Origin of the sequence: Microbacterium sp. NPDC058062 (genome assembly GCF_042885375.1) — a bacterium.
Lineage (GTDB): Bacteria > Actinomycetota > Actinomycetes > Actinomycetales > Microbacteriaceae > Microbacterium > Microbacterium trichothecenolyticum_C.
Genome location: NZ_JBHVSC010000002.1, coordinates 277,794 through 332,036, shown reverse-complemented (window position 1 = coordinate 332,036; position 54,243 = coordinate 277,794). Strand labels below are relative to the sequence as shown.

Genomic DNA, 54,243 nt, shown 5'->3' with positions numbered 1-54,243 from the left:
CCTTCCGCGTCGTGGTCATGTCGAAAGCCTAGGGGCCGCGGCGGAGCCCAGGGGCGGCCTGTGGTCCGGAGCCTCTCGGTAGGTTGGAAGGACCACCCCATACGGAACGGACGCCATGACCCTCAACGTCAGCCCGCTCACGCTCGGCACGTCGCCTCTCGGCCGCGACACCGAGCCCGGTTCCCCCGAAGAGGACGCCGCCGTCCGATTCGCGGAGCAGCTGTTCGACAGCAGCCACGCCTTCATCGACACCTCGAACAACTACGCCGGCGGGCGGTCCGAGGCGGTGCTCGGCCTCGCGATCGCGCGGAAGGGGACGGATGCCGCCACCCGCGTCATCTCCAAGGTCGATTGCGATCCCGAGACCGGCGTCTTCGACCGCGACCGCGTTCTGCGCTCGTTCGAGGAGACGACGACGCGCCTCGGCGTCGACCGTCTGCCGCTGCTGCACCTGCATGATCCCTACACCGTCACCTTCGACGAGGCGATCGGCCGCGGCGGCGCGGTCGAGGGGCTCATCGAGCTGCGCGAGTCGGGTCGCGTCGACGCGATCGGCGTGGCCGCGGGGCCGGTCGGGATGATGTCCCGCTACGTCGAGACCGGCGTCTTCGACGCCGTGCTCATCCACAACCGCTTCACTGTCGTCGACCACTCCGCCGCGCCGGTCTTCGCCGATGCGCGCGAGCGTGGCATGACGGTGTTCAACGCGGCGCCGTTCGGTGCCGGCATCCTCGCCACCGGCACGCGCGAAGGTGCGATGTACGGCTATCGTCCGGCGACGCCCGAACTGCAGGAGTGGGTGTCGCGCCTCGAGCGTGTGGCCGCCTCGTTCGGCGTCAGCCTCCCGGCGGTGGCGCTGCACTTCTCGCTGCGGTCGCCGCTCGTCGACTCGACCATCGTCGGCATCTCGTCGGCCCAGCGTCTCGCGCAGCTCGACGAGCTCGCCGCGACGCCGATCCCCGACGAGGTGTGGACAGAACTCGAAGCACTCGGCCCCGCGCCGTCGCCCGTCGACGACAGCGCCTACGCCTGATCGCTCGCGCCCTGCGTCGAGCAAGCGCGGACCCCGGCTCCTGCCGGGGTCCGCGCTCCGGTCTCACGCCTGCTGGGCGTTGACCGCGACCATCCAGTCGATGCCGAACCGGTCGGTGAGCATGCCGAACTTGCCGCCCCACGGCGGGGTGTCGTACGGCATCGTGATGGTGCCGCCGTCGGCGAGCTTGTCCCAGAAGCCCTGCAGCGAGGACTCGTCGTCACCGCTGACCGAGACGGAGATGCCGGCCGGCTTCTCGTAGTTCATTCCGGTGGGCGTGTCGGAGCCCATGAGGATGAAGCCGTCGGGGCTGGTGAGCTGCGCGTGCATCACGAGGTCGTTCTCGGCGGGGTCCTGCACCATCCCCTCGTACTCGCCGAACGTCGAGATGTCGAGGTCGCCCCCGAACACGCTCTGGTAGAAGGTCATCGCCTCACGGGCTTCGTTCTTGAAGGAGAGATACGGGTTGAGGCTGGGCATGTCGAACTCCTGAGATGGGTGGTGGATGCCGCGCCCGGCCGCGTGGCGCGTCCCAGTGTCGCCCTGACCTCCGACATCCACAAGGGAGTCCGCGCGTCAGGCCTCCGTGGGCCCTTCCGCCGCCCACGCGATCGCGTCGTCGAGCGCCGACACCGCGAAGATGCGCAGCTCGCAGGGGAACAGGAACGAGATCCCGTGGATCACCTCGCCGATCAGGCTGTGGTCGGTGACGAGCGCGATGCGCCCCCACACGTGGGCCGGCTTGCCCTCGAGCTTGGCGTCCTGCCAGAGGGCGCCGAGCGAGTAGCGCTCGAACTCGTCGCCGAGGACGTAGACCAGGTTGACCTTGCGACCGGCGTCGACCGCCGCGTCGATGGCCGGGTCGACAGACCCGACGTAGTCCGATGCGTCGACGGCGCCGACGGCACGGAACCCGATGACGCCATCCGGCAGGCCGTGGAGAGACTCGATCATGCGTCCATCCTGTCGGTGGACGCGGCGACCGCGACGCGGACGCGCGGAGAGTCAGCGGTCGCGGTGGTCCTCGGGGTGCAGGCGCGCGCCGCGCCGGGGCTCTCGCACACCGCTCGCGCCGATGAGGCGGATGACGCGCTGACGCTGACCCGGCCACGCGGCCAGGAGCCGCAGCATCCCCTCATCGTCCGTGCGGTGGCCGGTCAGCGCATAGCCCACCTCGTGCGCCACGTGATAGTCGCCGACGCTCACGGCGTCGGCGTCGCCGAGAGCCCGGATGCGGGTCTCGGCGGAGGTCCACGGACCGATGCCGGGCTGGCTCACGAGCACACGGTCGACGGCCTCGCCGTCCTCGGCGGCGAGCACGGTCCGCACGATCGCATCGCCGCGGCGGGCGGCGCGCACGACCGTCTTCGACTGCGGCGGTTCGAGCCCCGAGCGGTGCCACACCCACGAGGGGACGTGCTGCCATCCGTCGATCGTCGGCGGCGCGAACATGGGCGCCGGCGTCGGACCGGGGGCGCGCTCGCCGCACCACGTCACGACGCGCCGCCACGCGCCGAACGCCTGCATGCCGGTGACCTTCTGCTCGAAGATCGCGCTCGCCAGGGCGTCGAACACGAGATCGGTGCGCGAGAGGCGCAGGCCGGGGTTGCGGTGATGCGCGTCGGCGATGAGCGGATGCCGCGACGCATCGAAGTCGGCAGGGTCGTCGTCCGCACCGCACAGCGCAGGAAGCTGCGCGAGCGCCCACTCGCTGCCCGGGCCCCAGGCCGCCCCGCGGATCACACCCGGGTGCGTCTCGCGGATCGCGAGCGTCGCGATGCCGGCCGGCGTGCGGCTCACCCGCCAGATGACCGCGCCCGAGACCGCCATCGTCGGGTCGCCGGCGCCGCGTCGCTGATACAGCACGGTGCGGCGGAGATCGAGCGGATGCCGCGGCCGGTACTCCGTCTCGAGCGGCCGGCCATGATCGGGCCGGGGATCGCGTGTCACGGCTCGCGGACCGAAGCGCTCGGCATCCCTCGTCCGAGGAATGCGCGAGAGCGACGTGGTCATGCCGCCCACCCTACGCCGACGCCTCCGACATCGCCGCCGGAGGAACCTCGATCAGAAGCGGTCGGGCGACGGGGTGCCGTGGCCGTAGCGGATGACGACGTCGGCGTGACGGTCGAAGCGGTAGCCGACGCCGCGCACGGTGCGGACGATGTCCTCGTAGCGGCCCAGCTTGGCGCGCAGACGACGGACGTGCACGTCGATGGTGCGCTCGCCCGGGGCGTCGTCGTCGGTCGCGCCCTGCCAGAGCGAGGTCACCAGCTCGGTGCGCTCGATCGTGCGGCCCTCGCGGAGCACGAGGTACTGCAGCAGCTCGAACTCCTTGAACGTGAAGGCGGCGGACTCGCCGTCGATGAGCACGCGCTTGCGCGAGATGTCGACGACAACGCCGCCCGAGGCGGGCTCTTCGTCCTCGGGCTCCTCCTGCTTGGTGCGGGCGACGGCCGACGGCTCGTGCAGCGCGAGGCGCACGACGTCGACGTCGCGGCCGCCCGAGCCGACCGGCGCGAGGGCGACGGTGGCGTACGTCTCGGCGGACGGTGCCAGCTCGGCGAGGGTGCGGCGCAGGGCGTCGACGAGCACGCCGAGGTTCACGCCGGAGGCGGCGGCCTTGGCCTCGTCGATGCCGACGTAGAGGGCGAACCCGCGCGGCGCCGTGCCGGCGGGGAGGGCGCGCCCGGCCGGCTGTGCGGGCTCGGGGGCCGGCGCCGTGGGCGCCTCGACCGCGACGGGGTGATTCACGGCGCGGAGGTGGCGGACGGGGGCGGCGGTGGTGGGACGGTCGAGGAGAGCGGTGGTCGACATGATGATGGTCCTTGCGGGAGGAACCCGGGTGGCGGAAACCGGGTTGAATGATGTGCTGCGGCCCTGGTCGTCGGTGGCGAGAAAGGCCGTAGGCCGGATGAGGCCTGTGCCCGACGTTGGGCGGTGTGCGAAGCGGGTCCGGGTGCGCGTGATCGACGCACGAAACCGGTGCTTCGGGGGACTCCGTACGATCCGTGTTCAGAAGCGGAGGAGGAGTCCGACGGGGGTCACCGTGCTAGTGGCACATTCGACAACACATGGCAACGCGACCGGCCATCATCATGCCGGCAGTCCTGTTCGCCTCCCGGGCGGACAGATACAGCGCGTTGTCAGTCATGTGCCCGATTATTACCGACTTTGTCCAAAAACGTCAAATCGCACGGGTTCTGGGCCCAGATCGTTTCGGAATGTGACAGATTGCTCAGTTCCACGTCGGGTGAGACCGAGTGTCAGCTGGGCGATCACTGCGACATACCGCGAGACGGATCCCGCCCCGGCGCCACGGGCGTAGCCTGACGGCGTGACCGACCTCCGCTTCACGAAAGAGCCCGACGCCTCGCGGTACACCCTGCACCGCGGCGACGACCTGGTGAGCGTGCTCGACTACCACGACGACGGACGCACGGTGGCCATGACCCGCGCCTACACCGTTCCGACCTTCCGGGGGCACGGGTACGCCGGCGAGCTCGTGGAGCGGGCGGTCGAGGAGCTCGAGGAGCGCGGCGACCGCAAGGTCATCCCGGTGTGCTGGTATGTCGCGGACTGGTTCGATGCGAACCCGTCGCGCCGCGGCATCCTGAATCCCCGTCCGTAGTTCCCGCGTGTCCCGCCGACACCGTCGGCATTCTTGTCAACCCCATGTCGCCGTGCGTCTCCGCGACGGAGGCTGGGGGAGGACGAGAGGAGCACGCCATGGATCGCGATCGAGCGAGAAACCAGGACCTGCCCGACGGCGTCGTGAACGCCGACCCGCCCGGCGGCTGGGAGCAGGTGGACGACACCGAGTCGCGGGAGCGCACCGCGGCGGTCAGCGAGGCTGACCTGCTGACGGATGCCGCCCTGCAGCCCGACGATCCCGTCGAGGGGGAGGCGGCCCGGCAGGGCGCCGATCCCGACCTTGCGACCGACAGCGGAAGAGGGGAAGAACCGTGATGAGCACGACCGGCAACGAATACGAGCAGCCCGGGGTCAATTACCCCGACCGGGAGGATGCCGCGGGTGCGGGCGGGACGCCGGCCCCGGGGGACTCGGTGCGCGACGAGCCGCCGGCGGCCCCGCCCACGCTGGGCGAACCGGCGCCCGATGCGGGGGATGCCGCATCCGCGACGGGAGACCCGGGTCCTGCCGACGTCGAGCCCGCGGTGCCGGCGGCGCCCCCGCCGAGCCACGAGGCGATCGGCATCGGGGTCGTGGAGGACGGCACCGACCACCACGGCCAGGACGGCGCCCGCGACACCCAGACGGCGGGGGAGGCGCAGCGCACGCCCGGCGCCCTCGGGACCGAGCAGGAGCAGCGGCTGCCGGCGATGACGCAGAACAACGCCTCCGACATCGACAAAGTGGCGGGCATCGTCGCACAGACGCGCCAGGACATCGGCACCCATCCCCTGGAGGAGATCGCGCACGTGCTGCGTCAGCGGCTCACGCAGTCCGGCATCGAACTGCCGGAGAACGACATCGAGGAGCTCGCCCGACAGGTGTCGGTGGGCGATACCGACGATCCGGCGCGCCCTCGCCGGGAGCCCGCGAGCTGACACCGCGATTCCGTCACCGATGTGCACGCGCCCGGCCCTAGGCTGGGCGCGTGCACATGGAGGCAGTGTTCACCGCCGTCGCCGTCGGCTTCGAAGCGATCGGCGCCGCCGCCATGATCGTGGGCTTCGTGATCGCGCTCGTTCTGGGCGGGCGGTCGCTCGCGCGCCACGAGGGCGGTCAGGCAGCGTTCACGACACTGCGTACGACCCTCGGCGCCGCGATCCTCCTCGGACTGGAGGTGCTCGTCGCCGCGGACCTCATCCGCACGATCACCTCGAAGCCCTCGCTCGAGGACGCGGCCATCCTGGGCCTCATCGTGCTGATCCGGACCATCCTGTCGATCTCGATCCAGATCGAGATCGAGGGCACCCTGCCCTGGCGTCGCGCCCTCCTGCGCAGCGGGGGTCAGATGATCGGCGACGCCGTGGCGAAGGACCGCGCGGCCCAGCAGGCGGCGGGCGCGGCGCGCGGGCCCGCTCCCGCGGACCCGCGCACGCCCTGACCGTCGTCGGCTACGCGACGGCGCAGACCGCGGGGTCGTGCTCCGAGACGTGCAACCCGATCGGCCGAGCCCACGCGGAGCGCTGCGGGCGCGCGATGACGCGGGCCGGGCGGTGCGGGGCGACAGCGGTCTTCCGCTCGCGGATGGAGGCGAGGAGCGCGTGCTCGCGGTCTCGCGACCAGGTGTCGTGGCGGTACTGCTGTTCGGCGGCGTATACAGCGAACATGGTTTCCTCCGTTGGTTCCGACAGTGTGAAACCTACGCGGGGGTTCCGACATTGCCGGCTGTGGCGGGGATGGCAGGATTCCGGCGAGACCAGGCAGTCGTCAGCCGTCGTCACGCCGATCGGGCGAACTCGCGGATGACTCGCGCGGCGGGTGCGGCATCCCGGATCATCGTCTCGTGGCCGTGCCCCGCCACCTCGGCCAGCCGGCCGTCGGGCAGGGTGTCGGCCACCCGTCGGCACCACTGCTGCGGCGCGACGATGTCGTCCTCGCCGCGCAGCACCAGCGCCGGCATCCGCACGCGCGGCAGCACGTCCTCGGGACGGTGCCGGAGCATCGCGCGGAACTTCGCGCGCAGCCGCGGCCCGGCGCGCACGTACTCCCGGGCGCCGCGCGCGATCACCACCGGGCTCTCGACGGCGATGTCGCGCAGGAGCCGCCACAGCTGCCGGGGTGCCGTCCGCGCCGCGGGGTCGACGGTCGGTCCGATGAGCACGATGCGGTCGGCGAGCGCGGGGTGGCGCACGGCGACCTCGAGCGCGACCTGCGCACCCATCGAGTGCCCGATGAGGACGGCGGGAGTGCGCACGCGGCCCCGGAGGTAGGCGGCGACGAGATCGGCCGTGCGCTCGATCGTGAGCACGCGGCGCGGTTCGGGGGCCTCGCCGTAGCCGGGGAGGTCGAAAGAAACGACCTCGCCGTCGCCCAGATGACGCTCGAGGTCGGTGAAGACGCTGCGGCCCATGCCGATGCCGTGGATGAGGACGTACACGAGTTCACCGCGCCCACGCCGCTCGGCGACGAGCGTCGCGCCGGCGTGCGCGAATCTCTCGACGTCCGTCATGGATCAGGCGGCGCCCGGCTGATCGCGCAGGCCGACGCGATCGGGGATGTCGAACTGCACCCGCGGCAGCCAGGCCTCGGGCTCGGGCCACGGCCGTGAGGCGGGCAGTGTGCGCAGCCTCGCCCGCAGGGCGGTGCCGGATGCCTCGACCGGAAGCACGCGCGACGGGGCGTGGTGGGCCAGCGCGCCGAGCCACCAGTGCCGCCACGTGCCCTCGATCGCCTCCGGTCCGGCGACGACGTAGTAGTCGGGCATGACGGCCTCGCCCGACGCGAACAGCGACAGCAGCGCCCCGACCTCCGCCTCGAGGGAGCCGAGCGTGGCGCGCTCCTCGTACAACTCGACCCAGGCCGACGCGACGTGCTCGAGCGGATCGGCGTCGTGGACGACGTACGGCATGGAGACCGAGGCGACGAGGTGCGCGGCGACGGCCGGCTCGGCCTCGCGGAGCGACAGCGCGACGAGCGCGGGAACATCGGCGAGACCGGTCAGCAGCTCGTCGCTGTCGGCCCCGACGAGCGCGACCACGGTCGATCGCGGAGCGGTGTCTGCGTTGTGCGCCATGTTCCACGATACGTCCGCCGGACGACCGAGGGGAGGGTGCATCGCCGGAAGACGCGAACCCGGCAGGCGGCGACGTCGCCGCGCGGTCACTCCGCGGTGAGCACCACCGTCGCGAGATCCGCCCCGAATGTGAAGCGCGCGTCGACCGTGCCGCCGCGGAGCACGCCCGGCAGCCACCGCGAGGCGTCGTCCCACATGCGCGCGTACGGCACGGCGTCGAGGCCGTACCACTGCGGCGTCATCCCGTCGCGCTCGACGGGATCGCCCTGCCACCTGCGGCACACGAACACCGTCGCCTGCTGGGACCATGCGCGCCGGGTGGGGAAGTGGTACTCGACCGTTCCGGCGACCTGCAGATCGGATGCCGCGACCCGCACGCCGACCGACTCCCGGGCCTCGCGCACGGCGGCCTCGTCGGCGCCCTCGCCGGGGTCGACCAAGCCGCAGATGCCGACCACCTTCCCCTGGCCGAGCCCGGTGCGCTTCCGGCCCAGCAGCACCTCGGCGCCCTGCGGTCCGCGGCGCAGCAGGAACACCACGCAGACCCCGGGCAAGGACATGGCTCGAGGGTACGCGCCGGAGGCGCCGCACCGACGCGGAAACCCCGGTGGTTCGCGGGTCCGCGGCCTGCCTCGCGGGCGATGTCAGGGGCCGAACGTACCGTGATGAGCATGCGGATCCTGCACACCTCGGACTGGCACATCGGGCGGTCGTTCCACGGCCACTCGACGCTCGATGCGCTGCGCGGTGTGCTCGAGGCGCTGGTCGCGCAGGTGGCTGAGCGCGATGTCGACCTCGTGATCGTCGCGGGCGACGTGTTCGACTCCGCGACCCCCGCGGCGCGCGCGTACACGCTGCTGACCGACGCGCTGCGCGGCCTGGCCGACGCGGGTGCGACCGTCGTCGTCACGAGCGGCAACCACGACTCGGCGGCCCGGCTCGGCTTCCAATCGGGCTTACTCCGCGACGGCGTCCACGTCATCACCGATCCCGCCGCCATCGGCGCCCCGGTCACCGTCCACGACGAGCACGGCCCGGTGCACGTGTACGGCATCCCGTACCTCGAGCCCGTGCTCCTGCGCGGTGCCTGGCCCGGCGTGCGCACGCAGGCCGACGTGCTCGCCCACGCGATGGACCTGGTGCGGACGGATGCTGCGGCCCGGGGCGCGCGCTCGATCGCGGTCGCGCACTGCTTCGCGGCGGGGGTCGAGCCGACGCCGCACCTCGAGCGCGACATCCAGCAGGGCGGACTCGACATCGTTCCGCTGTCCACCTTCGATGGCGTGGACTACATGGCCCTCGGCCACATCCATGGGCGTCAGCGGCTCTCGCCGCGCGTGCGATACGCCGGGGCGCCCCTGCACTACAGCTTCGACGAGGGGCACAAGCCGCGCGGGTCGTGGCTCGTCGAGCTCGGCGCCGACGGACTCGGCGACGTGGAGTGGCTGCCGCTCCCGGTGCCGCGCGCCCTCACCACGCTGACCGCGACGCTGGACGAGCTGCTCACCGACGAGCGCTTCGCGACCCACGTCGACGACTGGGTGCGCGCCGAATACACCGATCCGCTGCCGCAGCGCGACCCGATGCGGCGGCTGCTCGCCCGATTCCCGTTCTGCGCCGAGGTGCGTCACGCTCCGGTCGCGACGCGCATCGACGACGCACGCACCTACGCCGAGCGCGTGCGCTCCGCGCGCAACGACGCCGAGCTCGTCGACGCCTTCCTCTCCCATGTGCGCGAGGGAGAAGGCGCGTCGATCCGCGAGGCGGAGCTCGTCGGCGAGCTGCTGGAGCAGCGCGCGCGGGTGGAGGCGACCGCGTGAGACTGCACCACCTCGAGCTCACCGGCTTCGGGCCGTTCCGCGAGAAGCAGAGCGTCGATTTCGAGTCGTTCGAGCACGACGGCATCTTCCTCATCGCCGGACGCACCGGCGCGGGCAAATCGAGCATCCTCGATGGCGTCTGCTTCGCGCTGTACGGGAGCGTGCCCCGCTACGAGACGGGCGACAAGCGCCTGCGCAGCGACCATTGCGCACCCGAGGACCCGACGGAGGTCCGCCTCGAGTTCACCGTCGGCGACCGCCGCTGGCGCGTCACCCGTGCCCCGGAGTACCAGCGGCCGGCACGCCGCGGCGGCGGGCTCACCACCGAGCCCACGCGCGCCGAGCTCGAAGAGCTCGTCGAGGGCGCGTGGATCGGCCGCGCGGCGAAACCCCGCGACGTCGGTCTGTTCCTCGACGAGGTGCTCGGGCTCAACGCGCAGCAGTTCCAGCAGGTGATCCTGCTCGCGCAGAACCGGTTCTCGAAGTTCCTCCTCGCTTCCGGCACCGAGCGGCAGTCCCTGCTGCGCGCCCTGTTCGGCACGCGTCGCTACGAGGAGTACGCGCGTGAGCTGGGTGAGCGCAGCAAGGCGGCGCAGCATGAGCTCGACGCGCTGGGGGAGCGGGCCCGCACCCTGCTCGATCAGGCGGAGCGCCTGATCGCGGCGCACGAGCTGGTGCCGGCCGGCGAGGCAGAGGGCGACGCTCGGCTCGACCTGGCCGCGCGGCGCGCGGCCGTCGACCTGGGGCAGCAGCGTTCGTCGTACCGCCTCGACACTCTGACGCGCGAGCGCGCCGCTGCGGACGACGCCCGCACCGTCGCGGAGGCTGCGCACGCCGAGCGGGTCGCGCTGGCGAAGGCGCAGGCCGAGCTCGGCCGCGCACGGGACCGGCTCGCCGTGCTCGAAGAGGCCGGCCCGCAGATCGCCGACGACCGTCGGCGACTGACCCGGGCCCGCTCCGCAGAGCTGCTGCGCGCGCCGCTCGAGACGGCCCACCGAACCGAGCGCAGTGCGGTGGCGACGGCCGAACATGCCGCGTCGGCCGATGCGGCATGGGCGCGTGCGGTCGCGGGCACCGATGACGCACGCGCCGACGATCTCGCCGCGGTGGTCGAGCGCCTCACCGGCGAGCTGGCCGTGTGGACCGCGGCCCTCGCGCAGGAGGCGGCCCTGGCCGACGGCGAGACGCGGAAGACGGCTGCGGCCGCGGAGGCGACGCGGCTCGAGGCGGATGTCGTCGCCCTCGATGCACAGCGGGCGCAGGTGCCGGCCGAGCTCGAGCGCATCGACACGGAACTCGAGACCGAGCGCGCGGCGGCGTCCCGCCGCGATCCCGCGCGCGTGCGCCACGACGAGATCAGCGGGCGCCTTGCGGCCGCGGTCGAGGCCGAAGGGCTCGCCGCCGCCCAGCGCGCGGCCGAGATCGTCCATCGCGACGCGGCCGCGGCTGCCGCTGCCGCCGCCGCGAGGGTCGCCGCGCTCCTCCAGCTCCGTCTCGACGGCTATGCGGGCGAGCTCGCGACGACGCTCGTCGAGGGTGAGCCCTGCGCCGTGTGCGGAGCGACGGCGCATCCCTCGCCGGCCGCGCCGGCCGACGAGCCGGTGACCGACGAGCTCCTCGCGGCTGCCGAAGCCGAGCGCGACGCGGCGACCGCGCACGAGCGCACCGCGGCGGACGCCGCCAAAGCCGCGCGGGAACGCCATGGAGCGGCCGCCGCTCGCGCCGGCGGCGAAGGCGTCGAGGCGCTCCGCGAGCAGCTGGCCGCTGTCAGCACCGATCTGGCCGCCGCCGAGCGCGCCGTCGAACGCCGCGACGCGCTGGCGGCCCGGCGCACCGAGCTGGCGGCGCTCGACCTCGAGGCCGAGGCATCCCGCGCGTCCCTGACGGAGCGACTCGCCGAGGCACGCACCCGGATCGCGGCGCTGGAGGAGCGGGTCGCAGCTGCACGAGAGGCGGTCGACGCGGCCCGCGGCGAGCACGCGAGCGTCGCCGACCGCGTCGCGCACGCCACCTCGATCCGCGACGCGGGCCGCGCGGCGGTCGACGCCCGCGCCGAGGCGCACCGCGCGGCGACCCTTGCCGCGCAGGCGCGCACGGACGTCGAAGAGCGGGTCGCAGCATCCGAGTTCGCCGATGCGGCCGAGGCGAACGCCGCCCTTGCCGCACCTCGCGACGTGGAGGCCGTCGCCGAGCGGGTCTCGGCGCACGACACGCAGCTCGGCGCGGCGCGGGCACGCATGCTCGAGCTCGAGCTCGAACTCGCGGGCGCGCCGACCGAGCGCGTCGACACCGCGGCGTCGCAGGCCGCCCTCGCGGCCGCCGACGCGGCACGCACCGACGCGCTCCGCGCGGAGAGCGACGCCCGCACGCTGGTGACGGGACTCCGCGATCTCGCGATGCAGATCGACCAGGCGTACGCCGGCGTCGCCGCCCGGGCCGCAGACGCCGCAGCCATCGCCCGGCTCGCCGACACCGTCGCGGGGCGGGCGCCCAACACGATGAAGATGGACCTCGAGACGTTCGTGCTCGCCGCCGAGCTCGAAGAGATCGTGGCCGCCGCGAACCTGCGGCTCGGCGACATGTCGTCCGGGCGGTACCGGCTGCAGCACACCGATGCGCGGGCCGCGCGCGGCGCCGCCTCCGGCCTCGGCCTCGAGATCATGGACGCCTTCACGGGTCAGTCCCGTCCGGCGCAGTCGCTGTCGGGCGGCGAGACGTTCCTCGCGTCGCTCGCGCTGGCCCTCGGGCTCGCCGAGGTCGTCACCGCCCGCGCGGGCGGGGTGCGACTCGACACCCTGTTCGTCGACGAAGGCTTCGGCTCACTTGACGAGGAGACCCTCGACCTCGCGATGCGCACCCTCGACGAGCTGCGACAGGGTGGGCGCACCGTGGGCGTCATCAGCCATGTGGCCGCGATGAAGGAGCAGCTGCCCGCGCAGCTCGCGGTCGAGGCGACCCCTGCCGGGCCGAGCGTCATCCGGCAGGACGCGGCCGCCCGCGTCTGAGCAACGGACTCCGCGCCCGGCCCGCGCGGCACAGGGTGGGTCTTCTCCCACTGTCGCCGGGGCGATGCACGGGTGTATCGTTCGCGGCAGATCGCTTCCTGGGGGATTCGCGATCCCGCCCGACCGCCGGCGCTCGTCCGGCCGCGGCCGTTCGCCGCGCCCTCTCGTTACGACGACGTACGGAGTCGACATGCGTTCCACCACTCGGGCGCGCCGCGCCCTCGCCGCGTTCGCGGCATCCGCCCTCCTTCTCACCGGCACGCTGAGTGCCGCCTCGGCCGCGCACGCCGCCCCTGCGCCGGCGACGATCACCCGGATGGCGGCGCTCGGGGATTCGATCACGCAGGCGGCGATGACGTGTTCGAGTCTCACGTCGTGTCCGACCAACAGCTGGTCCACGGGGTCCACGACGTCGGTCAACTCGCACCTGCAGCGGCTCCGGGCGGCCGGGTCGGCAGGCCTCGTCAACGTCTTCAACGACGCCAAGTCGGGAGCCGGGTCATCAGCGCTCCCCGCGCAGGCGCAGCTGGCCGCCGGACAGGGAGCCCAGTACGTCACGATCGAGATCGGCGCGATCGACGCCTGCACCCGGACGGTGGCGCAGATGACCACGGTCGACGCATTCCGGACCAACGTGCAAGCGGCACTCGCCACCCTGGCCGCGAGTGCCGGGGCGCCGGAGATCTTCGTGGCGAGCATCCCGAGCCTGCAGCGCCTCTACGACATCAACAGGTCGAGTCTGTCTGCTCGTCTCGCCTGGTCGCTGCTCGGCACCTGCCAGTCGATGCTCGCCAACCCGAGCAGCACCGCGCCCGCCGACGTGCAGCGCCGCACGCTGGTGCAGCAGCGGGTGACCGACTTCAACAAGGTGCTGGAGGCCGCCTGCGCCGCCACCGCGAAGTGCCGCTTCGACGGATACGCGGTCGCGAACTACGCGTTCGTGAAGTCCGACATCTCGACGCGCGACTACTTCCACCCGTCGCTGTCGGGCCAGGCGACACTGGCGAACATCACGTGGGCGAAGACGCAGTGGGTCTCGTGAGGCGGGGTCAGACGCCGTAGTCGGCGCGGATGCGGTCGCGCAGCTGGTGGCTGCAGGCGGTCACGGCGGTGCGCCAGTCGGTGATCGCGCCATCCTGGGCGCGATCTGAGACGGCCTTGAGCACGCGGATCGGCACGCCGAACCGCTGCGCGACCCAGATGTAGGCGTACGTCTCCATGTCGACGAGGCCGGCGCCGAGCGGACGGATGACCTCCACGGCCTCGGAATCGTCGACGAAGTGGTCGCCGGTGGCGATCGTCACGCCGTCGGCGTCGAGCTCGACGCGCGCCGGCAGCGACACGTGCTGGCCGACGATCCCGTCGATGTCGGTCACGTCGTGCTGCAGGGCGGCCGAGATCTCGTAGACGGAGGCGTCGAGCCGCGCGTCGATCGCCCCCGCGGTGCCGACCACCACGATCTCGTCGTAGGCGGTCGCGTCGAGCGCGCGGGTGAGCGCGTAGGTCGCCTGCAGCTTGCCAGGGCCGGTGACGAGGCGGTCGAATCCGTCGAGGTCTTCCGGGAAGGCGACGAGCTCGGAGGCGAGGGCGGCGACGAGGAGTCTCACCCTCCCATCATCTCCCGCGCGCCGGGGTTTCCGCCCGCCGCGCCGCGGACGGGGTTAGCCTGGGCGGGATGTCCCAGCCACAGCCGACGCCGCAGAGAACCTCGAGTGCGGCGCGCGCCGTGCCGGCCACGACCGCCGTCATCCCCCTCTCGCACGGCGCCCGCTGGCGCGCGTTCTGGGTCTGCGTGTCGGTCGCGGCGATCACCATCCTCGACATGACGAAGGTCAACGTCGCGCTGCCGTCGATCGGCGAGGTGCTCGGTGCGAGCTCGACGCAGCTGCAGCTGATCGTGTCGGGGTTCGTCCTCACCTTCGGGCTCGTGCTCGTGCCGATGGGACGCCTGGGCGACCAGCGCTCGCGGCGCACGCTGTTCGTCGTGGGCCTCTCGCTCTACACGGTCACGAGCGTGCTGTGCGCGCTCGCACCGACCGCCGAGCTGCTGCTGATCGGGCGACTGCTGCAAGGCGTCGCTGCGGGCATCCAGATGCCCCAGGTGCTCGGCATGGCCCAGGAGCTGTTCCAGGGGAAGGAGCGCGCCCGCGCCTTCGGACTCTTCGGCGCGACGATCGGCATCGCGACGGCCTTCGGCCCGACGCTGGGCGGTCTGCTCATCGCGCTCGGCGGGCCGACGAACGGCTGGCGGCTCATCTTCTGGATGAACGTGCCGCTGTGCCTCATCGCGATCGCGCTCGCGCTGTGGCTCTTGCCCGACACCCGCACGAGGTCCCAGCGCAAGGTGCAGCTCGACCCGGTCGGTGTGCTGCTGTTCGGCGCGAGCGTGATCTCCCTCATGTGGCCCTTCCTCTTCACCACCGGTGCGCCGACCGACAACCCGGCGCGGTGGTGGCTGCTCGTCGCTTTCGCGCTGTTCGCGTCCGCGTTCATCGCGTGGGAGCGCCGCTACGCGAAGCGCGGCCGCAACCCGCTCATCCCGCTCGGCCTCTTCCGCATCACTTCGTATCGCAACGGCACGCTGCTGCAGACGGCGTACTTCACGGCGGCGCCGGCGATGTTCCTCGTCACGACGCTGTTCCTGCAGCTCGGCCTCGGGCTCGCCCCGGTGTACGCGGGGATGGTCTCGATCGGGTTCGCGCTCGCCTCCGCCGTCACCTCGTGGATCGGCGGCAACCTCGTCAGCACGCACGGCCGCGTGGTCGTGGTGTGGGGTCTCGCCGGCATGCTGCTGTGCGTCGGCGGGCTGGTGCTCGCGGCGCTCTACAGCGCCCCCGCGTGGACCCCCTACATCGCCGCCGCCGTCATGACCGTCGGCGGCGCGGGCGGCGGTCTCGTGATCGCGCCCAACCAGGCGCTCACTCTCGGAGATATCCCGGTCAAGCAGGGCGGCCTCGCCGGCTCCGTCGGGCAGCTCGGCCAGCGCATCGGCGCGGCGGTCGGCACGGCGGTCGCGCTGTCGCTGTTCTACGCCGCGATCTACCGTGAGTCCGGCTCCCACGACAGCCTCGTCGTGTACCACGACGCGTACGCCTTCGGGATGCTGTCGGTCGCGGTCTTCCTCGCGCTCGCGTTCCTGGTGGCCATCGTCGACCTCACCGCGCGCCGCACCGCTCGCGAGCGCAAGGCCGCCGTCGACCCCGTTCCCTGACCCCGCGCCGGCGACCCTGGGTGCCGCTCTCAGCGGCGGAGGGACGCCGGTCCCATGACCGCACGCCGCCGGTCGCGCTTCCACCGGGCGTGCGTCTCGCGGAACTCCGCACGCGTCGTGAAGCGGTAGCGGTATGACACCGCCCGCACCCATCGCGGCTTCTCACCCGCGAACGGGTCGTGGGCGAGCAGGCGGAGGGTCGCAGCATCCGCTTCCAGAAGCCGCACCAGGAAGGCGGTGAACCAGTCGTCGAGCGACCGGCCGAGCGGGAGGAACCACATCAGCCAGTCGAGGCGCAGGTGGTAGGGCGCGAACTGCCGCGGGATGCGGTGCACGTCGCCGGGCTTTCCTTTGAACCCGTACTCGTGCCACGTCGCGGTGTCGGGGTCGTCGTCCATCGTGCCCTCGACGACGATCTCGATGCGCTCCTTCGTGACCGTTCCGAATGCGCCGTAGGCGTTGGCGAGCTGCCACCGGTTGAACGAGGCGTTCATGAGCTGGCGCCTGGCGAACAGGTTCTGCAGCGGCCACCAGCTGATCACGAGATACAGCACGCCGACCGCGCACGTGATGACGAGCCAGTACACGGGGATCGCGTCGAACACGCCGGGAGGACTGGACACTGCGTGCCCCTGCTCCGATCCGATGCCCGGCAGCCCGATGGCCGAGAAGGCGAGCACGATCGTCATCCAGTTGAGCCAGGCGAAGTTGCCGGTGACCACGAGCCAGGCCTGGGTCGCGATGACGATCGCGGCCGCCACCGCCCCGACGATCGCGGGCACCGGTCCGGGCACGAACAGTCCGACGAGCGGCGCGAACAGGAACCACGGCACCACCAGCTGCGCGAAGTGGTTGCCGAGCACCTCGCCCTTGTGGAACCAGCGGGGGAGGAGGTGCGCCTGCCGGCTGAGCGGCGCCGGCATCGGCTGCGTCTCGTGGTGGTAGGTGAGCGCGGTGAGGTCGCGCCACTCGCGGCCGCCGCGGATCTTGATCATGCCCGCGCCGAACTCGAGCCGGAACACGAGCCACCAGAACAGCACGATCACGACGACCGGCGGCGGCTGGTCGTCCGACCCGAGGAACGCCGCGAGGAACCCGGCCTCGAGCAGCAGCATCTCCCAGCCGAATCCGTAGAAGGTCTGCCCGATCGACGTGATGGACATGTAACCGAGCCACAGCGCGAGGAAGCACAGCATCGGCACCCACGGCGGACCGAGCTGCGGGAGCCCGACGACCAGCGTCGCGGCGATCACGATGCCCGCCCCGCACAGGGTGACGAGCCTGCGGTCGGTGTACCCGAGGAAACGGAAGAGGGTGGGGCGCAGCATCCGTGCCCCTCTCTTCGAGGTGCGCACCCACTCGAGGAGTTCCGGCGCCGGCAGCAGCCCGTGCTCGCCGAGGAGCGGGCGGAACTGGTTCAGCGACGACGCGAACGCGACGACGAACAGGGCCGCGACGCCCCGCTGCAGCACCTGTCGAGCGAACTCGAAGTCGACCGCGGCGAAGGCGTCCACGGGGTCACGCTCCGAAGAGATCCCCGAGCTCGAGGCGGTCGCCGCGATGACGCGCGCGATCGTGCAGCGCCTGGCGCGCGGCGTACCAGCCCGGCATGCCGGTGACGCCGGGTCCGGGCGGGGTCGACGCCGACGCGAGATACACGCCGCGCAGCGGTGTGCGCCACGGCGTCGTCGAGATGACGGGGCGCCGGATCGCCTGCGCGAACGTGAAGGCGCCGCCGAGGATGTCGCCGCCGATGTCGGCGGGGTTGTACGCGGCGCGCTGGGCGGCGGTCATCGCGTGGCTCGCGAGGATGCGGTGACGGAATCCCGGGGCGAAGCGCTCGACCTGCCGCACGACGGCTTCGGTCGGGTCGAACGTCGACCCCGCCGGAACGTGGATGTACGCCCACAGCACGTGCTTGCCGGCTGGCGCGCGCGTGCCGTCGAGCACGCTCGGCTGCACCGTCAGGACGTACGGCCGGTCGGTCAGCCCGCCCCGCGCCACCGCGTTCTCGCTCGCCTCGACCTCCTCCCGCGTGCCGCCGAGGTGCACGGTGGGGGCCAGGGCGACGTCGGGGTGGGCCCACGGCACGGGTCCGTCGAGGGCGAAGTCGACCTTCGCGGCGGCCGGGCCGTACCGGTACTGCCGCACCGCGTGCGCGTACCGCGCGGGAAGGTCGGGGTGCGTGAGGAGGAGCCGCGGCGTCGTGTCGAGCAGGAGCAGGTCGCCGGCGTCCGGGTCGCCCCAGTCCAGCCCCGCGAGGGACTGCACGTGGGTGCCCGTCTCGACGGCGCCGCCGTGCACCTTCAGGTCGTCGACGAGCGCGTCCGCGATCGCCTGCGAGCCGCCGCGGGGGAACGCCCAGCCGTCGGCGGAGTGCCCGTGCGCCGCGAGGAAGAGCCCGGACGCCGCACCTCCGAGCGAGGGCAGCGGGGTGTTCGCGTGCGCGAGCACCCCCGTGAGCAGCGCGTTCGCCTCCTCGGTGCGGAAGGTCCCGCGGCCCAGGCGCGTGCCGAGCTGCAGGGCGCGCAGCCCGAACCGGACGGTGGTGATCGGATGTCGCGGCCACCGCAGCAGCTGAGACCCGGTGAAGTCCACCAGCCCGCCGAGATGACGGCTGAGAGGGCGCAGGACGCCGCGCCACGCACGGCCGTCCGGGCCGAGGGCATCGGCGGTGCGCTCGATGTCGCGCCACGCGATCGCCGCGCGTCCCCCGTCGAGCGGCTGCGCGTACGAGGCGAGCGGGTGGATCCAGCCGACCCGCTCGTGGATGCCGAACGCCCGGAAGAAGGGCGACGACAGCGCCGCGGGATGCACGGCCGAGCACACGTCGTGGCGGAAGCCGGGAAGCGTGAGCGCCGCGGTGCGGACGCCGCCGCCGATTGTCGTGGCGGCCTCGAGCACGCGCACCTCGTACCCGGCGCGCGCCAGCGCGACCGCGGCCGACAGCCCGTTGGGTCCGCTGCCGATCACCGTCGCGCGCCTTGCCATGACCCCATCCTTCCATCGGGGTCCGCCGGCGGGAGGGGATTGACGTCCCCGGATCCCGCCCCATCGACGTGGCGTGGCGATCTTCCTCACCGCGCCGCACGGGGTCAGGATGGAGGGGCGGACGGTCCGCGGAGAATGAGGTGGATCATGCAATCGGTGCTTCTCGAGACTCCGGCAGGAATCACGGCGCGGCTCGGCTGGGACCCCAAGCTCTCGGACCACGACCGCAAGCGCGCCCTCGCCAAGGAGATCGTCGCGACGAAGCTCGGCGTCGACCCGAAGGATGTGCGCGTCGAGCGCGAGGCCCCCCGGACGTTCGGGTTCCACACCCAGCTCATCGCCGAGGTCGACGGCGCCGAGGTGCCCCTGAAGATCCGCAACGTCAACTTCCGCGCGGCCACCGTCGTCGCGGTCGCCGACGCCGACGCCTCGCTCGGGCTCGACCTGCGCGACGCGCATCCCGACGACGCCGAGCTGCACCTCATGAAGCGGCACTCGCACCTGCTCGACGAGAACGACCTCGGCAAGCTCCTCGCCCACTGGACCCGCGTGCAGGCCGTGCGCGACGCCGACGGCCGCGGCGCCCGCGTCGCCGCCGATCACGTGCGCCTGGACAGCCCGCTGACGAAGGGCTGGATCCCCGACCGCAAGGTCTTCTACAAGCTCGCGGACCTGTCCCGCGACAGTTGGATCATCACGCTCGCCTACAACCCGGCGCCCGCCTGAGATCGGACTTCGTAGGGACGGATGCCGCTGCCCGCGGCATCCGAATCCTCAGTCCTTCACGAGATCGGGGAGGGCGGCCCTCAGCTCCGCGAGCCACACCCGGGCGTTGCCGTCGGAAGGGGCGCGCCAGTCGCCGCGGGGTGACAGCGACCCGGCGGGCGACACCTTCGGCCCGTTCGGGATCGCGGAGCGCTTGAACTGCGCGAACGCGAAGTAGCGCTTCAGGAACACCTGCAGCCACTTCGCGACCGTGGGCAGGTCGTAGGCGTAGCGGTCCTCGTCGGGGAAGCCGGGGGGCCACGCGCCCGCCTGGGCATCGCCCCACGCGTGGGCGGCGAGGTAGGCGATCTTCGACGGCCGGAACCCGTACCGGAGGATGTGGAACAGCGCGAAGTCGTGCAGCGCGTAGGGGCCGATGCGGTCCTCGGTCGACTGCATCTTGCCGTCCTGGCCCATCGGGACGAGCTCGGGCGAGATCTCGGTGTCGAGCACCGACTGCAGCACCTCGGCCTCGCGGTCGTCGACGCCCTCGCGCTCCGAGATGACCCAGCGGATCACGTGCTGGATGAGGGTCTTCGGCACGCCGGCGTTGACGGCGTAGTGGCTCATGTGGTCGCCGACGCCGTAGGTCGCCCAACCGAGGGCGAGCTCCGACAGGTCGGAGGTGCCGATGACCATGCCGCCGTGGTGGTTCGCGAGGCGGAAGAGGTAGTCGGTGCGCAGGCCCGCCTGCACGTTCTCGAACGTGATGTCGTGCACGGGCTCGCCGTCGGCGAACGGGTGCCCCAGGCGCTCGAGCATCTCGATCGCGAGCGGCCGGATGTCGATCGTCTCGATCGACGCGCCGACCGATTCGGCGAGGGAGATCGCGTTGGACTTCGTGTGCTCGCTCGTTGCGAAGCCGGGCATCGTGTACGCGAGGATGTCGCTGCGCGGGCGCCCCATCAGGTCCATGGCGCGCGCGACCACGAGCAGCGCGTGGGTCGAGTCGAGTCCGCCGCTCACGCCGATCACCGGCTTTGGGCCGCCGATCGCGCGCATGCGCTGGACGAGCCCCGAGACCTGGATGTTGAACGCCTCGTAGCAGTCCTGCGCAAGGCGGGCGGGATCGTCAGGCACGAACGGGAACCGGTCGAGCGTGCGGCGCAGGCCCACGTCGGTACGCGGCGGGTCCAGTCGGAAGTGCACGGTGCGCAGCGAGGCATCCGCCCCCGTGGCGCGGCGGTTGTCGTCGAAGGTGCCCTGGCGCAGGCGGTCCTGGCGCAGGCGGTCGAGGTCGACGTCCGCGATCGAACGGCGCGGACCGTCGGGGAAGCGCTCGGTCTCGACGAGCAGGTTGCCGGCCTCGTAGATCATGGTCTGGCCGTCCCACGAGAGGTCGTTCGTGGACTCGCCCGCGCCGGCGGCGGCATACGCGTAGGCGGCGAGGCAGCGCAGCGACTGCGACTGGCAGAGATCCTTGCGATCCTCGGCGCGCGCGATCGTGATCGGGCTGCCGCTGAGGTTGAGGAGCACCGTGGCCCCCGCCAGTGCCGCGCGCGACGACGGCGGGATCGGCACCCACACGTCCTCGCAGACCTCGGCGTGCACGACGAGACCGGGGACGTCGAGCGCCTCGAACAGAAGGTCGGGCCCGAACGGCGCCTCGAGCTCGCCGACGCGGATGTCCTGCCCGTCCTGGTCGTCGCCCGGCGCGTACCAGCGGCGTTCGTAGAACTCGCGGTAGGTCGGCAGGTACGACTTCGGGGCGACGCCCAGCAGCTCGCCGCGGTGGATCACGACGGCGCAGTTGTAGAGGCGGTTGCGATGGCGCAGCGGCGCGCCGACGACGAGCACCGGGAGGAGATCGACGGATGCCTCGACCAGCCCCTCGATCGCGGTGACGACCGCGTCGAGAACGGGGTCCTGCATGACGAGGTCGTCGATCGCGTAGCCGGTCAGGCACAGCTCGGGGAAGACCGCGACGGCGACCGCGTCGGCATCGCACACGCGCGCGGCCTCGAGCACGGCGTCGGCGTTGGCGGCGGGGTCGGCGATCTCCACCGGGATCGTGCACGCCGCGACCCGGGCGAACCCGTGCCGGTATGCGCTGTCGAAGGGCAGGCTCATGGGGTCAAGTCTGGCAGGTGGGGCATGGGGGCGGAGGTGGAGCATGGGGCAGAGGTGTCGGCGGCCGCGGCTATCGTCGTCACAGAAGGGCGGGGTATGCGATACATCGAGGACGAAGGACGGATCGTCTGGAGCGCGAGCGATCTCAAGACCGCTGCGGAGTGCGAGTTCGCGTGGCTGCGCGCGATCGACGCGCGACTCGGGCGTGTGGCCGCGGTGGAAGACCCGGAAGACCTCACCCTCGAGCGCGCCGGTCGCCTCGGTACGGTGCACGAGCGCCGCGTGCTCGCCGACTACCTCGAGCGCTACGGGGATCGCGTGGTCGAGATCCCCGAGACGCGATCATCGGATGCTGCGGCCCTCGCCGATGCGGTCGCCCAGACGAACGCCGCCCTCGCGTCGGATGCCGAGGTCGTCTACCAGGCCGCGTTCTCGACGGAGTCGTTCGTCGGCTTCGCGGATTTCCTCGTCCGCGACGAGGCCGGGCGCTGGCTCGTGCAGGACACCAAGCTCGCGCGCCACGCGCGCGTGACCGCCCTCATGCAGCTGGCGGCATACGTCGACCAGCTCGACCGCCTCGGAGTGGCGCGCTCCGGCCGGGTGCAGCTGCTGCTCGGCGACGGCAGCGTCAGCGAGCACGAGGTCGACGACCTGCTGCCCGTGTTCGCGCTGCGGCGCGAACGGCTCGCCGCGCTCATCGCGGACCGCCGCCTCGACCTCGGGGCGGCGGGGGATCCGATCGCGTGGGGCGACCCGCGGGGTGAGCTCGGCGTCGTCGCGTGCGGGCGCTGCGCGACGTGCGACGCCGAGGTCGTGGCATCCCGCGATCTGCTGCTCGTGGCGGGTATGCGCCCCGTGCAGCGCGAGCGGCTGCGTGCCGCCGGCATCGAGACGATCGAGCAGCTCGCCGGGGCGCCCACCGGGCCGGCGGGCATGAACCCCGATGTGTTCGCGTCGCTGCGCACGCAGGCGCGCCTGCAGCTGGAGAGCCCGGCGGGCACTCCGCCGCTCATCGCACCGAAGCCCGTGCCGCACGAGGTCGTCGTGGCGGAGAGCGTGCTCGCAACGGACGGCGCGTCGGTCGCCCAGGCGACGGTGGCCGCCGTGCTCGAGGCTCCTGTGGCCGTTCCTGCTCCGCCGATCCCGGTGTTCGAGGTCGTCGCTCCTCAGGCGCTCGGCGCGCTTCCGCGGCCCGACCACGGCGACCTGTTCTTCGACTTCGAGGGCGACCCGCTGCACACCGAGCCGCCGACGCCGGGGGAGCCCACGCAGTGGGGTATCGACTACCTGTTCGGGTGGGTCGACACCCGCGAGCAGTACACCGCGCTGTGGGCGCACTCGTTCGCCGACGAGAAGCGGGCGCTCGAGACGTTCCTCGACATCGTGAACCTCCGCCGGCAGCAGTTCCCCGGCATGCACATCTACCACTACGCGCCGTACGAGCCGACGCACCTGCTCGCGATGGCGGCGCGCCACGGCGTGCGCGAGGCCGACGTCGATCGCCTCCTGCGCGACGGCGTGTTCGTCGACCTGTACCCGATCGTGCGCCGGGCACTGCGCGTCGGCTCCCGCTCGTACTCGATCAAGAAGCTCGAGCCGCTCTACATGGGCGAGGAGGTGCGCACGAGCGACGTGCAGAAGGGCGACGACTCGATCGTCCGCTACGTCGAGGCGCGTGCGCTGCAGGCCGACGGCGCCGAGGCCGAGGCTGGCCTCGTGTTCGATGACCTCGCCGACTACAACCGCTACGACTGCGTGTCGACCCGGCGCCTGCGCGACTGGCTCGTCGACCGTGCGCGCGAGGCGAAGCTTGTGCCGTCGCCGAATCCCGAGCCCGACGAGCGGGCGTACGAGCCGTCGCCGCGCGCGACGCTGCTCGACGCGCTGGCGCTCGACCACCCCGAGGATTCGGTCGAGGCCCGTTCGCTGCGGCTCGGCGCTGCGGCGATCGACTACTACCCGCGCGAGGCGAAGTCGTTCTGGGCCACGCACTTCCTGCGTCTGCGCGAGCCCGTCTCGCTGTGGGACGAGACCCGCGACGTCGTCGCGATCGATCCCGCGCGCAGCGTCGTGCGCGAGGACTGGCACTTCCTCGAGAGCGGCAAGGGTGGTGAGCGGCGCATCGTGGAGCTCCGGGGCGACCTCGCCCCCGGCACACGGCTCAGCGAGGGCTCGAATCCGTTCGCGCTGTACGAGCTGCCCGCACCGTTCCCGTTCGAGGCGTCGCCGCGGTGGATCCATGCGTACCGGTCGGTGACCGTCGTCGAGGTGCGCGACGACGGCGCGGTGATCGAAGAGACCGCCGTCGACGGCGTGACGTGGAGCGACCTGCCCCTCGCGCTCACCCCGCAGGCGCCGCCCGCCGCCGGCAACCAGCAGAAGGCGATCGACGCGTGGGCCGACGCCGTCATCGCGGCCGCGCCGGATCTTCCGGCCGACCCGGCCACCGACATCCTGTGCCGTCGTCCGCCGCGCACGCTCACGGGGAATCTGCCTGCCGCAGGGGCGGACGCCGTCGACGCCATCGCGCGCGCCGTGCGCGATCTCGACCACAGCTACCTGGCCGTGCAGGGCCCGCCAGGAACCGGCAAGACGTACGTCGGCTCTCACGTGATCGCCCGCCTCGTGCGCGATCACGGGTACAAGGTCGGCGTGGTCGCCCAGGGGCACGCGACCATCGAGCACCTCCTGGATCGCGTCATCGCGGCGGGGGTGCCGGCGGTCCGGGTCGGCAAGGCCCCGAAAGACGCGACGGCCGAGCACGCGTTCACCGTGCTCCCCAAGAACGGCGTGGCCGCGTTCACAGCCGAGCAGGCGGCATCCGGTTACGTCATCGGCGGCACCGCGTGGGACTTCAGCCACGAGGGCCGCGTGCCGCGCGGCAGCCTCGACCTCCTGGTCGTCGACGAGGCCGGGCAGTTCTCGCTCGCGTCGACGATCGCGGTGTCGCTCGCCGCGCCCCGGCTGCTGCTGCTCGGCGATCCGCAGCAGCTGCCGCAGGTGAGCCAGGGCACGCACCCCGCCCCCGTCGACACGTCGGCGCTCGGCTGGGTCATGGACGGCGCCGACGTCATCCCGCACGAGTACGGCTACTTCCTCGCCGAGACGCGGCGCATGCGTCCCGAGGTCGCGGCGCCCGTGTCGACGCTGTCGTACCGCGGCGAGCTCGAAGCCCACCCCTCGACGGCGCTGCGTCGCCTCGACGGCGTCCCCGCGGGCCTCGTACCTCTTGCGCTGCGTCATCACGGCAACGCGACGCAGTCGCTCGAAGAGGCTGCGGAGGTCGCCCGGCTCGTCACCGATCTGATCGGCCGGGAGTGGACGGATGTCGCCACCGACGACTCCGACGGCTCCTCGGTCGCGCTGCCGCCGCGGCCGCTCGAGCAGCAGGACCTCATCGTCGTCACGCCGTACAACGCGCAGCAGGTCGCCGTCGAGGCGGCCCTCGCCGCAGCAGGATTCCCCGACGTGCCCGTCGGCACCGTCGACAAGTTCCAGGGCAAGGAGGCCGCCGTCGCGATCGTGTCGCTGGCGGCCTCGAGCGGGCGCGACGCGCCGCGCGGACTCGAGTTCCTGCTGCTGCGCAATCGCCTGAACGTCGCGATCTCGCGCGCGATGCACACCGCATATGTCGTGTACTCGCCGGGGCTCCTCGACGATCTGCCGTACACCCCCGAAGGTGTGGCGCGTCTGAGCGGTTTCGCGCGGCTGGTCGGCCGGGGCTGAGGCCCGCGTAGACTCGCGCTCACAGTCGAACACGTCGCACACCACAGCCCCCGAGCGTCTCGCACCGGTCAGGGACGAGACACCCGCCCGAACAGGAGCCCGCATGGCCGACGACGCCGCGCAGCAGTTCGAGATCGACCTTCCGCCCGAGCTCATCGGTGGCAACTACGCCGACTTCGCGAACGTGTGGCACACCCCGACGGTGTTCGTGATGGACTTCCTCACCCTCGCGCAGCCGCCGCGCGAGCAGGTCGACGCCGAGACCGGCCAGCGCCACACCGTCGTCCCGGCGCGCGTCGTCAGCCGCATCCGCATCCCACCCGACCAGGTGTTCGAGCTCGCGAAGGCGCTGACCCAGCAGCTGGAGTTCTGGGAGCGGGAAACCGGTCGCCGCAACCCGCAGGAGCCCCCGCTCGGCGACTGAGGCGGTGCCCGGGAGACGCGTCCGAGAGGCGCACCGCTAGACGGCCGACAAGGCGAAAGTCAACCCCTTTGGGCGAAAAAATCTCGCCACGTAACCTTGCCACGCGTCGTAAAAAGCGCAGAGGCGCGGTATCCGTTCGGCGAGGGGCGGATGCCGCGCCGCCGCATATCCGGTATCACTGCCTGTGCTTCCTCCTCTGACACACGGAGGGGGACGACATGACCACGATCGACCAGCCGCTCGCGACGATCGCGACCACGCCGGAGCCGGCGGCCCAGACCGAAGCGGCGATGGATGCTGCGCCCCGGCGCCGCGGAATCGTCTTCTGGATCGTCCGCTACCTGCCCGCCGAGGTCGCCGGAACCGCCGCGATGGTGGTCGGGGGACTTCTCGCCACGCTCTGGACCGACGCGGCACCGCTCATCGCCGTGGCGGCCCTCCTCGGCGAGATCATCGGCTTCTATGCCGTGCTCGCGGTCACGATCTACATCGAGCAGGCGCCCGTCTCGGCGACACGGCGGCGGGCTGTCGGCCGCACCGCGGTGCTGCTGGTGGCGGAATTCGGCGCGGCCGAGCTGCTCGACACCTTCCTGGTGCGCCCGGCGGCACTGATGCTCGGCGTGTGGCTCATCCCCGATCCGCTGTGGGGCATGCTCGCCGGCAAGATCGCCGCCGACATCGTGTTCTACGCGGTCGCCGCCGGCGCCTTCACCGTCACCGCAAAGACCGGCCTGCGCGACGCACGTCGCCCCGCGGTCGTGAAGGAGGTGGCGACGTGAATCTCGCGGCCCTCCGACGTGAGCCCCGCACGACGCGGGCGCTCGAGAGCAGACGTCGGGCCGAGGCATCCGCTCTGCTGTCGTCCGTCGCGGCTCGCGCGGCCATCGCGCTGCACGGGACACCGCTGCTGCTGCTCGATCCGGAGCGCGTGCGCCGGCAGTACCGCCACCTGCGCAACGCACTGCCGTTCGTCGGGTTCCACTACGCGGTCAAGGCGCTCGCCCACGACGCCGTGCTCGACGTCCTCGACGATGCGGGCTGCGGGTTCGACGTCGCGACCGGCGAGGAGCTGGAGATGCTGACGCGACGCGGTGTCGCGGCATCGCGCATCATCCACACGCACCCGATCAAGAAGCCCTCCGAAATCGCCGAGGCGCTCGCCGCGGGGGTCCGCACCTTCGTGGTCGACAACGACGTCGAGATCGAGAAGTTCCGCGGTGCACCGAGCGACACGCGACTGCTGGTGCGTCTCGCCTACCGCAGCCCGCACGCGAAGAGCGACCTGTCGAGCAAGTTCGGGGTCGGGCCGTTCGAGGCGGCGCATCTCGTCGAGCGGGCGCACGCCGCGGGCATCACGGTCGCCGGCTTCAGCTATCACGTGGGCAGCCAGCTGGACGATCCGGCCCGCTTCGCGACGGCGGCCGCCGACACGCTCGAGCTCATGGGCATCCTCGAGCGGCGCCTCAACGTGCAGTTCGACACCCTCGACATCGGCGGCGGCTTCCCGGCGTCGTACGACTCCGAGTCGGCGGCCATCGAAGACGTCGCCGCAGTGCTCCGCCCGGTGCTGGAGCCGCACGCGCGGCGGCTCGACATCATCGCCGAGCCCGGCCGGGTGATGGTGGCCGATGCGATGACCCTGGTCACGAGCGTCGTGGGCATCGCCGAGCGCGGTGATGGTCGCTGGTACTACCTGGACGACGGGCTCTACGGCTCGTACTCGAACGTGCTCACCGAGGACGTGCACCCGCTCGTGTTCGCCGAGCGAGACCTCACCGGCAGGCGAGATGCGGCGAACCATCGCTGGGCGACCCTCGGGGGCCCGACCTGCGATTCGTCGGACGTGATCGCGCGCGAGGTGCTGCTGCCCGACCTGGCGGTCGGCGACCTGCTGGTGAGTCCGACGATGGGTGCGTACACGACGGTCACCGCGACGCGATTCAACGGTCGCCCGTTCACACCGGTCGCCGTGGTCGGTCGCGGTGCGACGACCGCCGAGGTCGCCGTGGCGTCGGACGTGCGCCGCGTGCCGATCGTGTGATCGAACGGATGCCGCGGGTCAGACCGTGCCGTACAGCCGGTCGCCGGCGTCGCCGAGCCCGGGCACGATGTAGCCCTTCTCGTTGAGACGCTCGTCGAGCGCACCCAGCACGAGGGTGACGTCGCGGCCGGCGACCTGCTTCTCGATCGCCGCGACGCCCTCGGGGGCGCCCAGGATGCAGATCGCGGTGACGTCCTGCGCGCCGCGGTTGAACAGGAACTCGATGGCCGCGCCCAGCGAGCCGCCGGTGGCGAGCATCGGGTCGAGCACGAAGCACTGGCGGTCGCTCAGGTCGTCGGGCAGACGCTCGGCGTAGGTGGACGGCTCGAGCGTCTCGTGGTCGCGCACCATGCCGAGGAAGCCGACCTCGGCGGTCGGGATGAGCTTGACCATGCCTTCGAGCATGCCCAGGCCGGCACGGAGGATCGGCACGACGAGGGGGCGCGGCTCGTCGATGCGGACGCCGGTCGTCGTCGTCACCGGCGTCTGGATCTCGATCGGCGCGACGCGGACGTTGCGGGTCGCCTCGTAGGCGAGCAGTGTCACGAGTTCCTCGGTGAGCTGGCGGAACACCGGCGACGGGGTGCGCTGGTCGCGCAGCACCGTGAGCTTGTGGGTGATGAGGGGGTGGTCGGCGACGTGCAGGCGCATAGAGACAGGTTAGTGCGTCGCGGTGCCCGAACCCGGGGCGAGTTCTTCGCGGGCGGCTACGCTCGTGCTGTGCTTCCCGCCCCCACCGACCTCGCCGCGATGGACCGCGCGCTCGCGCTCGCCGAGGCCGCAGGTGAAGCGGGGGACGTTCCCGTAGGGGCGGTGGTGACGGATGCCGCGGGCACGGTGATCGGCGAGGGCCGCAACCTCCGCGAGGTCGAGCACGATCCGACCGCGCACGCAGAGGTCGTGGCTCTTCGCGCGGCGGCAGCGGCGCGCGGCAACTGGAACCTCGAGGGGTGCACGCTCGTCGTGACCCTCGAGCCCTGTGTGATGTGCGCGGGCGCCGTGCTCCAGTCGCGCATCTCGCGGCTCGTCTTCGGCGCCTGGGACGAGAAGGCCGGCGCCGCGGGCTCGGTGTACGACGTCGTGCGCGACCGGCGCCTGCCCTATCGGGCAGAGGTCGTCGCGGGCGTGCGCGAGGACGCAGCATCCGCTCTCCTGCGCAGCTTCTTCGACGCGCGCCGCTGATACGGGGGACAGCCCCGCGGGTTTACTCGAGCCACGGTGATGTTCACGGCGCGTCGGCTGTCAGTCGGGCGCGTCGTCGTCAGAACGGAGCCTCGGCGGTCAGCCGCTCTTCGAGATCGGGACGTGGCGACGGTCGCACCGTGAAGGTCGGGACCTTTCGTTCGGGGCGCACGACGTAGCGGCGTCCGGTGGGAGACGTCCAGGCCACCGCTCCGCCGGAGCCTTCGATCTGCCGGACCTGCCAGTCGGTGTTGTCTTTGACGAGGTGATGCCCTTTGCAGAACGGCAGGGTGTTGTCGAGGCAGGTCTCGCCGTCGTCGGCCCACCGGATCTGGTGGTCGATCTCGCATCGGGAGGCGGGCATCGAGCAGCCCGGGCCCATACATCGGTCGGCGCGCCATCTGACAAGCCGCTTCAAGGGTGCGGGCGGTGGATAGCTGTCGCGGCCGACGGAGAGCACCATTCCGGTCTCGGGGTGGGTGAGCACCCGCATCCACCGGCTGTCGCCGCCGCAGAGTTCGCGCGCCTTCGACAGTGGGATCGGGCCGACGCCTTCCACCACCGGCGGGTCGCCGGCGACGGCGTACTCGTCGTCGAGCAGGGCGAGCACCGGGACGGTGACGACGATCTGCGCGCGGACGCCGGACGCCGCCGCAGGCAGGTGGTCGCTAGCGCCGTCGACGAGCAGGTCGGTCGCGACGTCGGCGCGCAGCTGGTCGAGGGTGCGGGTCTCGCCGTCGACGCGTGCGATCGCCTTCGCCATCTGGGTGAGACGGCCGTGGATCGCGTGGATCTCGACCTCGGGCGCGAAGATCCACAGCCCGGCCATGCCATCCTGCCCCCGCTCGACGACGATCCGCCGCGCTCGGATCGCGTGCTGGTGCCGCTCCTCCAGGGTCGTCGCCTGGGCGGTCTCGATCAGAGTGCGCAGCGCCCGCCTGAACGTGCCCACCGGTTCCGATTCGGCCAGCGGAACCGCGCGTTCGAGCAGCCTCTCCCGCAGCTCCGGCGGCGCCTCGTCGAGAAGATCGGCGATGATCTCGGCGTGCTTCTCAGTGATGCGCCCCGCGCCGAGGGCGTCGAGTGCGGGCCGGTAGCGCCGCACCAAGGCTTCGGCCTGAACGATCAGTCGGCCGGCGGCGTACTCGGTGACGCGCATCGCGGACGCCAGCTCAAGCCGGATCGACCGCTCCACGATGTCGCGCACTCCATCGCCCCGGCCGGTCGCCTCACGCAGCAATTCGCGCCGCATCGAGTCGATCCGCGTCAGCCGCTCGGCGGCGAAGACCGACATCATCGTCGCGGTCTCCACCACCAGATCCACTGCATCCGGGATCGGCGGGATGCGGTCCTCCGCGGTCTCGATTGCCCACACGCCGGCCTCGTTCTCGGGTGGAGGAGGCATCGGCGACATAGACTCAGCATAGAACAAATATTCGAATCTTACAATCATCACATTCGAGAACCGCACGGTCCGAACGCCGTGTCTCTCAGAAGCTCGCGACCGCGCCCCGACTCCTGCGCGAAGACGCTGCTCGCCGCTGATACGGGGGACAGCCCCGTGGGTTCGGGGGGACAGCACCCTGCTGGGCCGCTCGGCTGCGGGCCTAGCGTGACGGCCATGACCCGCCTCATCGAACCCGTCCGGACCGCGCCCGCCGTCGCACGGCCGGGAGGTGTCCGCTCCCGCATCGGCTGGACGTTCGTCCTGCTGACGGCGCTCGCGATCGTCGCGTACTCCGCCGTGCCGTACTTCACCGCGTCGCTGGCCGACCTCGCCGGGCAGGACGTAGGGCTCGCCCCGACCTACGCCGCCGTGCACCCGTTCGTCCAGGGAGCCCTCTACGTCCACATCGTCGGCGGGGCGACGGCGCTCGTCACCGGTCCGCTGCAGTTCTGGCGTGGCCTGCGCACCCGCGCCCCCCGCGTGCACCGCTGGATCGGTCGCGTGTACCTGGTCGCGGTGGGGATCGGCGCGGTCGGCGGCCTCATCATCGCGCCTTCGAGCCCCGCCGGCTATGTCGGGTTCTTCGGATTCGGCGCGCTCGCGGTGCTGTGGCTCATCACGGGTTGGCGGGCGTACCGTGCGATCCGCCGCCGCGACGTGCCCAGCCACCAGGCCTGGATGATCCGCAACTACGCGCTGACCTACTCCGGCGTCATGCTGCGCATCTGGCTGCCGCTGCTGCTGATGGCGCCGCTCGTGCTCGGGCAGCCGTGGGAACTCGACTCCGCCTTTACGAACGCCTACGCCGCGGTGCCGTTCCTCTGCTGGCTCCCGAACCTCGTCTTCGCCGAGTGGCTCATCCGCCGTCGCGGCCTGCCGTCGTACCGCCTGCCGGTCTGACGTCCGACGGGGCCAAACCCCTGAATCTGCGCCGGATCACGACGGCTGCCGGATGGCAACCCCCTCTCCATCCCTTCGCCGCCGTCGGAGGCTCGATGCATGAGCCACCACCCTGACGACATCAAGCAGCCTCTCGATCACCTGCCGCCCCAGGAAGAGCGGGACAAGGCGGTCGAGATCGAGGAGCCGAACTATCCGGGCGTCGACGGGTCAGCCGACTTCGGCTCCGTCAGCCCGGAGACCGCCGCCGAGCCGGAGCGGCCGGGGCGGCATGGCCTCGACAAGCCGCCGAGGAGCGGCGCCTGACGACGCCGTCCCAGACCATCCGCCGGAGGCCGTCTCCGCGCAGGGACTCGTGGGGATCGAAGAGCGCTCAGCCTTCACGGCGTCGCGTCACAGCCCACACGACGAGTCCGGCCGTGGCGCCGACCGCGATGCCGCCGAGGATCCCGAGGGTCCACCCCTGATCCACGGGTCGGTCCTCGACCGCCCATTCGCGGATCAGGTCCCGTGCGAGGTCGGCGGAGCCGATGGATGCCGCGGTGAACCCCGACTCGTACGTCGAGAAAGTCTGCGCGGCGCCCGTGTCGGCGTCGACCCATTGGAACTCGGCGCTGTTGTCTTCGGAGTAGGTCTGCAGCACGACGGTGTCGTCGTCGCGCCAGCCCAGGGCCGTCGCGTACTCGACGCCCGCGAGCGCGAGCATCGTCGTCGTGCCGGCCGGAAGTGCGGAGATCTGCAGCGTGGCGGAGCTGGTCAGCGTCCTGCCCGTGGGCTTCTCCACCCACACGGGCTCGTGGACGAGCGTCACCAGTCGGGTGCCGTCCGGTGACCACGCGTCGTCACCGAACGCCTGCCCCGTCAGTTCCGCGGGGAGTTCATGGATGCTGTGCCCCGCGGCATCCATCATCACGGCGCCCTGCGACGTCTGGGCGACGACGCGAGATCCATCGGGAGCCAGTGCCGCGGATGTCACTCCCTCCAGCGGGTACTCGAGCAGGTCGCCGCTCGACAGCTCGAGCAAGGCGAGTGTGCCGCTGAAGGCCGGGTCGGTGTACCGGCTCATCTCACCGTCGCCCAGCAGCACGAGGACGTGGTCGCCGTCGGAGGCGATGCTCAACGGGACGGCGCTGCGTCCGGCACCGATCGACACCTCTCGGTCGGTGCCGTCCACGAGGGAACGGACGAGGACGGAGCCGTGACCGTTCGCACCGGCGATCACCGCGAACGTGCCGTCGGCTGACAGCACCATGGCTGCGGGGTCGCCCTGGTCGGTCGGCACCGAGCGCTGCTCGGCGGCACCGAGGCGCCGGTATGTGCTGCCGTCGACGCCGAGTGCCACCGCCTGCGGGAAGTCCATGAACTCGACGCCGATGCCGTTCTGGTAGATCATCGTCGCCGGCATGCCGAGGTCGCCGTGCGAGACGAACCACGAGTAGGTGGCGACCTCCGCGGGAAACACGGGTGAGCTCGAAGGCGGCGGGGTCCGGGAGGCGATCAGCGCGGGAACGGCGACCGCAGCGAACCCGACCGCACCTGCGATCAGCGCAGGCAGGAGCGGCTTCCGCTTCTTCGGCCGCGGGGCGGCCGGTGGATCGGCCGCGACCGTCACCGTGGTCATCGCACCTCCTGCCTGCAAGCTAGCGGTGATGAGCCGTCGGCGGAACGACCGGCAAGTGAACGGCGAATTTCACCCTGGGTCGGGTGACCGGCGGGGCCTCCAGACGTGGTCGACACCGTTCAGAGTGCGCCGCTAGTGTTCCCGTGTGGACGAGGCGACGTCGCGAGATCGGCTGACGACAGCCGCGTCCGTCGCCCTCGTGTCGGCAACCGGCGCCGTGCTCGCATTGTGGGTCTACCACTCGCTCTGGGTGCAGAATTCCGGGACGCCGGCCGCACTGGACGCGCACGAGAACGCCGCCGTGTTCGCGTGGCTCGTCGGCTGGCTGCTGCTGATCGGTGTGGCGGGTGCGGCCGTCGTGCTGCTCGTGGGCGTGATCGGGCGGATCCGCGCCCGCAGGCTGCCCCTGATCGACATCGTCGCGCTCGGAGCCACGGCGGCTCTCACCACCGGGGCGATCTCACTGGCTCCGCTCTGGGCCACGACCTCGGGCTGAGCGTGGGCAGGCGGACGAGAACCACGAGCCGGGGTGCCGTTCGTCGATCTGAGCGCGACGCGAAGGCGTGCGCGGGGACGAGCCCCTCTGGCGCCCGCGTCGACCTGGGGCCACAATCGGCGGTTACGGGGCACAACTCACCGGGCGGTGCCGGACCCGATTGCGAGATCCTGCACCCTCACGAGGCAGGGGGTAATCACCGTGACCTATCGCATCAATGTCGGATACCGGCACCCGGCTGATCCGGCGGCCTTCGACGAGTACTACCGGAACACTCACATGCCCATCGCCGCTCGCATCCCCGGGCTGGTACGACTCAGCGCGGGTCGCACCGACTCGCTCGACGGGACCCCTCCGGAGTTCTACGTGATGGGCGAACTCCTCTTCGAGTCCAGGGACTCGGCGATGGCGGCCCTCGGCTCGCCGGAAGGGCAGGCCGCCGCAGCCGACATCGCCCGCTTCGCCGACGGGGGTTTCGTGATGCTCTTCAGCCCCGAGGAATGGGCCCTGCCCTGAACGTCATCGGGGGAGGTGGGGGAGCACCTCGCCGAGGTACTCGACGTGTGAGACGTCCTGCAGGTCCATGACCTGGAAGTAGACGCGCTGCGCGCCGATCGCCACGAGCCGCTCGACCTTCGCGACGATCTCGTCGCGGGTGCCGACGATGTTCACGTCGCCGCGCAGCTCGTCGACGGTGCGCCCGAGGTTCTCGGCACGCCGGTCGAGTTCGGACACGGATGCCCCGGCCAGCGTCGGCAGCGCCACCGAGAGTTTGAGCGAATCGGGGTCGCGACCGATGCGCTCGCACGCGGCGCGCACACCGGCGAACTTCTCCGCCGACTCCGCCTCGGACCGGAAGCCGATGTTGAACTCGGTCGCGAACCGCGCCGCGAGCTCGGGGGTGCGCTTGGGCCCGCCGCCACCCACGATGACGGGAACCCGGGACTGCACCGGCTTCGGCAGGGCCGGGGCATCCACCAGTCGGTAGTGCTCACCCGCGAAGCTGTAGGTCTCGTTGACCGGGGTCGACCACAGGCCGGTCACGATCGCGAGCTGCTCCTCGAGGAGCCCGAACCGCTTGGCCGGGAACGGGATGCCGTAGGCCTCGTGCTCGCGGCCGAACCACCCCGTGCCGAGGCCGAGCTCGGCACGGCCGCCCGACATCGCGTCGACCTGAGCCACCTGGATCGCCAGCAGCCCCGGAACGCGGTACGTCACCGACGACACGAGCGTGCCGAGGCGGATGCGGGAGGTCTCGCGGGCGAGTCCCGCCAGCGTGGTCCACGCGTCGGTGGGACCGGGAAGCCCGTCGCCGTCGCCCATGTGCAGGTAGTGGTCGGAGCGGAAGAAGCCGTCGAAGCCGAGACGCTCGGCCGCCTGCGCGAAGGCGAGCTGGTCGTCGTAGCTCGCGCCCTGCTGGGGCTCGGTGAAGATGCAGTATTCCATGGCGGTCGCTGAGCCTGTCGAGCAGTCAGTCGGCCGACTTGATGACGAACTCCGACGTGGGCGGCGTCGCGTCGTCGCCGGGCCGGTAGACGTCGGGCTCGAAGTAGATGATGCGCGCCGCCGGCACTGCCGCACGCACGCGCGCCTCGACGCGGTCGATGTCGGACGCGACGTGCACGAGCGGCGCATCCGATGCGAAGCCGAGCTTCGCCGCGACGAGCAGCTCGTCGGGACCGAGGTAGAGCGTCTTGATGTGGATGATCTTCTCGACTTCGGGGCCGTCGTTGATGGCGTCGACGATGCGGTCGTGGTCCGCATCCGTCGCGCCCTCGCCGACGAGGAGGCTCTTCGTCTCGATGCCGAGCGTGATGGCCACGAGGATCAGCAGCGTGCCGATCATGAGCGTGCCGATCGCGTCGAACACCGAGTTGTGCGTGATCACCGTCAGGCCGACGCCGAACAGTGCGAACACGAGGCCGGTGAGCGCCGCGATGTCTTCGAGCAGCACGACCGGGAGCTCGGGAGCCTTGGCGTGCCGCACGAACGAGACCCACGACTGGCCCTTCGCCCGGATGTGGTTGCTCTCCTTGACGGCCGTGCGCAGCGAGAACGACTCGAGCACGATCGCGACGACGAGCACCGTGATCGGGATCCACGCGTTCTCGAGCTCGTGCGGGTGCGTGAGCTTGTCGATGCCCTCGTAGATCGAGAAGAGGCCGCCGACCGAGAACAGGATGATCGAGACGACGAACGCGTAGACGTACCGCTCGCGGCCGTAGCCGAAGGGGTGCTCGCGGTCGGCCTTCTTCTTCGCCTGGCGCCCGCCGAGCATGAGCAGCAGCTGGTTGCCCGAATCGGCGACCGAGTGGATGGCCTCGGCGAGCATCGACGCCGAGCCCGACAGGAACCACGCGATGAACTTCGCCAGGGCGATGCCCATGTTCGCCAGGAACGCCGCGAGGATCGCCTTGCCGCCGCCGGAAGCACTCATGCCGATGAGTCTACGGATGCCGCGACCCGCGCTCCGCACCCCTTGCGCGACGGGGCCCGCCCTGTCTCAGTCGGACGAGCGCAGGATGATCGCCTCGGTCGGCGGGGCCGGATCGTGCGGGTGCCCGACGTACCCGATCACCTCGAGCAGCGCGTGGCGGAACTCGGCCGGCCGCTCCAGGTGCGGGGAGTGCCCTGTGCCCTCAAGCGCGATCTCGGTGACCTCGCCGCCCGCGTCGGAGTAGCGGGCCAGGACGTCGCGCGTCTGCGACACCATCTCCTGGGGCGGCGCGACGTCGTCGCCGGGCCAGCCGGGGACGATGCCGAGCTTTCCGAGGTGGTTGAAGTCGTAGAAGGACGCGTCCGACACGATCGCGTCGGCGGTGCCGTGGATCCACAGGATCGGCGGCTTCTCGGCGAGATCGACGATGCCCGACACGTCGAAGTGGCCGGGGGTCATGGTGTTGAGCACCCCGAGGTCGCCGGCGCCGAAGCCCGGCCAGTTCTCACTCGTCACCGTGTCGCCGGGGTAGTTGCCGGTCGCCGTCGAGGTCGTGAGCATCGACTCGACCCAGACGTCCTCGTTGTCGGTCTGATACCCGGGTGCGACGTAGCCGGAGCGGAAGACGTTGCGGGGCGAGGTCGGCGCCTCGTCCGTCTCGTCATGGTCGATCAGCCGCTGGACGAAGTCCGGGTTCGCACCGCCACCGCCGCAACCGGCGTCGTCATCGGTGAGGCGCGAGCCGTCGCGGCGGGTGCCGCCGAAACCGTACGGCGACACGGGCGCCTGGAGGGTGAGGCTGAGCGCGCCGTGGTCGAGCGCGTACTGCATCACGACGCCGCCCCCCATCGACCAGCCGACGAGGTGCGCACTCGCGATACCGAGAGCCTCGAGCGTCGCGCGCACGTCGTCGCTGAAGTCGCGGACCCCGCGCGTCGCGTCGATGGGTGCGTGCTCCGTTCCGCCGAAACCCCGCAGGTCGATCGCGAGAACCCGCAGGTCGTGGGGCAGGTCCTGCATCATCTCCTGCCAGAACAGCGACGACGACACGTTGCCGTGGATGAACACCACCGTGCGCTCCGGCGGAGTCGCGGGGTCGTCGCCGGTGCGTTCCAGCACGTTCACCGTCAGGCCGGGCGTTTCGACGCTGCGTGCGGCGATGCCGTCGAAGAGGGTCATTCCGGGTGCCTCCCACATCCTGCGGGAGCCCCTGCGCCCCCGCCCACTCATGAGAATAGACCGGCCGTCAGTTCTTGTGAATCGGGTTTCATGTTCCGGATGCCGCGGCCCCGGGGCATACGGTCACTCCTCTGTGGATGGCGGGGTCTGGCCGGTGTAGAAGGCGTACGTGTTGTCGGCGGCACGCGCGGCGGCGGCGGGGTCGGCGCCATCGGCGGCGTGCGCGGCGCCCCACGCGTCGGCGGCGCCGCGATAGAACGCGCGGCCCTCGTCGGTGAACGCCCACGCCTCGGCGTCCTCGGGCTTCGGCCCGCCACCGCCGGTGAGGTGCAGGCCGAGTCCGAGCAGGCCGCCGTCCCAGCCGACACCCGTGGCGCCGGGGCCGTAGAGGTCCCAGAACTCGGCGGGGACGTCGTCGGTGCGGGCGATGTGCTCCAGCTCGAAGCGGGTCGCATCGTCGCCCTCTGCGGTGAGCCGCACCGTGAGCCACGTCACGCCTCCGCCGTACTCCCACGTCGCCTTGTAGTGCGCGGCGCCGCCTGCGGGAGGCGCGCACTCCTGGATCTCGCCGCCGGCGTTGCCCTCGATCTGGTAGCGGCCGCCGAGCATGAGGTCTCCGGAGATCGGCTGGAACCATCGGGCGATCCGGTCCGCACTGGTGACGGCATCCCACACGTCGTCGATGGGGGACGGGTAGGTCTGCGCGAGCGTCTGCACGCGCGACGGGAAGCCGTCGACCTCTTCGCTCTCGATCTCGCGGCTCACCGCGGCGAGCTGGCTCTGTACGTCGACCATGTCATTCCTCCTGGGGTTCGGTCGTGTCGGTGTCGTCGGTGTCTGAGTCTTCGGTGTCGCCGGCGGTGTCCTGTTCGGCGAGACGCCGGGCACGGCGACCGCGGGCGAGCTCGGTGCCGAGGGCGTCGAGATGCGGCTGCCAGAACCGCCGGAACGGGTCGAACCAGGCAGCGGCGTTCTCGAGCGGCTCCGGCGCGATCGCGTAGAGGCGGCGCGTGCCCTCCGGCCGCACCGTCGCGAAGCCCGACTCGCGCAGCACCCGCAGGTGCTGCGACACCGCGGGCTGCGAGATGCCGAATTCGCCCTGCACCTTCTCGCCGATCTCGCCGGCACTGCGCTCGCCCTCCGCCAGGAGTTCGAGGATGTGCCGGCGCACCGGGTCTCCGAGGATGTCGAGCGCGTGCACAGATCAATGATTGCGCGGAGACTTATATAAGTCAATACCGATGCACAACAACGGCGGAGCGAACGGGCGGCTCGTAGGATCGGACCCATGGCTGCAGACACCCCGACCCTCCCGCCCATCGCGATCCTCGGCGCCGGCTCGATGGGCGGCGCGATCGCCCGTGGCCTCTCGCGCTCCGGGCTCGCGGCCGGGGGAGTGACGACGACGAACCGCTCGCTCGCGAAGGCTGCCGAGCTCGACGGTCTCGCGGGCGTCACGAGCGTGGCACTCGAAGCGGCTCCGGCAGGGAACACGGATGCCGCGGCCGCCGCGCGCGTCGTGCTCGTGGGCGTCAAGCCGGTCATGGTCCCGGACCTGCTGCGCGAGATCGCGCCGGCGCTGCAGCCGGGCACCATCGTGGTGAGCCTCGCAGCCGGTGTCACGATCGCGACGTTCGAGGAGATCCTGGGTGACGGCGTCGCCGTGCTGCGCTCGATGCCGAACACGCCCGCCCTCGTCGGTCGCGGCGTCACGGGGCTCGCGGCGGGCTCGCACGCCGACGACACCGCGGTCGCCACAGTCCGCCGGCTGTTCGAGACCGTCGGCACCGTCGTCGAGGTGCCCGAGTCGCAGATCGACGCGCTGTCCACGATCTCGGGCTCGGGTCCGGCCTACTTCTTCCTGCTGGTGGAGGAGTTCACGAAGGCCGCGGTCGGCAAGGGATTCGCACAGCCCGAGGCGCGGCTCATGGCGGAGCAGACCTTCATCGGCGCCGCGGCGCTGCTCGAGGCATCCGGTGACGATCCCGCCGAGCTGCGCCGGCGCGTGACCAGCCCGAAGGGCACGACGGAGCGGGCCATCGCGGTCCTCCAGGACGCGCGGCTCGACCACGTGTTCGCCGAGGCGACGGACGCGGCCCTCGCCCGCGCCAAGGAGCTTGCCGCCGGAGGCTGAACGCTCACGCGAACGGAGGAGCCCCCCGGCTACGGCCGGGGGGCTCCTCCGTTCAGTGAGTCAGCCGCAGGACTGCACGGCGTACGCGGGATGCACCACGGTGGATGCCTCCTCGCCGGCGACCCTCGCGGTCACCGTCACGCTGCCGGCCTCGGCCGAGACGAGCCGCGTGGCGAAGCTCTGCGCCGTGGTCTTGCCCGGCTGCAGGTTCGTCACCGTCTTCGAGCCGTACTCCGACACGATCTCCACCGTGATCGGCACATCGTCGAGGTTGGTCGTCTGCACGGCGAGGTAGACCTTCCCCGCGACGCAGCGCGTAGCCGCGACGCCCGACACCTCCGGTCCCTGCGAGGGGACCGTCTGCGCCGGAACGCTCTCGAGGGTCGGCGTGACCGGCTTGATGAGGCCGTCCGCACCGAACTCGAGCTTGTCGATCGTCGTCTCACGATGTGTGCCGTCGCCACCGGGCATTCCGAACCGGTGGTACGCGATGTACCAGTCGTCGGTGCCCGGGACGTTGATGATCGAGCTGTGCCCGGTGCCCTTGATGCCGAGCGCCAGGTTCTTCTGCAGGATCACGCCGCGGTACGTCCACGGACCGTTCATGCTGGTCGCGGTGGCGTAGCCGACGCGGTAGTTCTCCGACCCGGTGTCGTCGATCGCGTAGGTGAGGTGGTACAGCCCGTTGCGGTAGTTGAAGAAGACGCCCTCGCGGAAGTCCGTCAACCCGCTGATCCGCTGATACGTGCCCGGCTTGATCGACACCATGTCGTCGTTCAGCTCGGCCAGCACCGGCCCGCTCGTCGCGCTGCCGTTGCCCCATCCCAGGTACCACTTGCCGGTGACCGGATCATGGAATGCGGCCGGGTCGATGGCCTGACCCGACGTGACGGCTTCGTTATTGAGGATCATCGCCGTCGGCTGGGCGATGAACGGGCCCTCGGGGCTGTCGGCCACCGCGACGCCGATCGTCTTGCGGTTGTACGTCGGGTTGTGGCCGCTGAAGTAGAAGTAGTACTTCCCGTCCCGCTCGATGATCGTCGGCGCCCACGCGTTGCCCGTCGCCCATGGCACGTTGCCGTTGGCCCCGTCGAGCGTGAGGAACGGCTGTGCTGCCCGCTCCCAGTTCACGAGGTCCTTCGACTTCCAGACATAGAACGTGTTGCCGCCCCACCCGGCCAGGCCGTCGGTCGTCGCGTAGATGTAGTACGTGTCGCCGAACACCGCGATGTTCGGGTCGGCGTAGTACCCCGGCAGGACCGGGCTGTTCACCACGCGGGCCTCGATCTTCCACGTGACCGTCGAGCCGTCGGGCTTGGTCAGCGTGTAGTTCTTCGGCTGCGTGAGGTCGACCGTCGTGCCCGAGGCGGGCGAGACGGTGGCTCCCGGAACCGTCGAGAACGTCGGGGCCAGTGCCGAGACATCCGTCCCCTTCTTGACGGGCAGCACGACCGAGTGGGCCGTTGCGTCGACGATCGGCGCGACCTTGAGCGCGTCGGCGTTCGCGAGCGAGACGTCCAGGAGCTGGTCGGTGACACCCGCGTTCGCGAGCACCTCCGCCTGGGACAGAGCGCGGTTGTACACGCTCACGTTGTCGTACCAGCCCTGGAAGTAGCCGTCCGCGGAGTAGAACGACTTGCCGAGGTACGCGGCAAGGCTCGTGCCGAGGTCGCTGACCTTGGTGTTGAGCGCGGTGTTCTGCCCCATCCGGATGCCGTCGGAGTACACCGTCATCGTGGTGCCTTCGAAGACGACGTCGATGTGGTGCCACTGGCCCGACGTCACCGACCCCGTCACCGCGGACTCCGACGTGTACGTGGCCTGCGTGATGGCGCTGCGCACGTCTCCGCCGCGCACGCGCAGGAAGTAGTACTTGTTGGAGTCCTTCCCGAGAGCGAACGTGAAGAAGTTGCCGCTGGTCTTCTCCGACTTGACGTCCATCGACACGGTCATGGTGTCGCGGCCGTCGAAGAAGCCCGTCGGGAACGACGCGAACCCGTTGGTCGTGCCGTCCAGCTTGAGCGCCTTGCCCTTGACCGCGTCGGTCGCCACCGCTGCGGTGCCGCTCTTGGTCAGGTTCGCCGTGCCGATCGAGTCGTTCAGCGTGCCGTCGTCGAAGGTGTACTTCGCGATCGGGCCCTGCTGCGGCTCCTCCGGGTCGGTCGGGTCGACCGGCTCGTCGCCGTAGGCGGCGAGCAGTCGCTCCTCTTCGGCGGCCGACAGCCGCAGCACCGAGCCGTGGCGGAAGGCCTGATCGAACGAGTACTGGTTCGCGCCCGACCCCGTGCTCAGCTGTGTGAACTGCAGGCTCGAGAGCGTGTCGGCGGTCTGGGCGTAGTAGCCGCTCTGGTCGCCCATGACCGACCACCGCCCGTCGGGGAGCTGATAGACCGTGAGACCCTCCATCGAGGTGCGCAGACCGTGCGCTGCGGCCTCGCCGCGGGCGATGACGGTGGTCCAGGGGCCGTCCAGGCTCGGGGCGGTGTCGACGACCGTGTGCCAGTCCGAGGTCGAGAAGCGGTAGTAGGTGTCGCCTTCCTTCGCGATGGTCGTGTCGATGATGTTCGGGCCGGTCGCCCCATCGCCCTTGTCGTTCAGCGAGAGCCAGATCTCGGGCTCGGTGAACGTCGTGAAGTCACGCGTCTTGGTGAGGTAGACGCGCAGCGCCCAGTCGTTCGTGCCGTTGTCGACCTTGTCGCGGGCGGACCAGTACACGTAGTACTCGCCGGTCGCCTCGTTGTAGATCGCCTCGGGCGCCCACACGCAGCCGGCCTTGTCGAACCCGGCGAACACGATGCGCTGGTCGCTCCAGTTGACGAGGTCGGTCGACTCCCACACGACGATGTTCTGGCTGGCGTTCAGCTGGTCCCAGCCCGAACCGCCGGCCCCGCCGCCCTCGGCGTGGAGGTCGGTGCCGATGATCCAGTACTTGTCGCCCTCGGGAGAGCGCACGAGATGCGGGTCGCGCACGCCGAGGTCGCCGGCGAGGTTCGCGAGGATCGGCTGGTTGTCGTTGAGCTTGTCCCAGTGCAGGCCGTCTTCGCTGTAGCCGTAGAAGATCTTCTCGTAGCCGCCGTTGGTCGCGAAGTGCGTCCACAGGTAGCCGGCCGAGTAGTCCTTGTCGAGGCCCGCGGGGGCGGCCTTGACGGTCACGGAGATCGCTCGCTGCACGCCCGATCCGGGAACCGTCGCCGTGAGCGTGACGGCGGTGTCGGCAGTGCCGCGGGTGACGACGCCGGCCGCCTTGCCGCCCTGCGCCGTCGTCGTGATGACGCCGGCAGGCGCGGCCGTCCACGTGATGGCGCTGCCGTTCTTGGAGCCCGACGCCGGCAGCGTGATGTTGCCGCGGATGTCGGTCGCGTTGGGGATCACGATCGCGTCGAGGTCCGCCTGGGCGAGTGCCTCACTGCCCGGTTGCGGGAGCACGGTGGCAGCGAACTGCTTGGTCTGCGTCGAGCCCGCGCGGGTGAGGGTCGCGGTCAGCGTGACGGCGGCGGGCTGCTGGCCGGCGGCCGGACGCGTCACGCCGCCGGTCGCAGAGATGGCACCGGCGTTGCTCGTCGCCCACGTCACGCTCGAGCCGTTCGCCGCCGTCGACGGGAGCGTGAGGTTCGCGGTGACAGCAGTGAGGTCTCCGAGCGAGAGGGACGCCGCGTCGCGCTGTACACGCGTCGCGTCGGTCGGCGCGAGCGCAGCGACCTCGGTCGCCGTCAGCGCGGCGTCGTAGATCCGCACGTTGCGCAGGCTCCCCGCGAGGTACTTGTCGGCGTTGTAGACGGAGCGGCCGAGGTAATTGGCCGTCGTGACGCCGCCGCCGATGGCGCTCGGCTTCGTCGTGATTCCGGTGCTCTGACCGACCTGGACGCCGTCGAGATACACGCGGGCCGTGTCGGTCGCGTCGTCGAGCGTGTAGGTGATGGTCTTCCAGACGTCGCGCGTCAGATTCGCGTTGCTGTTGACGGTCTGCTCCGTCGTCCAGTTGCCTGTCGCGATCGAGGTCTTGTAGGTGTTGCCGGTCGAGTACAGGTAGCCGTTGCCGACTCCCGAGCCATCGGTGTTGCCGAACCCGTAGATGAAGTACGCGGTGGCCTGGGAAGCACGCACCAGCACGTCGGCGCTCACGCTGATCGAGTCCAGCCCCGCGAGGAAGTTGTCCGGCAGTTTGATGTGGTCGTCGGTGCCGTCCAGTCGGACGCCTTCGCCACCGGTGAGCGTGGGCCCACCGACGTAGGTGGCGTTCTTCCCCGACCCCGAGGCATCCGTCGCCACGGTGCCGGAGGTCTCGTCGAGCAGATAATGCGCGACCAGGTGGGGCTCGGCGGCCAGGGCCGGCTGGGTCGCCGCGACGGCGCCCGTGACCCCCAGTGCCAATGCCGTCAGCCCGGCGACCGCTCTTCGCACGCGTGCGTGCCTCATTGCAGATCCTTTCCGTCCCGGTCGTCGGCGGCCGGGACGCGTCGACCCCCGATGGTCGACCCGCGGGAATGTTATCGCTCACTGTGAGCGCGAACAAGGATCTGTTTGTAACGATCGAAACGGCGAGCCCGCAGCCCGTCGCGAGTTCAGCTCGCCTTCGACCGGTCCATCCACCACTCGGTGAACGACTCCGCGCGACCGTCGTCGGCCAGCGTCACCACCCAAAGGTTGCTGTAGCGGCGGCCGGACGTGTATTCCGTCTCGCCCTGGATGAAGGCGAGACGCCCGTCGACGCCGACCACACGGCCCTCGAAGCTCCAGGATCCGGGTTCATCCTGCCGGTCGAGCCAGGACGCCACGATCGCGTCCTGGCCGCGCAGCGGCTCGACCCACGGCTCGTACCGATACTCGGCGCCGTCGGTGAAGATGGCGCGGATGTCGTCGGCGTCATTGGACGCCCATGCCCGGCGATAGCCGTCGAGCCAGCGCTGGGCATCCGCGATGATGCTCTCTCGATCGCTCATGCCGCCAGTCTGCCTCCGCCCGGCGACATCCGCGCGGGGTGCGGCAGATCAGCGCTCGAGGGACGCGAAGCGCTCGATGTCGGAGTTGGTGCCGGACACGATGATGAGGTCGTGGTTGGTGACCACGGTGTTCGCCTCGGCGTAGCGGAACGGCTTGCCCGGGCTCTTCACGCCCACGACCGTCACGTTGTACTTCGTGCGCACGCCCGACTCGTTGAGGCCGACGCCGCGGATGAACTTCGGCGGGTAGAGCTTCGCGAGGGCGAAGTCGTCGTCGAAACGGATGAAGTCGAGCATGCGGCCGCTCACGAGGTGCGCGACGCGCTCGCCGGCCTCGCGCTCGGGGTAGATCACGTGGTTCGCGCCGACGCGGGCGAGGATCTTGCCGTGCGACTGCGAGACCGCCTTGGCCCAGATCTGCGGCACCTTGAGGTCGACCAGGTTGGCGGTGATGAGGACGGATGCCTCGATCGACGAGCCGACCGCGACGACGGCGACGGAGAAGTCCTGGGCGCCGATCTGCTTCAGCGCGTCGATGTTGCGGGCGTCGGCCTGGACCGTGTGCGTGACGCGCTCGGACCACTTCTGCACGAGATCGAGGTTGTCGTCGATGGCGAGCACTTCGCGGTCGAGCCGGTCGAGCTCACCCGCGCAGGCGGCGCCGAAGCGCCCGAGTCCGATCACGAGAACGGGCGCATCGCCCCTCATCCGCTCAACCAACGATCGGCCTTTCCACGGGCAGCGAGTACAGCTGCGATCGGGATGACGCGGCCACCGCCGCGGCGAGTGTCACTGTACCAACGCGGCCCATGACGATCGTGATCGCCAGGACGTAGACCGCGGGATCGGGCAGCTCGGCGGTGAGTCCGGTCGACAAGCCGACCGTGGCGAACCCCGAGATGACGTCGAAGAGCACGTCGCCGAGATCGGCCTTCGTGATCTGGGTGATGATGATGGTCGAGATCGCGACGATCGTCGATCCCCAGGCGACGACCGAGAGGGCCACCCGCAGCACGTCGCTGGGGATGCGCCGGCCGAACACCTGGTTCGATGCTCGTCCTTTCGCCTCGGAGATGACGGCGAGTGCGATGACCGCGAGCGTCGTCACCTTGATGCCGCCGGCGGTCGACGCCGAGCCGCCGCCGACGAACATCAGCATGCACGCGACCAGAAGGCTCGACTGGTTGAGCTGCCCGATGTCGAGGATCGCGAAGCCGCCGGATCTTGTCATCGCCGACAGGAAGAACGCCTGGAAGGTCGTGTCCCACGCGTCATTCGTGCCGAGCGTGAGCAGGTTGTCGTACTCGAGGATGAGGAAGACGACACCGCCGAGGAAGAACAGCGACACGGTCGTGATGACGGTGAGCTTGGCGTGCAGCGACCACCGCCGCACCCGCCACCGCTGGCGCAGGAGCGTGTAGATCACCGGGAACCCGATGGAGCCGAGGAACACGCCCGCCATCAGGACGGTGAGGAAGAAGTAGTCGTGGCGGAACGGCGCGAGGCCCTCCGCGTTCGGGGTGAACCCCGTGTTCGTGAAAGACATCGCCGCATAGAACGGCGCCTCCCAGAGGGCGACGTCCCACGGCACGCCCGCGACGATGAGGCCCGGGTACAGGAGGATCGCGATGATCGTCTCGATCACCAGGGTCGACAGGGCCACCGTCGCGAGCAGGCTGCCGATCTGGCCGAGCTGGACGGTCTGGCCTTCGTTGACCGGTCCACCGTGCGTGCGCAGCGGATTCGAGTCGCTCGCCGCGATGAGCTTCGCACGCAGGCCGAGGCGACGCGAGATCACCAGGCCGAGGATCGATGCGAGGGTCAGCACGCCGAGCGCACCGATCTGGACGCCGACGAACACGAGCACGTGCCCGAACGGCGACCAGTGCGTCGCCATGTCGACGGTCGCGAGGCCGGTGACGCAGATCGTCGACACGGCCGTGAAGAACGCGTCGGCGAACGGGGTGACCTGCCCGTTCGCGGCGGCGACGGGGAGGGAGAAGAGTCCCGTGAAGACGAGGATCAGCGACAGGAAGATGAGGATCGCGAACCGGGCGGGGGAGCGCTGGGTGAGATCCCGGAAGAACTCCATGAACCCGTGGCCGAGGGCGCGCAGCGGGCTCATGCCTGAGACGGGGGCGGCGCGCCTGCCATCCGTCATACGGGGTTCCTCCTGGTGCGAACGGTCCTCGTGCGGGCGGCCCGGCGGTCTCGCTCATGGTACTCCGCTGGGCTCCCGACTAATCTGAGCACATGGCGGACATCTTCGACGTGATCGCAGACGGAACGCGTCGCGACATCCTGCGACTGCTGCTCGATCGATCCTCCGCCGGAGAGCGCGGCACCAGCGTGTCGCACATCGTGACCGAACTCGGCGCCAGCCAGCCGACCGTCTCGAAGCACCTCAAGGTGCTGCGCGACGCCCACCTGGTGTCGGTGCGCGAAGAGGGCCAGCACCGTTACTACAGCCTCTCCGCCGCACCTCTCGACGAGGTCGACGACTGGCTTGTGCCCTTCCTCGACGACGACGGCGTGGACGCAGGCGACACCGCCGGAGCAGCCTTGACCGACTCCGCCGCCCACGCGGCCGAGGTCGTCGGCCGTGCCGCCGCGTCAGCCAAGCACGCTCTCGAGAACGCCTTCAAGCGCCTCCCCGGCCGCTGACCCTTCGACAGGCTCAGGGACCCGTCGTGTCCGGTCGCTGAGCCTGTCGAAGCGCGCGTCAGTGGCGACGGCTCTTGCGGCCGAAGAGCCACGCGCCCCACACGGCAGAGATCGCGACGATCGCGAGGCACCAGCCGATGGCCCACCACGGCTCGGTGCCGAGGTCGGTACCCATCAAGAGGCCGCGGAGCGTCTCGATGATGGGGGTGATCGGCTGGTTGTCGGCGACCCACTGCAGCCACTCCGGCATGGTCTCGACCGGCACGAAGGCGCTCGAGAGGTACGGCAGGAACAGGATGATGAATCCGTAGCCGGACGCGGCCTCGGGGCTCCCGGCCGCCAGGCCGATCGAGGCGAACAGATACGTGATCGCGAGGATGTAGAGCGCGATGAGTCCGGCCGCGCCGATCCAGGCGAGGAGGTCGGCGTGCGGGCGGAACCCGACGAGGAGCCCGACGCCGATGACGACCGCGGTCGCGACGAGGTTGCGGGCGAGGCTCGCCACGACATGACCCGTGAGCACGGCTCCGCTGCGCAGCGGCATCGTGCGGAAGCGGTCGATGATGCCGCTGGACATGTCGCGCGCGACGTACGTCGCGGTCGTCGCGGCCCCGAAGCCTGCGCAGAGCAGGATGATGCCGGGTACGACGTAGTCGACGTAGGCGCCGCCGGGCTCGATCGCGCCGCCGAACACGAACGTGAACAGCAGCATGAGCATGACCGGCAGCAGGATCGACATGCTGAGCGATTCGCCGTCGCGCAGCGACTGCGTGAGGCTGCGGCCGACGAACACCGACTCGGCGGTGAACCCGCGCAGCCGCGGGCGAGGGGTGATGGCGGTCGTGGTCATGCGAGCTCCTTGGCGGCGGGGGCGTCGGAAGCGCCGGTGAGGGACAGGAAGACGTCGTCGAGGGTGGGCCGTCGCAGCGTGACCTCGGCGCCGGGCACTCCGTCGCCGAGTTGATCCATCGCCGAGCGCAGGCCGTCGATCGACCCGTCGGTCGGGATCTCGCGCAGCACGTCGCCGTCGGCGCCGGTGAGCACCACGGTGTCCGTTCCCACGAGGGCCTTGAGTTCGGCGGGGGTGCCGGTCGCGACGATGCGGCCGCCGTCGAGCACGGCGATGCGGCCGGCGAGCTGATCCGCCTCCTCGAGGTACTGGGTCGTGAGGAACACGGTGGTGCCGGCGCTCGCGAGCGACCGGATGACGTCCCACAGGTCGCGGCGGCTGCGCGGGTCGACGCCGGTGGTGGGCTCGTCGAGGAACAGCACCTCGGGCACGACGACGAAGCTGAGCGCGAGGTCGAGACGTCGGCGCATGCCGCCGGAGTAGGTGCTCACGCGGCGGGTCGCCGCATCCGTCAGCGCGAAGCGTTCCAGCAGCTCGGCCGCGCGCAGCTTCGCGGCACGCGGCGACAGTCCTGACAGGCGCCCCAGCATGACGAGGTTCTCGACCCCGGTGAGCATGTCGTCTACCGCGGCGGACTGCCCGGTGAGCGCGATGCGCCCGCGCACCGCGTCGGGATCCGTCGCGACATCGTGCCCTGCCACGCGCGCGATGCCGGCATCGGGGCGCAGCAGCGTCGTGAGGATCGAGATGGTCGTCGTCTTGCCCGCGCCGTTCGCGCCGAGGAGGGCGAAGATCTCGCCGCGCTCGACGGTGAGGTCGAGGCGATCGAGGACGAGGGAGCGCCCGAAGCTCTTGCCGAGCCCTCGGACGTCGATGGCGGGTGCGCTCATCGCGGCATCCTTCCGTCAAATCGTGTAGGGGAGAAACTGTTTACGCCAGTAACTGTTTATGACGCTAACACACTGTTTACGGAATAAACAGTCTTAGACTGACGCAATGACGGATGCAGTCGAGCCCGAGCTTCCGCGGGGGATCGCCCTCGCGTGGGGCGTGGCCGCCAACCCGCAGCGCGGCCCCAAGCGCGAGATGAGCGTCGAGCGCATCGTGGAGGCGGCGGTGGAGATCGCGGATGCCGAGGGCCTCGGTGCGGTGTCGATGGCCGCCGTGGCGGCTCGACTGGGCTTCACGCCGATGTCGCTCTACCGCTACGTCAACGCGAAGGAAGACCTCATCCTGCTCATGCAGGAGGAGGCGACCGGCGCCCCGTCGGAGGCGACGCGGGCGGCCGGCGGATGGCGCGAGCGGCTCGAGGCGCTGTACCGCGAGCAGCTGCAGCACTACCTCACGCACCCGTGGGTGCTCGACATCCCGATCTCGGGGGTGCCGGCGACGCCGAACAGCGCCGCGTGGATGGACGCCGGACTGAGCGCGCTCGCCGAGACCGACCTCACCTACACGGAGCGCCTCGCCGTCATGCTGCTGGTCACCGGCACCGCGCACTGGGCAGGCACGATCCTCGCGGGCTACGCGCGGGTCGAGCGCGAGCGGGGTCTCGATGGCCAGGCGATCAGCCGCAGCGAGGACGCGATGTTCCGCACCCTCATCACGGCCGACGCGTACCCCGAGCTTCGCGCCGCGATCGAGGCCGGCGCGTTCCTCGACGAGTCGGATCCCTTCTCGTTCGCCCTCGCCCGCGGCCTCGAAGGGGTCAGCGACTACATCGCCGCGACCGGCGACGGACGCCGGGAACGACCGCAGACGTGGGTCGAGCGGGACGATGCCGACATCGCCGACGACAAGAAGTTCCGCGAGGCGCGCAAGGCGGTGCGCGACGCCGAGAAGGTGCTGCGCGACGCCCACAAGCTCGAGCGCCAGGCCGCGCGCGAGGCCCGCGATCGACGCGCCCGTCAGCGACCCGAGATGTGATCGCCCCACGGGCATCACTCGTCACAGGATTCACACCAGTCTCTGTGTTTACACGCGGGTCGCGCGCGTTCTAGAGTGACTGCAGCACTTCTGGGGAAGGGGATCGACATGGCTGAACTGCCGGACGTGCGCTTCCTCACGGTGGCCGAGGTCGCCGAGCTGATGCGGGTCTCGAAGATGACCGTCTACCGTCTCGTGCACTCGGGCGAGCTGCCCGCGGTGCGCTTCGGCCGCAGCTACCGCGTGCCCGAGTCCGCGGTCACCGAGGCTCTGCAACGGCCGATCGCCGACGTCGGCTAGACTGTTCCGAGGCATTTTTCCTTTTGCCCCGTTCCCGGGCGCGGCCAGGCCGCGTCCAGACCCCGATCTAGTGAGGTTTTCCGTGGGTTCTGTCATCAAGAAGCGCCGCAAGCGCATGGCGAAGAAGAAGCACCGCAAGCTGCTTCGCAAGACTCGCCACCAGCGCCGCAACAAGAAGTAAGCGGCATCCGCACCAAGCGCCTGTCTCCGGACGGGCGCTTCGTGTATCCCTGCCCGCAGAGCCCGCGACCCGAGAGGCCGTCATGAAGTCCATCACCGTCCAGCAGCTGCGCGAGCGCGCTGAGACCCCGCTCATCGACGTCCGCGAGGTCGACGAGTACGCCGCAGGACACGTGCCCGGCGCGGTCAACATCCCGATGTCGGTCATCGGCGGTCGCCTCGACGAGCTGCCCGACGGCGCGTTCGACGTCATCTGCGCGATCGGCGGCCGTTCGGGCCGCGTGGTCGAGGCCCTCGAGGCGCGCGGCTACGACGTCACCAACGTCGACGGCGGCACCAACGAGTGGATCGCGGCCGGCTACCCGGTCGAGGCCTGACCCCGCCCGTGAGGACCGTCACCCTCATCGGCAAGCCCGACTGCCACCTGTGCGACGTCGCACGTGAGGTCGTCGAGACCGTCGTGGCGGAGCTGCCCGAGGACGCCGTCGACGTCGAGGAGCTCTCGATCGCCGACGATCCCTCCCTCTACGCGACGTGGTGGGAGAAGATCCCCGTAGTGCTGATCGACGGCGAGCTGCACGGGCATTGGCGCGTGTCGCCCGACCGCCTGCGCGCGGCGCTGACCGCCGCGCGCTGACGGACCGGCGTCACTTCTCGATCTCTTCGACCCCCGCGCCGGGCGCGTTCGTCTTGACCGACTCGATGCCGTTCAGTGCGCTCGCCTTCGACGAGTACCCCTGACTGGTCGCGATCACCTGTCCGTTCGACGCCTTCAGGTTGAAGCGCCAGTCTCCACCCTTGTCGGTCCACAGTTCGAACTTGCCCGCCATCGGAGCCCCCTCGATCGATGTGGGATGCGAACGGATGCTGCGCACCCCGGCGCTGCGCGTCGCGTTCACGCTATCGGCGCCCGCGCGGCAGCGGAAGGGACCCGCGTCGTCAGCCGTCCTCGCGCGGACGCACCGCCACCGGATCGCTCGACAGGGCGATGCGGACCCGCTCGGCGTACTCGACGCGGTCGGTCGCGGCATGCTGCACGCGCACGAGCGCGTCGTCCGCGGTGCGCACCAGGGTGCGACGGAAGCTGCCGAGGAACGTGCTCTCCTGCACGATCGCGTCCATGCCGGGCGCGTCGCCGTCGGCCAGCCGCAGGTTCTCCGGCCGCAGGAACACGTCGACGGGTCCCGGCGCGCTCGGCGCCTGCAGCGGCAGCCGCGCACCCCACACCGTGACGGTGTCGCCCTCGACGACGCCGGGCACGACACTCGAGACGCCGATGAACGCCGCGACGTTCGGCGTCGCCGGGTTGAGGTAGAGCTCCTCGGGTGTGCCGATCTGCTCGATGCGACCCGCGTTCATGACCGCGATGCGGTCGGACACCGCGAGGGCCTCCTCCTGGTCGTGCGTGACGAACACCGTCGTGATGCCCAAGCGCAGCTGGATGCGGCGGATCTCATCGCGAAGCTGCACGCGCACCTTGGCGTCGAGTGCCGACAGCGGCTCGTCCAGCAGCAGCACGCGAGGCTCGGTGACGAGGGCGCGGGCCAGGGCCACGCGCTGCTGCTGACCGCCCGAGAGCTGGTGCGGGAAGCGGTCGGCGAGGTGCCCGAGCCCGACGAGCTCGAGCGCGTCGGCGGCGCGGGCGGCAGCATCCTTCTTCCCCATTCCACGGCGGCGCAGGCCGAACGCCGTGTTGTCGGCGACGCGCAGGTGCGGGAACAGCGAATACGACTGGAAGACCATGCCGATGTCGCGCTTGTTCGTCGGGACGCCCGAGACGTCGGCGCCGCCCAGGCGCACCTCGCCCGCCGTGGCCTTCTCGAGGCCCGCGAGCACGCGCAGGGCCGTGGTCTTGCCGCAGCCGGAGGGACCCAGCAGGGAGACGAACTCGCCGGGCGCGATGTCGAGGTCGACGCCGTGGAGCACGCGGGTGGTGCCGTACTCCTTGACGACGCCGCGGAACTCCACGCGCGTGCCCTCGCCGGCGTCGGCGAGCAGGAGGTTGTCGGAGGTCGCCGGGAGAGTGCGCGGCGGCATGTCGGCGGTGGTCATTCGGGGGTCCTTCCGGTGCCGGCGCGGCCGGCGCGACCGATGATGAGCAGCAGCACGAACGCGAAGGCGAGCGCGAGCAGGGTGAAGATCGCCGCGGCGTAGGCATCCTGCCGGTTGATCACGACGAGACCGGTCTGCAGCACCTGGCGGTTGAGCAGCGACGCGATGGTGAACTCCCCGAGAACGACCGCGACGGCGATGAGGGATGCTGCGAGCAGCCCCTGTCGCAGATTCGGGGCGATCACGCGCACGAGCACGGTGACCCAGCCGGCGCCGAGCGTGCGCGCGGCCTCGGACAGCGTCTTGACGTCGATCGCGTCGATGGATGCCTGGATCGAGCGGTAGGTGAACGGCAGCACGAGGATGCCGTACGCGAAGGCGAGCGTCCACGCGCCGGTGCCGAGCGTGCGGCCGATCTGCAGGTAGATCGGGGCGAGACCCACGACGAGCACGATCGCGGGGATCGTGATCGGCAGGAGCGCCAGGAACTCGAAGCCGCGACGCAGCTTCGGGAACCTGAGCGCCACGAGCACCATCGTCGGCGTGAACAGGAACAGCACGATGAGCACGGTGACGCCCGCGAGAATCAGCGAGTTCGCGAGCCCGGTCCAGATCGGACGGTAGCGGGCGGCGTTCGCCGGGTCGAACAGTGCGAGCCAGCGGTCCAGCGAGTACGAGCCGTCGGGCGACGACAGCGTGTACACGAACGTCGCGAGGAACGGGATGACGAAGACGAGTCCGACGACGGCGCCGATGATCCAGCGGACCGCGGGGGAGGGGGCGAGCCGGTTCATGCCTGCCACCTCGCGGTGCGTCGCTGGATGAGCGCGTAGATCCACATCACGACCGCGACGACGATGATCATGCCGAGGGCGAGCGCGCCCGCGAGGTTCTCGCGGCCGAGCACCGTCTCGCTCGTCAGCGCGGTGCGGATCTGCAGCGGCACGATCTGCGAGCCCTGGCTGGCGAGGGCCGCCGCCGTCGCGTAGGAGGAGAACGCGTTCGCGAACAGCAGCACCAGGCTCGCGAGGAACGAGGGCGCGAGCACCGGGAAGCCGATGTGCCGCCAGAAGCCCGAGCGCGTGCCGCCGAGCGTCAGGTGCGCCTCGAACCACTGCGGGCGGAGGGCGGCGAGAGCCGGCATGAACGTGATGATCATGAGGGGGACCTGGAAGACGAGGTAGGCCGGGATGAGGCCGGGCAGGGCGTAGATCCACGCGCCGCCGGCGAAGATGTCGATCCCGAGCCCGTCGCGCAGGAACTTGGTGACGACACCCTGCGTGCCGATCGCGGCGATCATGGTGAAGGCGAGCATGACGCCGCCGAACTGGGCCAGGACGCCGGATGCGGCATCCACCGTCGTCCGCACGAATCCGGTGTCGGGAAGGCCGAGCATCGCGTAGCAGACGAGCGCCCCGATGATCGCGCCGACGACCGCGGTGAGCAGCGACACCCACGTGGAGTTCCAGAACGTCGCGAGGATGACCGGGTCGCCGAGCGCGGCGAGGTTGTCGAAGGTGAAGGCGCCGTCGCCGTCGAAGAGCCCCGATGCCACCGCGATGATCGTCGGCAGCGCCAGGAACAGCAGCACGTAGGCCGCGAACGGGGTCAGCCCGAGCCACGACCAGTCGGGCGCGGGGCGGCCCCGCCGCGCCGGAGCTGATGGCTCCGACGCGACGGGGTCGCTCACGCGGTCGTGGCCCTGACCGGTGAGAGTGCGGGCGGTCGTCACTGGACCGCTGCGGCCCACTCTTCGCCGAGGAGATCGCCGGCGTTCGTCGACTGCTCCTCCGTGGGGACGACCGTCTTCTCGGGAGCGGTCGGCAGCGCGTCGGCCAGCTCCTGGTCGATCGTGCCGGCCTCGATCATGGCCTCCATGCGGACCGGGCGGGCGCCGCCCTTCAGCCACAGGTTCTGCACTTCGTCGCTGTAGAGGAACTCCTGCCACAGGCGCGCGGCGGCCGGGTTCGGGGCATCCTTGTTGATGGCCTGGTTGTAGTAGCCGGCATAGCCGACGCCGGGGAAGACGACGGTCTTCCAGGTGTCGACGTCAGCGGTGTGGGCGGCGTTGAGGTAGTCCCAGTCGAAGACGACGGGGGTCTCCCCGCTCGCCACCGTCGCGCTGGTGACATCGAGCTTCAGCATG

At 71.0% G+C, this 54,243-nt stretch carries 58 protein-coding genes (2 of these 58 running past the window's edge); 26 read left to right on the top strand and 32 right to left on the bottom strand.

Going from position 1 to position 54,243, the window contains the following annotated elements:
* Positions 1-19, bottom strand: the 5' end (the start) of a protein-coding gene (locus ACFVSU_RS06275) for a hypothetical protein (protein ID WP_387139611.1). 206 nt of this gene lie to the left of the window's left edge; 19 of the gene's 225 nt are visible here — the first part of the coding sequence; its start codon is at positions 17-19; its stop codon lies off the left edge, out of view.
* A gap of 96 nt (positions 20-115) precedes the next feature.
* On the opposite strand from ACFVSU_RS06275, the gene ACFVSU_RS06270 reads away from it, so the two are divergent.
* Positions 116-1,033: an aldo/keto reductase gene (locus ACFVSU_RS06270; RefSeq protein WP_387139608.1), complete on the top strand. Its 918-nt coding sequence runs from the start codon at positions 116-118 to the stop codon at positions 1,031-1,033.
* A gap of 63 nt (positions 1,034-1,096) precedes the next feature.
* Here the strand turns inward: ACFVSU_RS06270 and ACFVSU_RS06265 are convergent, their stop codons facing one another.
* From ACFVSU_RS06265 to ACFVSU_RS06250, 4 genes are all read right to left on the bottom strand, one after another.
* The gene (locus tag ACFVSU_RS06265) at positions 1,097-1,513 is read right to left on the bottom strand and encodes a VOC family protein (RefSeq protein ID WP_387139605.1); all 417 of its coding nucleotides are present in this window, start codon (positions 1,511-1,513) and stop codon (positions 1,097-1,099) included.
* Between the two features lie 96 nt (positions 1,514-1,609).
* Positions 1,610-1,987 carry an STAS/SEC14 domain-containing protein gene (locus tag ACFVSU_RS06260; protein WP_387139603.1) on the bottom strand — a complete coding sequence of 126 codons (378 nt, stop codon included), beginning with the start codon at positions 1,985-1,987 and terminating at the stop codon, positions 1,610-1,612.
* 51 nt (positions 1,988-2,038) lie between these two features.
* Complete coding sequence (locus ACFVSU_RS06255) at positions 2,039-3,046, bottom strand: DNA-3-methyladenine glycosylase family protein (RefSeq protein ID WP_387139600.1); 1,008 nt, start codon at positions 3,044-3,046, stop codon at positions 2,039-2,041.
* 51 nt (positions 3,047-3,097) lie between these two features.
* The gene (locus ACFVSU_RS06250) at positions 3,098-3,847 is read right to left on the bottom strand and encodes a winged helix-turn-helix domain-containing protein (RefSeq protein ID WP_387139598.1); all 750 of its coding nucleotides are present in this window, start codon (positions 3,845-3,847) and stop codon (positions 3,098-3,100) included.
* Between the two features lie 520 nt (positions 3,848-4,367).
* Between ACFVSU_RS06250 and ACFVSU_RS06245 the strand changes: the two genes are divergently transcribed.
* The 4 genes from ACFVSU_RS06245 to ACFVSU_RS06230 all read left to right on the top strand — a co-directional run bounded on the left by ACFVSU_RS06245 (position 4,368) and on the right by ACFVSU_RS06230 (position 6,104).
* On the top strand, positions 4,368-4,661 hold the full coding sequence (locus tag ACFVSU_RS06245) for a GNAT family N-acetyltransferase (RefSeq protein WP_387139595.1): 294 nt from the start codon (positions 4,368-4,370) through the stop codon (positions 4,659-4,661).
* 98 nt (positions 4,662-4,759) lie between these two features.
* A complete protein-coding gene (locus tag ACFVSU_RS06240; protein WP_387139592.1) occupies positions 4,760-4,999 on the top strand; it encodes a hypothetical protein in 240 nt (79 codons plus the stop codon).
* The gene (locus ACFVSU_RS06235) at positions 4,999-5,601 is read left to right on the top strand and encodes a hypothetical protein (RefSeq protein WP_387139589.1); all 603 of its coding nucleotides are present in this window, start codon (positions 4,999-5,001) and stop codon (positions 5,599-5,601) included. The genes ACFVSU_RS06240 and ACFVSU_RS06235 overlap by 1 nt, the downstream gene beginning before the upstream one ends.
* A 56-nt stretch (positions 5,602-5,657) precedes the next feature.
* On the top strand, positions 5,658-6,104 hold the full coding sequence (locus tag ACFVSU_RS06230; RefSeq protein ID WP_387141264.1) for a DUF1622 domain-containing protein: 447 nt from the start codon (positions 5,658-5,660) through the stop codon (positions 6,102-6,104).
* Between the two features lie 10 nt (positions 6,105-6,114).
* Here the strand turns inward: ACFVSU_RS06230 and ACFVSU_RS06225 are convergent, their stop codons facing one another.
* The 4 genes from ACFVSU_RS06225 to ACFVSU_RS06210 all read right to left on the bottom strand — a co-directional run bounded on the left by ACFVSU_RS06225 (position 6,115) and on the right by ACFVSU_RS06210 (position 8,296).
* Positions 6,115-6,330, bottom strand: a complete 216-nt coding sequence (locus tag ACFVSU_RS06225) for a hypothetical protein (RefSeq protein WP_387139586.1) — start codon at positions 6,328-6,330, stop codon at positions 6,115-6,117.
* Positions 6,331-6,440: 110 nt separating this feature from the next.
* Positions 6,441-7,172 (bottom strand): alpha/beta fold hydrolase, encoded by a 732-nt coding sequence (locus ACFVSU_RS06220; protein WP_387139582.1) that lies wholly within the window; start codon positions 7,170-7,172, stop codon positions 6,441-6,443.
* Between the two features lie 3 nt (positions 7,173-7,175).
* Positions 7,176-7,736, bottom strand: coding sequence for a hypothetical protein (locus ACFVSU_RS06215; protein ID WP_310285402.1), 561 nt, complete (start codon positions 7,734-7,736; stop codon positions 7,176-7,178).
* Positions 7,737-7,822: 86 nt separating this feature from the next.
* A complete protein-coding gene (locus ACFVSU_RS06210) occupies positions 7,823-8,296 on the bottom strand; it encodes an 8-oxo-dGTP diphosphatase (protein WP_387139579.1) in 474 nt (157 codons plus the stop codon).
* Positions 8,297-8,407: 111 nt separating this feature from the next.
* On the opposite strand from ACFVSU_RS06210, the gene ACFVSU_RS06205 reads away from it, so the two are divergent.
* From ACFVSU_RS06205 to ACFVSU_RS06195, 3 genes are all read left to right on the top strand, one after another.
* On the top strand, positions 8,408-9,556 hold the full coding sequence (locus ACFVSU_RS06205) for an exonuclease SbcCD subunit D (RefSeq protein ID WP_387139576.1): 1,149 nt from the start codon (positions 8,408-8,410) through the stop codon (positions 9,554-9,556).
* Entirely contained in the window at positions 9,553-12,561 is a 3,009-nt protein-coding gene (locus ACFVSU_RS06200; RefSeq protein ID WP_387139573.1) for an AAA family ATPase, read from the top strand. The genes ACFVSU_RS06205 and ACFVSU_RS06200 overlap by 4 nt, the downstream gene beginning before the upstream one ends.
* A gap of 190 nt (positions 12,562-12,751) precedes the next feature.
* Complete coding sequence (locus tag ACFVSU_RS06195) at positions 12,752-13,603, top strand: SGNH/GDSL hydrolase family protein (RefSeq protein WP_387139570.1); 852 nt, start codon at positions 12,752-12,754, stop codon at positions 13,601-13,603.
* A 7-nt stretch (positions 13,604-13,610) separates the two neighbouring features.
* Here the strand turns inward: ACFVSU_RS06195 and ACFVSU_RS06190 are convergent, their stop codons facing one another.
* A complete protein-coding gene (locus ACFVSU_RS06190; protein WP_387139567.1) occupies positions 13,611-14,168 on the bottom strand; it encodes a nucleoside phosphorylase in 558 nt (185 codons plus the stop codon).
* Between the two features lie 68 nt (positions 14,169-14,236).
* Here ACFVSU_RS06190 and ACFVSU_RS06185 point away from each other — a divergent pair, with 68 nt between their 5' ends.
* A complete protein-coding gene (locus tag ACFVSU_RS06185) occupies positions 14,237-15,772 on the top strand; it encodes an MFS transporter (RefSeq protein ID WP_387139564.1) in 1,536 nt (511 codons plus the stop codon).
* A 29-nt stretch (positions 15,773-15,801) separates the two neighbouring features.
* Here the strand turns inward: ACFVSU_RS06185 and ACFVSU_RS06180 are convergent, their stop codons facing one another.
* Both ACFVSU_RS06180 and ACFVSU_RS06175 read right to left on the bottom strand, forming a co-directional pair.
* Positions 15,802-17,286 (bottom strand): lipase maturation factor family protein, encoded by a 1,485-nt coding sequence (locus ACFVSU_RS06180; protein WP_387139561.1) that lies wholly within the window; start codon positions 17,284-17,286, stop codon positions 15,802-15,804.
* A gap of 4 nt (positions 17,287-17,290) precedes the next feature.
* A complete protein-coding gene (locus ACFVSU_RS06175) occupies positions 17,291-18,763 on the bottom strand; it encodes a phytoene desaturase family protein (protein ID WP_387139558.1) in 1,473 nt (490 codons plus the stop codon).
* Between the two features lie 147 nt (positions 18,764-18,910).
* Between ACFVSU_RS06175 and ACFVSU_RS06170 the strand changes: the two genes are divergently transcribed.
* Complete coding sequence (locus tag ACFVSU_RS06170) at positions 18,911-19,489, top strand: hypothetical protein (protein WP_387139555.1); 579 nt, start codon at positions 18,911-18,913, stop codon at positions 19,487-19,489.
* 48 nt (positions 19,490-19,537) lie between these two features.
* Here the strand turns inward: ACFVSU_RS06170 and ACFVSU_RS06165 are convergent, their stop codons facing one another.
* Positions 19,538-21,598 (bottom strand): NAD(+) synthase, encoded by a 2,061-nt coding sequence (locus ACFVSU_RS06165; RefSeq protein WP_387139552.1) that lies wholly within the window; start codon positions 21,596-21,598, stop codon positions 19,538-19,540.
* Positions 21,599-21,694: 96 nt separating this feature from the next.
* Here ACFVSU_RS06165 and ACFVSU_RS06160 point away from each other — a divergent pair, with 96 nt between their 5' ends.
* The 4 genes from ACFVSU_RS06160 to ACFVSU_RS06145 all read left to right on the top strand — a co-directional run bounded on the left by ACFVSU_RS06160 (position 21,695) and on the right by ACFVSU_RS06145 (position 27,789).
* On the top strand, positions 21,695-25,324 hold the full coding sequence (locus ACFVSU_RS06160) for a TM0106 family RecB-like putative nuclease (RefSeq protein WP_387139549.1): 3,630 nt from the start codon (positions 21,695-21,697) through the stop codon (positions 25,322-25,324).
* 103 nt (positions 25,325-25,427) lie between these two features.
* Entirely contained in the window at positions 25,428-25,748 is a 321-nt protein-coding gene (locus ACFVSU_RS06155; RefSeq protein WP_310285386.1) for a DUF3467 domain-containing protein, read from the top strand.
* Between the two features lie 218 nt (positions 25,749-25,966).
* A complete protein-coding gene (locus ACFVSU_RS06150) occupies positions 25,967-26,527 on the top strand; it encodes a hypothetical protein (RefSeq protein ID WP_387139546.1) in 561 nt (186 codons plus the stop codon).
* Positions 26,524-27,789: a type III PLP-dependent enzyme gene (locus ACFVSU_RS06145; RefSeq protein WP_387139543.1), complete on the top strand. Its 1,266-nt coding sequence runs from the start codon at positions 26,524-26,526 to the stop codon at positions 27,787-27,789. Before ACFVSU_RS06150 ends, ACFVSU_RS06145 begins: the two co-directional genes overlap by 4 nt.
* Positions 27,790-27,807: 18 nt before the next feature.
* Here ACFVSU_RS06145 and upp read toward each other — a convergent pair whose 3' ends face one another.
* Complete coding sequence (gene upp / locus ACFVSU_RS06140) at positions 27,808-28,440, bottom strand: uracil phosphoribosyltransferase (RefSeq protein ID WP_387139540.1); 633 nt, start codon at positions 28,438-28,440, stop codon at positions 27,808-27,810.
* A 99-nt stretch (positions 28,441-28,539) separates the two neighbouring features.
* Between upp and tadA the strand changes: the two genes are divergently transcribed.
* A complete protein-coding gene (tadA, locus tag ACFVSU_RS06135) occupies positions 28,540-28,971 on the top strand; it encodes a tRNA adenosine(34) deaminase TadA (protein WP_387141261.1) in 432 nt (143 codons plus the stop codon).
* Between the two features lie 79 nt (positions 28,972-29,050).
* On the opposite strand, the gene ACFVSU_RS06130 is transcribed toward tadA, so the two are convergent.
* Positions 29,051-30,385: a DUF222 domain-containing protein gene (locus ACFVSU_RS06130; protein ID WP_387139537.1), complete on the bottom strand. Its 1,335-nt coding sequence runs from the start codon at positions 30,383-30,385 to the stop codon at positions 29,051-29,053.
* Positions 30,386-30,592: 207 nt separating this feature from the next.
* Between ACFVSU_RS06130 and ACFVSU_RS06125 the strand changes: the two genes are divergently transcribed.
* Both ACFVSU_RS06125 and ACFVSU_RS06120 read left to right on the top strand, forming a co-directional pair.
* Complete coding sequence (locus ACFVSU_RS06125; RefSeq protein ID WP_387139534.1) at positions 30,593-31,318, top strand: DUF2306 domain-containing protein; 726 nt, start codon at positions 30,593-30,595, stop codon at positions 31,316-31,318.
* Between the two features lie 99 nt (positions 31,319-31,417).
* A complete protein-coding gene (locus tag ACFVSU_RS06120; protein ID WP_387139531.1) occupies positions 31,418-31,624 on the top strand; it encodes a hypothetical protein in 207 nt (68 codons plus the stop codon).
* Between the two features lie 67 nt (positions 31,625-31,691).
* On the opposite strand, the gene ACFVSU_RS06115 is transcribed toward ACFVSU_RS06120, so the two are convergent.
* Complete coding sequence (locus tag ACFVSU_RS06115) at positions 31,692-32,939, bottom strand: hypothetical protein (RefSeq protein WP_387139528.1); 1,248 nt, start codon at positions 32,937-32,939, stop codon at positions 31,692-31,694.
* Between the two features lie 145 nt (positions 32,940-33,084).
* Here ACFVSU_RS06115 and ACFVSU_RS06110 point away from each other — a divergent pair, with 145 nt between their 5' ends.
* Together ACFVSU_RS06110 and ACFVSU_RS06105 are read left to right on the top strand one after the other, a co-directional pair.
* Complete coding sequence (locus ACFVSU_RS06110) at positions 33,085-33,435, top strand: hypothetical protein (RefSeq protein ID WP_387139525.1); 351 nt, start codon at positions 33,085-33,087, stop codon at positions 33,433-33,435.
* Between the two features lie 201 nt (positions 33,436-33,636).
* On the top strand, positions 33,637-33,951 hold the full coding sequence (locus ACFVSU_RS06105; RefSeq protein WP_387139521.1) for an EthD family reductase: 315 nt from the start codon (positions 33,637-33,639) through the stop codon (positions 33,949-33,951).
* Between the two features lie 3 nt (positions 33,952-33,954).
* On the opposite strand, the gene ACFVSU_RS06100 is transcribed toward ACFVSU_RS06105, so the two are convergent.
* The 5 genes from ACFVSU_RS06100 to ACFVSU_RS06080 all read right to left on the bottom strand — a co-directional run bounded on the left by ACFVSU_RS06100 (position 33,955) and on the right by ACFVSU_RS06080 (position 38,252).
* Complete coding sequence (locus tag ACFVSU_RS06100) at positions 33,955-34,881, bottom strand: LLM class F420-dependent oxidoreductase (RefSeq protein WP_387139518.1); 927 nt, start codon at positions 34,879-34,881, stop codon at positions 33,955-33,957.
* A gap of 25 nt (positions 34,882-34,906) precedes the next feature.
* A complete protein-coding gene (locus tag ACFVSU_RS06095; protein ID WP_375870913.1) occupies positions 34,907-35,872 on the bottom strand; it encodes a cation diffusion facilitator family transporter in 966 nt (321 codons plus the stop codon).
* A gap of 66 nt (positions 35,873-35,938) precedes the next feature.
* The gene (locus ACFVSU_RS06090; RefSeq protein ID WP_387139514.1) at positions 35,939-37,051 is read right to left on the bottom strand and encodes an alpha/beta fold hydrolase; all 1,113 of its coding nucleotides are present in this window, start codon (positions 37,049-37,051) and stop codon (positions 35,939-35,941) included.
* Between the two features lie 123 nt (positions 37,052-37,174).
* Positions 37,175-37,846 (bottom strand): SRPBCC domain-containing protein, encoded by a 672-nt coding sequence (locus tag ACFVSU_RS06085; RefSeq protein ID WP_387139511.1) that lies wholly within the window; start codon positions 37,844-37,846, stop codon positions 37,175-37,177.
* Position 37,847: 1 nt separating this feature from the next.
* Positions 37,848-38,252: an ArsR/SmtB family transcription factor gene (locus ACFVSU_RS06080; RefSeq protein WP_387139508.1), complete on the bottom strand. Its 405-nt coding sequence runs from the start codon at positions 38,250-38,252 to the stop codon at positions 37,848-37,850.
* Positions 38,253-38,339: 87 nt separating this feature from the next.
* Between ACFVSU_RS06080 and proC the strand changes: the two genes are divergently transcribed.
* Entirely contained in the window at positions 38,340-39,185 is an 846-nt protein-coding gene (gene proC / locus ACFVSU_RS06075; RefSeq protein ID WP_387139505.1) for a pyrroline-5-carboxylate reductase, read from the top strand.
* Between the two features lie 60 nt (positions 39,186-39,245).
* On the opposite strand, the gene ACFVSU_RS06070 is transcribed toward proC, so the two are convergent.
* From ACFVSU_RS06070 to ACFVSU_RS06055, 4 genes are all read right to left on the bottom strand, one after another.
* Positions 39,246-43,601 (bottom strand): family 43 glycosylhydrolase, encoded by a 4,356-nt coding sequence (locus tag ACFVSU_RS06070; protein ID WP_387139502.1) that lies wholly within the window; start codon positions 43,599-43,601, stop codon positions 39,246-39,248.
* 146 nt (positions 43,602-43,747) lie between these two features.
* Complete coding sequence (locus ACFVSU_RS06065; RefSeq protein WP_387139499.1) at positions 43,748-44,125, bottom strand: YybH family protein; 378 nt, start codon at positions 44,123-44,125, stop codon at positions 43,748-43,750.
* A 48-nt stretch (positions 44,126-44,173) separates the two neighbouring features.
* Entirely contained in the window at positions 44,174-44,833 is a 660-nt protein-coding gene (locus ACFVSU_RS06060) for a TrkA family potassium uptake protein (protein ID WP_374226639.1), read from the bottom strand.
* Positions 44,834-44,837: 4 nt separating this feature from the next.
* Positions 44,838-46,250: a TrkH family potassium uptake protein gene (locus ACFVSU_RS06055; RefSeq protein WP_387141258.1), complete on the bottom strand. Its 1,413-nt coding sequence runs from the start codon at positions 46,248-46,250 to the stop codon at positions 44,838-44,840.
* 128 nt (positions 46,251-46,378) lie between these two features.
* Between ACFVSU_RS06055 and ACFVSU_RS06050 the strand changes: the two genes are divergently transcribed.
* Positions 46,379-46,789, top strand: coding sequence for a metalloregulator ArsR/SmtB family transcription factor (locus ACFVSU_RS06050; protein WP_310285352.1), 411 nt, complete (start codon positions 46,379-46,381; stop codon positions 46,787-46,789).
* A 58-nt stretch (positions 46,790-46,847) separates the two neighbouring features.
* Here ACFVSU_RS06050 and ACFVSU_RS06045 read toward each other — a convergent pair whose 3' ends face one another.
* Both ACFVSU_RS06045 and ACFVSU_RS06040 read right to left on the bottom strand, forming a co-directional pair.
* Entirely contained in the window at positions 46,848-47,639 is a 792-nt protein-coding gene (locus ACFVSU_RS06045) for an ABC transporter permease (RefSeq protein WP_387139495.1), read from the bottom strand.
* The gene (locus tag ACFVSU_RS06040) at positions 47,636-48,529 is read right to left on the bottom strand and encodes an ATP-binding cassette domain-containing protein (RefSeq protein WP_387139492.1); all 894 of its coding nucleotides are present in this window, start codon (positions 48,527-48,529) and stop codon (positions 47,636-47,638) included. The genes ACFVSU_RS06045 and ACFVSU_RS06040 overlap by 4 nt, the downstream gene beginning before the upstream one ends.
* A 106-nt stretch (positions 48,530-48,635) precedes the next feature.
* Here ACFVSU_RS06040 and ACFVSU_RS06035 point away from each other — a divergent pair, with 106 nt between their 5' ends.
* The 5 genes from ACFVSU_RS06035 (at position 48,636) to ACFVSU_RS06015 (ending at position 50,682) form a co-directional block, all read left to right on the top strand.
* A complete protein-coding gene (locus ACFVSU_RS06035) occupies positions 48,636-49,565 on the top strand; it encodes a TetR/AcrR family transcriptional regulator (RefSeq protein WP_387139489.1) in 930 nt (309 codons plus the stop codon).
* Positions 49,566-49,673: 108 nt separating this feature from the next.
* Complete coding sequence (locus tag ACFVSU_RS06030; protein WP_019182077.1) at positions 49,674-49,865, top strand: helix-turn-helix domain-containing protein; 192 nt, start codon at positions 49,674-49,676, stop codon at positions 49,863-49,865.
* Between the two features lie 82 nt (positions 49,866-49,947).
* Positions 49,948-50,046 (top strand): 30S ribosomal protein bS22, encoded by a 99-nt coding sequence (locus tag ACFVSU_RS06025; protein ID WP_003792170.1) that lies wholly within the window; start codon positions 49,948-49,950, stop codon positions 50,044-50,046.
* Positions 50,047-50,128: 82 nt separating this feature from the next.
* Positions 50,129-50,422 (top strand): rhodanese-like domain-containing protein, encoded by a 294-nt coding sequence (locus ACFVSU_RS06020; RefSeq protein WP_387139485.1) that lies wholly within the window; start codon positions 50,129-50,131, stop codon positions 50,420-50,422.
* Positions 50,423-50,430: 8 nt separating this feature from the next.
* Entirely contained in the window at positions 50,431-50,682 is a 252-nt protein-coding gene (locus ACFVSU_RS06015) for a glutaredoxin family protein (RefSeq protein ID WP_056368850.1), read from the top strand.
* Positions 50,683-50,692: 10 nt separating this feature from the next.
* Here the strand turns inward: ACFVSU_RS06015 and ACFVSU_RS06010 are convergent, their stop codons facing one another.
* From ACFVSU_RS06010 to ACFVSU_RS05990, 5 genes are all read right to left on the bottom strand, one after another.
* Positions 50,693-50,875: a YegP family protein gene (locus ACFVSU_RS06010; protein WP_387139481.1), complete on the bottom strand. Its 183-nt coding sequence runs from the start codon at positions 50,873-50,875 to the stop codon at positions 50,693-50,695.
* Between the two features lie 109 nt (positions 50,876-50,984).
* A complete protein-coding gene (locus ACFVSU_RS06005) occupies positions 50,985-52,097 on the bottom strand; it encodes an ABC transporter ATP-binding protein (protein WP_387139478.1) in 1,113 nt (370 codons plus the stop codon).
* A complete protein-coding gene (locus ACFVSU_RS06000) occupies positions 52,094-52,891 on the bottom strand; it encodes an ABC transporter permease (protein ID WP_387139475.1) in 798 nt (265 codons plus the stop codon). Before ACFVSU_RS06000 ends, ACFVSU_RS06005 begins: the two co-directional genes overlap by 4 nt.
* Positions 52,888-53,829 (bottom strand): ABC transporter permease, encoded by a 942-nt coding sequence (locus tag ACFVSU_RS05995; protein ID WP_387139472.1) that lies wholly within the window; start codon positions 53,827-53,829, stop codon positions 52,888-52,890. The genes ACFVSU_RS06000 and ACFVSU_RS05995 overlap by 4 nt, the downstream gene beginning before the upstream one ends.
* Positions 53,826-54,243 carry the 3' end of an ABC transporter substrate-binding protein gene (locus ACFVSU_RS05990; protein ID WP_387139469.1) on the bottom strand. The gene runs 725 nt beyond the window's last position, so only the last 418 of its 1,143 coding nucleotides appear in the window; its start codon lies off the right edge, out of view; it ends in the stop codon at positions 53,826-53,828. The genes ACFVSU_RS05995 and ACFVSU_RS05990 overlap by 4 nt, the downstream gene beginning before the upstream one ends.

Excerpts from the sequence above, each read along its gene's own strand:
- ACFVSU_RS06270 (WP_387139608.1), top strand. The coding sequence starts at position 116 with ATGACCCTCAACGTCAGCCCGCTCACGCTCGGCACGTCGCCTCTCGGC.
- ACFVSU_RS06265 (WP_387139605.1), bottom strand. The coding sequence starts at position 1,513 with ATGCCCAGCCTCAACCCGTATCTCTCCTTCAAGAACGAAGCCCGTGAG.
- ACFVSU_RS06260 (WP_387139603.1), bottom strand. The coding sequence starts at position 1,987 with ATGATCGAGTCTCTCCACGGCCTGCCGGATGGCGTCATCGGGTTCCGT.
- ACFVSU_RS06255 (WP_387139600.1), bottom strand. The coding sequence starts at position 3,046 with ATGACCACGTCGCTCTCGCGCATTCCTCGGACGAGGGATGCCGAGCGC.
- ACFVSU_RS06250 (WP_387139598.1), bottom strand. The coding sequence starts at position 3,847 with ATGTCGACCACCGCTCTCCTCGACCGTCCCACCACCGCCGCCCCCGTC.
- ACFVSU_RS06240 (WP_387139592.1), top strand. The coding sequence starts at position 4,760 with ATGGATCGCGATCGAGCGAGAAACCAGGACCTGCCCGACGGCGTCGTG.
- ACFVSU_RS06235 (WP_387139589.1), top strand. The coding sequence starts at position 4,999 with ATGAGCACGACCGGCAACGAATACGAGCAGCCCGGGGTCAATTACCCC.
- ACFVSU_RS06230 (WP_387141264.1), top strand. The coding sequence starts at position 5,658 with ATGGAGGCAGTGTTCACCGCCGTCGCCGTCGGCTTCGAAGCGATCGGC.
- ACFVSU_RS06225 (WP_387139586.1), bottom strand. The coding sequence starts at position 6,330 with ATGTTCGCTGTATACGCCGCCGAACAGCAGTACCGCCACGACACCTGG.
- ACFVSU_RS06220 (WP_387139582.1), bottom strand. The coding sequence starts at position 7,172 with ATGACGGACGTCGAGAGATTCGCGCACGCCGGCGCGACGCTCGTCGCC.
- ACFVSU_RS06215 (WP_310285402.1), bottom strand. The coding sequence starts at position 7,736 with ATGGCGCACAACGCAGACACCGCTCCGCGATCGACCGTGGTCGCGCTC.
- ACFVSU_RS06210 (WP_387139579.1), bottom strand. The coding sequence starts at position 8,296 with ATGTCCTTGCCCGGGGTCTGCGTGGTGTTCCTGCTGCGCCGCGGACCG.
- ACFVSU_RS06205 (WP_387139576.1), top strand. The coding sequence starts at position 8,408 with ATGCGGATCCTGCACACCTCGGACTGGCACATCGGGCGGTCGTTCCAC.
- ACFVSU_RS06195 (WP_387139570.1), top strand. The coding sequence starts at position 12,752 with ATGCGTTCCACCACTCGGGCGCGCCGCGCCCTCGCCGCGTTCGCGGCA.
- ACFVSU_RS06185 (WP_387139564.1), top strand. The coding sequence starts at position 14,237 with ATGTCCCAGCCACAGCCGACGCCGCAGAGAACCTCGAGTGCGGCGCGC.
- ACFVSU_RS06175 (WP_387139558.1), bottom strand. The coding sequence starts at position 18,763 with ATGGCAAGGCGCGCGACGGTGATCGGCAGCGGACCCAACGGGCTGTCG.
- ACFVSU_RS06170 (WP_387139555.1), top strand. The coding sequence starts at position 18,911 with ATGCAATCGGTGCTTCTCGAGACTCCGGCAGGAATCACGGCGCGGCTC.
- ACFVSU_RS06165 (WP_387139552.1), bottom strand. The coding sequence starts at position 21,598 with ATGAGCCTGCCCTTCGACAGCGCATACCGGCACGGGTTCGCCCGGGTC.
- ACFVSU_RS06160 (WP_387139549.1), top strand. The coding sequence starts at position 21,695 with ATGCGATACATCGAGGACGAAGGACGGATCGTCTGGAGCGCGAGCGAT.
- ACFVSU_RS06155 (WP_310285386.1), top strand. The coding sequence starts at position 25,428 with ATGGCCGACGACGCCGCGCAGCAGTTCGAGATCGACCTTCCGCCCGAG.
- ACFVSU_RS06150 (WP_387139546.1), top strand. The coding sequence starts at position 25,967 with ATGACCACGATCGACCAGCCGCTCGCGACGATCGCGACCACGCCGGAG.
- upp (WP_387139540.1), bottom strand. The coding sequence starts at position 28,440 with ATGCGCCTGCACGTCGCCGACCACCCCCTCATCACCCACAAGCTCACG.
- tadA (WP_387141261.1), top strand. The coding sequence starts at position 28,540 with ATGGACCGCGCGCTCGCGCTCGCCGAGGCCGCAGGTGAAGCGGGGGAC.
- ACFVSU_RS06130 (WP_387139537.1), bottom strand. The coding sequence starts at position 30,385 with ATGTCGCCGATGCCTCCTCCACCCGAGAACGAGGCCGGCGTGTGGGCA.
- ACFVSU_RS06125 (WP_387139534.1), top strand. The coding sequence starts at position 30,593 with ATGACCCGCCTCATCGAACCCGTCCGGACCGCGCCCGCCGTCGCACGG.
- ACFVSU_RS06120 (WP_387139531.1), top strand. The coding sequence starts at position 31,418 with ATGAGCCACCACCCTGACGACATCAAGCAGCCTCTCGATCACCTGCCG.
- ACFVSU_RS06115 (WP_387139528.1), bottom strand. The coding sequence starts at position 32,939 with ATGACCACGGTGACGGTCGCGGCCGATCCACCGGCCGCCCCGCGGCCG.
- ACFVSU_RS06100 (WP_387139518.1), bottom strand. The coding sequence starts at position 34,881 with ATGGAATACTGCATCTTCACCGAGCCCCAGCAGGGCGCGAGCTACGAC.
- ACFVSU_RS06095 (WP_375870913.1), bottom strand. The coding sequence starts at position 35,872 with ATGAGTGCTTCCGGCGGCGGCAAGGCGATCCTCGCGGCGTTCCTGGCG.
- ACFVSU_RS06090 (WP_387139514.1), bottom strand. The coding sequence starts at position 37,051 with ATGACCCTCTTCGACGGCATCGCCGCACGCAGCGTCGAAACGCCCGGC.
- ACFVSU_RS06085 (WP_387139511.1), bottom strand. The coding sequence starts at position 37,846 with ATGGTCGACGTACAGAGCCAGCTCGCCGCGGTGAGCCGCGAGATCGAG.
- proC (WP_387139505.1), top strand. The coding sequence starts at position 38,340 with ATGGCTGCAGACACCCCGACCCTCCCGCCCATCGCGATCCTCGGCGCC.
- ACFVSU_RS06070 (WP_387139502.1), bottom strand. The coding sequence starts at position 43,601 with ATGAGGCACGCACGCGTGCGAAGAGCGGTCGCCGGGCTGACGGCATTG.
- ACFVSU_RS06065 (WP_387139499.1), bottom strand. The coding sequence starts at position 44,125 with ATGAGCGATCGAGAGAGCATCATCGCGGATGCCCAGCGCTGGCTCGAC.
- ACFVSU_RS06060 (WP_374226639.1), bottom strand. The coding sequence starts at position 44,833 with ATGAGGGGCGATGCGCCCGTTCTCGTGATCGGACTCGGGCGCTTCGGC.
- ACFVSU_RS06055 (WP_387141258.1), bottom strand. The coding sequence starts at position 46,250 with ATGAGCCCGCTGCGCGCCCTCGGCCACGGGTTCATGGAGTTCTTCCGG.
- ACFVSU_RS06050 (WP_310285352.1), top strand. The coding sequence starts at position 46,379 with ATGGCGGACATCTTCGACGTGATCGCAGACGGAACGCGTCGCGACATC.
- ACFVSU_RS06045 (WP_387139495.1), bottom strand. The coding sequence starts at position 47,639 with ATGACCACGACCGCCATCACCCCTCGCCCGCGGCTGCGCGGGTTCACC.
- ACFVSU_RS06040 (WP_387139492.1), bottom strand. The coding sequence starts at position 48,529 with ATGAGCGCACCCGCCATCGACGTCCGAGGGCTCGGCAAGAGCTTCGGG.
- ACFVSU_RS06035 (WP_387139489.1), top strand. The coding sequence starts at position 48,636 with ATGACGGATGCAGTCGAGCCCGAGCTTCCGCGGGGGATCGCCCTCGCG.
- ACFVSU_RS06030 (WP_019182077.1), top strand. The coding sequence starts at position 49,674 with ATGGCTGAACTGCCGGACGTGCGCTTCCTCACGGTGGCCGAGGTCGCC.
- ACFVSU_RS06020 (WP_387139485.1), top strand. The coding sequence starts at position 50,129 with ATGAAGTCCATCACCGTCCAGCAGCTGCGCGAGCGCGCTGAGACCCCG.
- ACFVSU_RS06010 (WP_387139481.1), bottom strand. The coding sequence starts at position 50,875 with ATGGCGGGCAAGTTCGAACTGTGGACCGACAAGGGTGGAGACTGGCGC.
- ACFVSU_RS06005 (WP_387139478.1), bottom strand. The coding sequence starts at position 52,097 with ATGACCACCGCCGACATGCCGCCGCGCACTCTCCCGGCGACCTCCGAC.
- ACFVSU_RS06000 (WP_387139475.1), bottom strand. The coding sequence starts at position 52,891 with ATGAACCGGCTCGCCCCCTCCCCCGCGGTCCGCTGGATCATCGGCGCC.